The following is a 57671-nucleotide window of genomic DNA, read 5'->3' as shown; positions in this document are numbered from 1 at the left end:
TCGGGCTCGCCGCCGATGAGGCTCGCCAGTTCTGCCGCGTATTTCTCGGGCTGGGCAGCAGGGAGGTCGATCTTGTTGAGTACCGGGATGATGGCGAGGTTGTTCTCCATCGCCAGGTACAGGTTGGCCAGTGTCTGCGCCTCGATACCCTGCGCCGCATCCACCAGCAGGACCGCGCCCTCGCAGGCGGCGAGGGACCGCGAGACCTCGTAAGTGAAGTCCACATGGCCCGGCGTGTCGATCATGTTGAGGGCGTAGGCGGTGCCGTCGACCTCCCAGGGAAGGCGAACGGCCTGCGACTTGATGGTGATGCCGCGCTCCCGCTCGATGTCCATCCGGTCGAGGTACTGCGCCTTCATGTCCCGCTGCTCGACGGCCCCCGTGAGCTGGAGCATCCGGTCGGCCAGGGTGGACTTCCCGTGATCGATGTGGGCGATGATGCAGAAATTCCTGATGATCGCCGGATCGGTGGCGGCAGGCACCGGCGCGGTGCGGGCCATGGGTGACACGTGCGTTCCTCACTTTTACGGGACAGGGTCCGGCATGCTGCAACCAACCGGGCCGCCCTAGTGGACAACCGGCGCTGGTCCGCGCCGTTTCGCTTCCCTTAGTCTCCCACGACGCCGGACAGCCCCGGCAATCGGGCGGGATCACCGACCTGACGATCTCGGGCACGCCCGACCCGAACATGGCGTGCTGCCCGCCTCCCGACCTGCGCTCCCCTGGTTCCGGGAGCCGCTATCGCTAGGATCACTGCATGGCGATCACTCTCCGCTCCGTCCTGTCGCTCGCCGGTCGCGTGGTCCGCGCCGTCAGCAGCACGTCCGCACCCCCGGCCGGCCGGCAGCCCGCGGGCAGACGCCCGGCCACCGGCAGGGCGTCGTCCCCCTCCCCCCAGCAGCCGGCGTCGCGACGGCAGGAGGCGGTCGTCGCCTACTCACCCTCCGCGGACGGCAATCCGGACCCGGGCGAGATCGTCTGGACCTGGGTGCCCTACGAGGACGATCCGACCCAGGGCAAGGACCGGCCGGTGCTCCTCATCGGAACATCCGGAAAGACCCTGCTCGGTCTGATGCTGACGAGCCGCGACCGCAACAACTCGCGCAACCACGATGACCGCTACATCGACATCGGCACCGGGGCCTGGGACCGGCAGGGACGCCCGAGCGAGGTCAGGACCGACCGTGTATTGCACCTCGCCCCGGCCGATATACGGCGTGAAGGTGCCGTGCTTCCGCGCGGGCAGTTCGAACAGGTGATTGCGGCCGTACCCGGCCACCTCCTCGGGTAGCCGTTTCCGGTGGCCGCGACCTGCCTGCACCTGCGGCTCACGCCCCGCTAAAATGCAGCGCAGGTCCGGTTTCCCGCGGGTTTCTGGTAACCTTGACAGCTGTGTGTCCGCGCAGGTCTCCGGGCACTTTGGCCGATCACCACACGGTATCCCCACGCCGCTCAGTCTTCGGTTGGCCGAAATACCCTCACGACCCAGTCCGCAATACAAAGAAAGTTCTCATACGTGGCAAATATCAAGTCCCAGAAGAAGCGCATCCTCACCAACGAAAAGGCGAGGCAGCGCAACAACTCGGTCAGGTCCGAGTTGAAGACCGCTATCCGCGCCGTGAACACGGCCGTCGAAGGTGCTGACAAGGATGCTGCCGCGACGGCTCTGCAGGCAGCCAGCCGCAAGCTCGACAAGGCCGTCAGCAAGGGTGTGCTGCACAGGAACAACGCAGCCAACCGCAAGTCCGCGATCTCCAAGAAGGTCAACGCGCTCTAAGCTGCGGATCCTCCGATGAAGGGCCGGCTCCATTCGGGGCCGGCCCTTCGTCATGAGAGCAGCACTCAGGGGTGCGAGTACCTCTAGGCTCCAGGATGCTCCTCTTTGGCTGCAGTGACGCTCCCCTCTGGCTGCAGGAACGACGAAGCCAGGACGGATGACCCGAGAGCCGCAGTGCACTCCACGCACCTGGAGGGTGAGGTTTAGTTGTCCCCGAGGGCTATCACGGTCACTGCCCGCTCGACGGCGTACACGGGATCCCGGGACTCGCCTTTCACCTGGGCGTCGGCTTCCGCGAGAGCGCGGATACAGCGTGCCAGTGCGTCGGAGCTGAAGCGCTGTGCCTCCTTCCGTGCCTGATCGACCTGCCAGGGAGCCATGCCCAACTCCTTGGCCAACTGCATGGAAGAACCCCGCACCCCGTGCACCTTCGCGACAGCCCGCACCTTCATGGCGAGTGCTGCGACTATCGGCACAGGGTCCGCGCCCGTGGCGAGCGCATGGCGGAGCATCGACAGTGCCTGCGCGGTTCGTCCGGCCAGTGCCGCGTCGGCGACCTTGAAGCCGGTCGCCTCGATCCGGCCTCCGTAGTATTTCTCGACCGACTCGACGGTGACATCTCCCGCTGTGTCCGCGGTCAGCTGCTGGCAGGCTGCTGCCAGTTCCGGCAGCTGCGAGCCCACGGCGGCAACGAGCGCGCGGACGGCATCAGGTTCTATCCGCCTCCGCGCGAGCCGGAACTCGGTGGAGACGAACTCGGCCTTCTCGGCGTCCTTCTTCAGGGGCTGACAGTCGACCACGGTCGCGTGAGTGGCCTTGATCGCGTCTAGGAGTTTCTTCCCGCGATTGCCACCTGAATGGCGCATGACCAGGACGACGTCCGGCGCCGGATCGGACAGGTATGCGAGCGCGTCGACCAGAAAGGCATCGTTCATCTGTGCCAGACCCGACGCCTCGATGACCTTCCAGTCACCGAAGAGCGATGGACTGGCGTGCATTGTCAGTGTGCCGGCCTCGTAGGCGCCCGCATCGAACCTGACGAGTTCCACGTCGGGTTGTGCGGTACGCACCTGATGACGGATCGCTTCTGCAGCCTTCGACGCGAGATAGTCCTCGGGCCCCGACAGCAGGACGACGGCGGCGGGCCGGACATCACGCCAGGATGCCGGCTGCTGGCCTCCGCCGGTGGTGCGGCCGGCCATTGGTCTCGTTGCCATGGAGCGCTGTTCCTTTCGAAGAATCGATACCTACTGTTTCATGGCATCGCCCTGCCACGAAAAGCCGTCCGTGCCGACGGTCGGATCGCCGCTCGGACAGCTCACTCCAGGTCCCGAACAGCTCACTTCAGCTCCCGGACCTCCATGGTGGTGCCAACGACGTTCACGGTGAAGGACCCGAGCTCGTCGGTCCGGACCACCGGGATATCGGCACGCACGAGTGCCTTCAGGATGGTGGGATGGGGATGGCCGTATTCGTTGTCCTCCCCCACGGAGATCAGCGCGAGTCGGGGACGCAGCGCCTCGATCAGCGTGGTGCCGCCGTTCCTTGCCCCATGGTGGGCGACCTTCAGGATATCTACGCCCCGGTCGGCGATCTCCGGTGACGCATCGAGCATCCGTGCCGCAGCATCCTCCTCGAGATCCCCGGTGAGCAGGATCCGCACAGTCCGGTCGGATGCCTGGACCACGACGTCGAGCACCGCACTGGCGTTGTTCTCCTCCTCTGCTTCTGCGGAGCCTGCCGGCCACAGGACGCGGACCTGTGTCCGTTGGAGGTCGAAAGTCGTGAGGCTGTCGAGCTTCTCGGGCCGTACCCCGGCATCGGCAGCCGCATCCGTCACCTCCCGCGGCAATCGGTCCTCGCCCGTCGAGTAATAGAGCTTAGAGACGGTGCGTCCGTTGACAGCCCCCTGAACGCCTCCGTAGTGATCGTCGTGCAGATGTGTGATGACGAGGGCGTCGATCACCTCGACCGACAGGTCATCGAGGCAACGGTCCATCGCGGCCGGGTCGGGGCCGGTATCCACCACCAGTGCGTGTCCCGGCACCGTCCCGACGACCAGACCGTCCCCCTGCCCCACGTCGCAGACCGCGACGATCCAGCCGGTAGCCGGAGGAACGGTCGTGACCTTGACGAGCACGATGACCGCTGCTGCCACCACAGTGAGGATGAAACCCACGACGAGAACCGTCCGGCCTCTCGCCATGCCCTCGTTGTCCGCCGATGGCGGGCGCGTGCGGCCCTTGCCCGGATGGCCTCCTTCGACGAACGCGGTGTGGTCCGCGGGACTCCGGTTCGCTCTCTCCCTGCTCCGGACCGGGTCCCTGCCGCTGCCCGTCGCGCCGAGCATGTGCTTCCAGCGGGCCGACTGCGGCCGTCGGGCGACCAGCAGGAACAGGACCGCGAGCGACACCAGGGCAGCAAGAGTGGCTCCCGCCGGCCCTGACGCCCAGGGTAGCGATGCTGCCGGTGCTCCCGCGAAGGTATCGGCGACGGCGCCCACCCATCGTGTTCCCCCTTGCGCTGCGACGATGAGGGGCTGTGCCAACACTGGTGCAGCGACCAGCGCGAGGATCGCGACCATGCCCAGCAGCGTGATCGCCGGCACGACGGGAGACACCGCGACATTCGCCGGGAGCGAGTACACCGGCAGGGCCGGCTGGATCAGGACGAGGATCGGAGCACAGAACAATTGCGCCGTGAGCGGTATCGCCAGCACTTGGGCCATCACGCGGGGCACCAGGCGCCCGAGTGATTCCGCTACCGCAGGACCGGCGAGGACGAGCCCCAGGGTTGCAGCGACCGACAGCATGAAGGCGAAGGACACCGAGAGCCAGGGATCGACCGCCAGCAGGACGATGATCGACAGCATCAGCAGTGTCAGTGAGACCTTTCCCCGCCCGGACAGCAAGGCCACGACGCCGATCCCACCCATGACCGCTGCCCGCAGCACACTCGGTTCGGGACGCACCAGCAGGACGAACCCCGCAAGGGCCAACACGGCGCCGACGGCCGCCGGGAATCGAGGTACGCGACCGAAGCGGAGCCCGAAGAACATGAACGCGATGACATAGGAGCAATTGGCTCCGCTGACGGCAGTCAGGTGCGTCAGCCCGGTGGTCTTCATGGCGTGTTCGAGATCGGGCTCGAGGGTGGTCCGGTCTCCAAGGACCATCCCCGGAAGCAATCCGTGGTCCCGGCCGTCACGCTGGGCGGCATCCCTGAAGCGGGACCTCAGCCCATCGGTGTAACCGAACCAGCCCTCGGCTTCCTGGACCGTGGGACGGCTGGAGGGAAGGAAGATCGCCGTCGCCCGTCCAGGGCGATCCGAAGGCTTGGCGATGCCTAATACCCGTACCGTGTCTCCCGTGCCCATGGTCGACCACGAGGCGGATCCAAGAACGACGACGGGCGTGGCCGAGATGAAGGGAGTACCACCCAACAGCCCTCCGATTACTTCGGCGTCCACCAGGAACCGCTCCCCGCCGCCGAAAGCGCCCTGAGGGAGCGACGAGGGCTCCCCCACGATCCGCAGGTAAGCCGTGAACGTGGCCGAGCTCGCGATTGCCTCATCAACGGGTCCTTCCGCCGCCCGAGCGAGGCTTCCACCGGTGGCCAGCAGGACGAGGGCCACCGTCGCCGCGGGTGCCAGGCCCTGTTCCAGCAGCAGCGCCCACTGCCGACCGGCGCGTTCAGGCACGAGGAAAATGACGCCGGCGAGTAGCAGAGCGACAGCAGCACAGGTCAGCCCACTCGCCGTCACACCGACCGCAGGGCCCTGGATGGCAGTGGCAGCCACCACCCATGCGACCGCAGCGGATGGAACAAGGCGCAGATCACCTCGCCACCGCGGCCCACGGGTTCCCGACCCCACCTCCCGGTGTGGGATATTGCCTTTTTGCGGCAGTCCGCCTTGGGGGTTGCGCCGTCTACCGGTGTGCCGCACAGGGCGGGGGCGCCCTATCGAACGGAACGATGCCACCGCAGCCCTGATCACCGGACCACGATGAGCGGGAGGATTCCCTCGAGCAGCGCCGGTCCTATTCCCGGTATCGCGTCGATATCCGAGGCCTGCACGAATGGACCGTGCTCCTCGCGCCAGTCGATGATGCGCTGGCCGAGGACCGGTCCCACACGTGGAAGCGATTCGATGTCGGCCAGTGTCGCGGCGTTGATGTCGATGACCTGATCAGGTGCTTCGGAACCGCTCGCGCCGCCGGAACCGCCCGCGCCGCCGGCCGACTCCTGCGAAAGGTCGACCTCCTGGTCCGCGAGGCCTGATGGGGACGGACCTCCGGAACGTGCTGTATCCGTGCGTGGTTCCTCCCCGACGGCCAGTACGTGGATGTGCTGCCCGTCCGACGGTGTGGCGGCGAGATTGACTCCCTCGAGGTCCGCTTCCGGCAAGGCCCCGCCGGCTCGCTCGATGACCTCGAAGAGGCGCGCGCCGGCAGCGACCTCCACCACGCCGGGTGCAGCAATTGCTCCCGTAACGTAGACGATGACTTTCTGGTCCGCATCCCTCTCCGCGCCACCCCGTGGCTCGCCCGTTCCCACCGACATTCCGGGGCCTGCTCCGTTCCCTTCCTGCTGGCTCGTCGCACCGTCGGTAGTTTCCGGTGTTCCGGCCTCGTGCGCACCGCCCTCCGATGCTGCCCCAGAGGGGTCCCCCGGATTCGAAGGCTGGACCCCGACGTCCGGCGCCCCGGAACCCGCCGGCCTCTCGGCGTCGAGTTGTACCGAGACCGCTGCGGCGGACGGCTCCGAGCTACGCACCAGGAAGAGGGCGGCACCGACCGCGAGGGCTATGCCGAGGAATACGAGCGCCGCCGATCGCGCGACGCGCCACTGCACGCCCCCGGCGCCCCCATCCTCGCCATCATCCTCGTCACGGTTCGGGTCAGGATTCGCGCCGACATTCCCACAGACGTTCTCCTGGGAGTACCCGCTGATGCCCCCGTCAGGGGCGCCATCAGCATCACCCTCGAAGGGTGGGTAGGAGCGACCCGCACCACCGCGGCCGGAAACACCACCGAGGCCGGAAACGGCATCTCGAAGACTCGCTCGTTCCGGGTTGTCCCCGCTGCCCGGCACCCGCGGGACAGTCCCGCCACCCCGCGCCCAAGGGTCGTCCGCGCCGCGCGGTTGCCTGCCGACGCCCAGACTGCTCGACGAGCCGCCCTGCGGACGGGGCGGCGGGACCCAGGGGTCCCCGTTCGTCGGCCATCGGTGCTTTCCCATAGGGCCACGCTAGGAGCGGGGGCCGGCGCGGCCGGAACTGCACGCGGCTATGTGGACAACGCGGCAGGAGACGCCGTGGAGGCCTCGATCATGCCGTCAGGGCAGGCGTGGACTCACCGTGACGGCCACGACCCCCAGGCCGGCGTGCGCTGCCAGGACCGACGGACAGGGAGCCGTGGAGACTCGTCCGGCCCCGACGACGCTCTCGAGCCTTTGCGCGAGTGCGTCGGCGTCCTCCTCGTTGCCGAAGTGGTGAACCGTCAGGTCCACGCCGTTGCTTCGACCCGCAACATCCGCCTCGACGAGCTCCTCGAGCCGCTGCAGTGCCCGCGCTGCCGATCGCATGCGTTCGAGCGGCACCAGACGACCGCCCTGTACATGCAGGAGGACGCGGACGGACAGCAGGGTGCCCAGCCAGCCGACGGCGGCCGTGATGCGTCCTCCGCGCCGCAACTGTTCCACGCTCGGGACGTAGAAATAGAGGGCCGAGGCACGGGCTGCCATGGCCGCAGCAGCCGCAGCGGCCTGGAGGCCCGCACCGGCCCGTGCAGCGGTCAGCGCAGCCAGGGCTGCGCGGCCCTGAGCCATGCCCGCCGTCCTCGTATCGATCACTTCGACGGGGATGATGGACCGCGAAGCCGCGAGCCGAGCTGCCTCGACGGTTCCCGACAGCAGCCCCGAGAGGTGGACGGACACGACGGCGTCGTACCCCTCGTCGGCGAGCCTGCCGTAGACCCGGTCGAACTGCCCCGGGGACGGCCGCGAGGTACGAACGACGGATCCTGCGGCGAGGGCCACCATCAACGGCGCGGTGACGTCGTCGTGCTCTCCCGTGAGGATGTCGTCACCCACGAGCACCGGCATCGCGACCACCTGCACGCCGTCGGCGATGCCGCCGGTTCCGGTCCATCCGGGTGCGAAGCCGGCGGCGGAGTCCGTGACGACGGCTACGCGCACAACCCGCTCCGGACCGGAACGACAGCCGCTGGCACGAGCATCATCAGGCTGGAACGATGTTGACCAGCTTCGGCGCCCGCACGATGACCGTGCGGATCCCCCGCCCGTCCAGGACCCGCTGGACCTGCTCGCTCGCCAGCGCCAACTCGCGGAGTTCGTCCTCGGCGATGTCCGGCGACACCGTCAGGCGGTCACGCACCTTGCCCTGCACCTGCACGACGGCGACGACAGTCTCCTGTGTCAGCAGGGCCGGATCGACGGCGGGCCACCCTGCCGTCGCCACGGTCGCCTCGTGCCCGAGCCGGTTCCAGAGGTCCTCCGCGGTGTACGGCGCGAAGAGGCTGAGGATGATGGCGACAGCCTCCGTTGCCTCCCGGACTGCCGGGTCCGCCCCGCCAGGGCCGGAGTCGATGGCCTTCCTCGTCGCGTTGACGAGTTCCATGAGTTTGGCGATGACCACGTTGAACTTGTTGGCCTCCATCAGCTCAGCGGCGTCGGAAACGGTCCTGTGGGTCACCACGCGCAGCGCGCGATCCCCCGCGGAGGGGTCGGCTCCGACAGGGCTCGTGACGTCACCGCCCAGACGCCAGGCGCGTGCGAGGAATTTCGCTGAGCCCGACGGCGAGACATCGGCCCAGTCGACGTCGTCCTCAGGCGGGGACGCGAACACCATGGTGAGTCGAACGGCGTCGACCCCGTAGCGGTCCAGCTGCTCACCGAGGTCCACTCCATTGCCCAGCGACTTGCTCATCGCCTTGCCACCGTTGAGGACCTGGCCCTGGTTCAGCAACGCGCTGAAGGGCTCCGTGAAGTTCACCATGCCGAGGTCGAACAGCACCTTGGTGAAGAACCTGCTGTACAGCAGGTGCAGGATGGCGTGCTCGACCCCGCCGACGTACTGGCCGACCGGCAGCCAGCGGTTGACCGCCTCGCTGTCGAAGGGGGCTGTGTCCAGCTGCGGGTTCACGAAGCGGAGGTAGTACCAGGACGAGTCGACGAACGTGTCCATGGTGTCGGTATCGCGCCTGGCAGCACCACCGCACTCGGGGCAGGGCACGTTGACCCACTCCTCGACCGCGGCCAGCGGCGAGGTGCCTTTGGGCGCGAGGGCCTCGCCTCGCAGGCCTTCGGGCAGCGTCACCGGCAGCTGGTCGTCCGGCACCGGCACCTCGCCGCAGGACGGGCAGTGGATGATCGGGATGGGGGTGCCCCAGAAACGCTGGCGTGACAGCAGCCAGTCCCGCAGGCGGTAGTTGATGGTGTGCTCGCCGGTCCCCTGCTGCTCGATCAGTTCGACGGCGCGGCGGATGGCAGCGGGTTTGTCCAGCCCGGTCAGTTCGCCGGAGTTGACGAGCGTACCCTCGCCCGTCGTCGCGATGCCGGTCACGGATGCGTCATCGGCCCCGGTGTCGACGACGGTGCGCACCGGCAGGTCGAAGGCGCGTGCGAAGTCGAGGTCACGCTGGTCGTGCGCGGGCACAGCCATGATCGCTCCGGTCCCGTAGTCCGCGAGGACGTAGTCCGCGGCCCAGACAGGCAGCTTCTCCCCCGTCAGGGGATTGACTGCGTGGCGCCCGGTGAAGACTCCCGTCTTCTCACGCTCGGTCGCCTGCCGTTCGATCTCCGACAGTCCCTTGACCTGCTCACGGTACGCCTCGAGCGCGTCCCGGCGATCCGGGGTGACGAGCTCGAGCGCCAGGTTCGCGTCGGCCGCGACGACGAAGAACGTCGCCCCGTACAGCGTGTCGGGACGCGTGGTGAAGACCTCGACGTCGGAAGCGGGCAGACCACCGTCGGCATCGATCCGGAAACGTACGTGAGCTCCTTCCGACCGGCCGATCCAGTTGCGCTGCATCGCGAGCACGCGCTCGGGCCAGTGGCCCTTCAACTGCTCCATGTCATCCAGCAGGCGGTCGGCGTAGTCGGTGATCCGGAAGTACCACTGGTTCAGGTTCTTCTTGGTGACCATCGTGCCGCAGCGATCGCAGGCACCGTTGATGACCTGCTCGTTGGCCAGGACGGTCTGATCCTTCGGGCACCAGTTCACCGGCGAGTTGCGTCGGTAGGCGAGGCCCTTCTCGAAGAACCGCACGAAGAGCCACTGGGTCCACCGGTAGTACTCGGGGTCCGAGGTGTGCAGACGCCGCTCCCAGTCGGCACTGATGGCGTAGCGCTTGAACGAATGCGCCTGGGTCTCGATGTTCGCGTACGTCCACTCGGCGGGATGCGCGTTCCGCTTGATGGCGGCGTTTTCCGCGGGGAGGCCGAAGGAGTCCCAGCCGATGGGATGCAGGACGTCGAAGCCCTTCTGCCGGTAGAAGCGCGCGGCGACGTCGCCCATCGCGAAGGCCTCGGCGTGTCCCATGTGGAGGTCACCCGAGGGGTAGGGGAACATGTCGAGGACATAGCGCCGTTGGCGGCTCCCGTCGTCGATCGGCGCGAAGGACTTCAGCCGGTCCCAGACCGCCGGCCACTTCGCTTCGATAGCCGCGACGTCGTAGGAGTTCTCGTCCGGCTGGGCGTCCTCGGGGTTGGTGCTCACTGTTTGGCCTGTCCTGTCGGTGGAACGTCGTACTGCATGTGCTCGGGTAACCCCGCCGTCGAGGTGTCCATCGCATCCTGTGCCGGACACACAAAAGCCCCTCACACGCAGGAGGGGCCGCCGCACGGTTTTGACCGTGCGGCTAGGTAAGCAGGAGGTTCCGGAGCATGGATGCCACTTTAGCAGTGCGCCATCGGGCGGAAGGCGCCCGGCACAGCGAAGCCCGGTCCGTCGTGGACGAACCGGGCGCCGCTCAGGGTGCGCAGGCTGCTAGTGCACGTCCTCATCGACCCAGTCGAAGGTCTTCGTGACGGCCTTCTTCCACAGCCGGAGCTGACGCTCCCGCTCACTGTCGTCCATGGACGGGATCCAGCGCTTGTCCTCGGCCCAGTTCGTGGACAGCTCGTCCGTGTCCTTCCAGAAGCCGACGGCGAGGCCCGCGGCGTAGGCGGCCCCCAGCGCGGTGGTCTCCGTGACCTTCGGACGAATGACCGGAATGCCGAGGATGTCGGCCTGGAACTGCATCAGGGCGTCGTTGGCAACCATGCCGCCGTCGACCCTGAGATCCTCCATGTCGACACCGGAATCGGCGTTCGCAGCGTCCAGCACCTCGCGGGTCTGGAATGCTGTCGCTTCCAGCGCTGCACGGGCGATGTGACCCTTGTTCACGAAGCGCGTCAGGCCGACGATCGCGCCGCGGGCGTCTGCACGCCAGTACGGTGCGAAGAGGCCGGAGAACGCCGGGACGATGTAGACGCCACCGTTGTCGTCCACGGTTGTCGCAAGCTGCTCCACCTCGGGAGCACTCTTGATCAGGCCGAGGTTGTCCCGCAGCCACTGGATGAGTGAACCGGTGACGGCGATAGACCCTTCGAGCGCGTAGATCGGCTTCGCGTCGCCCAGCTTGTAGCAGACCGTCGTGAGCAGGCCGTTCTTGGAGTGGACGATCTCCTCACCCGTGTTGACGATCATGAAGTTGCCGGTGCCGTAGGTGTTCTTGGCGCCGCCCTTGTCGAAAGCTGCCTGACCGAACGTCGCTGCCTGCTGGTCGCCGAGAATACCGGCGACCGGGGTCTCGCGCAGGAGCTGCGACGTATGAACCGTGCCGTAGACCTCCGAGGACGACCTGATCTCGGGCATCATCGACACCGGGACACCGAAATCGGCGAGGATCCCCTCGTCCCAGGCCAAGGTCTCGAGATCCATGAAGAGCGTCCGGGACGCGTTGGTGACGTCGGTGATGTGCACGCCGCCGTCCACACCGCCCGTCAGGTTCCAGGTGACCCAGGAATCGGTGTTGCCGAAGAGTAGGTCGCCGGACTCGGCCTTCGCCCGCGCCCCATCGACGTTGTCGAGGATCCACTTGATCTTGGTACCGGAGAAGTAGGTCGCCAACGGCAGTCCCACCTTCGCCTTGTAACGCTCCACCCCGCCGTCCTTCGCGAGGTCGTCGACAATGTCCTGCGTGCGGGTGTCCTGCCACACGATCGCGTTGTAGACGGCCTTGCCGGTGGTCCTGTCCCAGACGACGGCGGTCTCGCGCTGGTTCGTGATGCCGACGGCTGCGATGTCGTGGCGGGTGAGGTTGGCCTTCGAGAGAGCCGTTCCGATGACCTCGCGGGTGTTGTCCCAGATCTCTGCGGGGTCGTGCTCGACCCAGCCGGCCTTCGGGAAGATCTGCTCGTGTTCCTTCTGGCCGGAGGAGACGATATCCCCCTTGTGGTCGAACACGATAGCCCTGCTGGACGTGGTGCCCTGGTCGATGGCGATGACGTACTGCTGCGACATGTCTAACTCCTTCATTGGATGACACGGTTAAGGGCGGCCCGCGGGCCGCCGGGCTCGGTGAGGACTAGGCAGCTATCGGGAAGGAGATGAACTGGATGACGATGCCTGCAAGCGCACCACCGACGATCGGACCGACGACCGGCACCCATGCGTAGGACCAGTCGCTGCCACCCTTACCCCTGATGGGCAGGAGGGCATGCGCGATGCGGGGGCCGAGGTCACGGTTCGGGTTGATGGCGTAGCCGGTGGGTCCACCGAGCGAGGCGCCGATGCCGACGACGAGGAGTGCTACGGCGAGGGGACCGATCTCTGTCGGCGTCCCGGCGAAGGAGAGGATGACGAACACGAGCACGAAGGTGCCGATGATCTCGGTTACGAGGTTCCAGCCGTACGAGCGGATGGCCGGGCCGGTGGAGAAGACGCCGAGCTTGTTGGCGGGGTCCGGCTCGTCATCGAAGTGCTGCTTGTAGGAGAGCCAGCAGAGAACGGCGCCGAGGATGGAGCCGAGCATCTGCGCCGCGAGGTACGCCAGCGTGGTCGCGAAGGTCTTGTCGACACCGGGCGCGTATTCAGCCGCGTCGCCGTTGACCAGCAGGCCGACCGTGACGGCGAAGTTCAGGTGGGCGCCGGAGAGGGCTGCGACGTAGACGCCGGCGAAGACCGCCAGGCCCCAGCCGAAGTTGACCATGAGGAAGCCGCCGTTATTGCCCTTGGTCTTGGCGAGCGCAACGTTCGCGACTACACCGGTACCGAGCAACAACAACAGCATCGTGCCGAATGTTTCAGCAACAAATACTTCGAGAGACATCTTTGACTCCTCTAACTATTCATTTATCGACGGGCGCCGCCGCCTCGACGGCACCCGTTTTTCCCCCCGGCAACCACTGCCGTTGGATATGCACCGCTGCGAGTACCAGCGGTCCGACCCAATGGCGGCGGTTGCCGCTACTGGACCAAGCTCTTCGTGCTCCTGACGTGCACCCTGTGCGCCTCGGCGAGCACCTTCTCGGCGAGCTCGATCTCCGCCGCGGACTTCGCGGCGTCCCACCCCAGCAGGGGAGCCAGGGTCTCAGCAAGCTCTGCGAGCAGCTTCTCGGAAACGAGTCCGCGGAAGGCAAGCGATGTACGGCGAATCAGGACGTCGATCAGGTGGCCGACCTGTTCGTGCTCCACCATATAGGCACACTCCCGCGTACTGACCTCCTTCGTGGAAATAAAAATCCTGTCGGGGCCTTCGGTGAGGTATTGGATGACGTCCTTCGCGCGGGTGCCATAGCGGGTCAGGAGGACCCTGACGCGTGCCTCGTCGAAGCCCGGACGGACGGTCTTCCTGATCCATTCCTGCTCGGCTGCCTCATCCGTCGGGAAGTCCTTGCCGCCGCCGATCGCCACTCCGGCCGTGGAGGTCTTGCGCGTCGCGCCGAGGGCTGCGAGGGTGTCGTCGGCGAGGTGTTCGGAGAGAGCGCGGAACGTGGTCCACTTGCCTCCGACGAGACTCAGGGTCGTGACGGAGCGTCCACCCAGCTGTTCCTCACGCTTCTCGATGCGGTAGTCGCGGGACACGAAGCCCGGCTGTGTATCGTCATGGCGCGGCAGTGGTCGGACTCCCGAGAAGCTGTAGACGATGTGGTCCTGGGAGACCTTGATATCAGGGAACACGTGCCCGATCAGTTCGAAGAAGTAGTCGATCTCCTCGTCCGTGCAGACGGCCTGCTCGTTGATGTCCACATCGATGTCCGTGGTGCCGACGAGGACGCGATCGCCCATGGGGTAGATCAGGACGATACGGCCGTCGACGTGCTCGAAGAAGATCTCCGTGCCGTTGCAGGCCTTGAGCAGTTCCGGGTGGTCCAGCACGATGTGCGAGCCCTTAGTCCCGCCCATGAAGAGGGTCTCGGTGCCGAGCACCGCGTTGGTGCCGTCCGTCCAGGCGCCGGTGGCGTTCACGACGACGTCGGCCTGGAAGCCGAAGGTCTCGCCCGTGAGCTCGTCGCGCAGCAGGACGCCGTCCTCGGTGCGGCCGATGGCACTGACGTAATTCGCTGCTCGCGCTGCCGGGTTGGCCAGCTGGCCGTCACGCAGGACGTCCAGAGTCAGTCGCTCCGGGTTGTGGACGCTCGCGTCGAAGTAGGTTGCGGCGTACTTGATGTCCTTGCGAAGCTCCGGCATGGCGGCGAGCGCCTTCTTACGGCCCACGAAGGAGTGGCGGGGCACGTTTCCGCCGTCGCGCGAGAAGAAGTCGTACATCGTGAGGCCGGCCTTGATCAGCACGGCGCCGCGCTCCACCTGCTTGCCCTGCTTGTGGGTCAGGAACCGCATCGGCGCTGAGAGGATGCCGGAGAACGTGGTGTAGATCGGGATGGTGGTCTGGAGCGGCTTGACATAGTGCGGAGCGATTTTCATCAGTGCGTTACGTTCTATGACGGACTCACGTACGAGGCGGAACTCACCGTTCTCCAGGTAGCGGATGCCGCCGTGGATCATGTGTGAGGAGGCGCCCGAGGCTCCCTGGCAGTAGTCACCCCGCTCGACGAGCGCGACGTCGATGCCCTGCAGTGCGAGGTCGCGGAACGTACCGACCCCGTTGATGCCGCCACCGATGATGAGCACGGACGCCCGGGGGTTGTCCCTGAGCTTCTGCACCATGGCGCGTGTCGAAGTTGTCATGCCTTCACCGTGGGTCAGGTCGGCTGAATCGCTCAAGGTCCTACTCCGTAACTTCAATGTCGGGAATGGTTACTGCACACCCAATTGTTCGAGCACTGGGAATAGCAGTCAACCTGATTGCACAAACGTGCAGACGGGTCCACACTGGCGAAATGACGACGATGAACGACCTCCCCGGAGCCGACCTCGCAGGGGATGCGCCCCTCCCCGGCAACCGCTCGCGGGATGCGCTGAGGGCCGCGCAGATGTACTACCTGCAGGACCTCACCATGAACGCGATCGCCCGAGAGCTCCGTACCTCCCGCTCCACGGTGTCCCGCCTGCTCTCCATGGCCCGCGCAACCGGACTCGTCCAGATCCAGGTCAACAATCCGTCGGATCGTGCCCCCGCGCTCGAGCAGCAGATTCGCCGCCGCTTCGGCGTCGAGGCCCATGTGGTCCCCGTCGCGGACTCCATCAGCGACTCCGAGGTCCTGGACCGCGTTGCGATCCAGGCCGCCCGCACGATCGGGCCGCTGATGGACTCGAACGCGATCATCGGCGTCGCCTGGGGGTCCACCCTCAGTGCGGTGAGCCACCACCTGACGAGGAAGCAGACCCACGACAGCACGATCGTGCAGCTCAACGGCGCAGGCAACACGCAGACCACGGGCATCACGTACGCGAGCGAGATCCTGCGGCGCTTCGGCCAGGCATACGGCGCGCGCGTGGAGCAGTTTCCCGTGCCGGCGTTCTTCGATCACGCAGCAACCAAGACCGCCATGTGGGAGGAGCGAAGCGTGCGCCGCATCCTCGATCTGCAACAACGCATGACCATGGCGATCTTCGGGGTCGGATCCATCGGCTCGGGCATTCCGAGCCATGTCTACAGCGGTGGTTACCTCGACCGGGAGGACCTCGAGACGCTCGAGACGGATGAGGTGGTGGGCGACGTCGCCACCATGTTCTTCCGGGCGGACGGGAGCCATCGCGACATCCTCCTCAATGCGCGCAGCACGGGTCCGGACCTCGACCAGTTGCGCACGGTCAGCAGGCGCATCTGCGTGGTGTCCGGCGAGTCGAAGATCAACGGCCTGCGGGGCGCCCTCGCCGCAGGACTCGCCACCGACCTCATCTTGGACGAGGGATCGGCCCGTCGCCTCGTCCACGCCTAGGCACCCCTCCGTCCGGCTCGGCCCCGCTCAGGTAAGGCGGTGGTCCGGCGCGGGCTCGACGTCGTGGACCGCCCGTCGTGGCACCTCGGTCACGCGGTGCAAGCGCCCTCGTCGGTAGAGTTCCCCCATGACCTCCTCCGTGCCACGCGCAGTCCTCGCCGATGGAACGTCGATAGACCGGATCGGCTACGGCGTCTACAAAGTGCCTCCGGAGGACACGGCGATCCTCTGTTCGACGGCACTCGACACCGGGTACCGCCTCCTCGACACGGCTGCGCTCTACGGCAACGAATCGGGAGTCGGCGCTGCAGCGCAGACGTACCTCGAGACCGGAGCCCGGGAAGACCTGTTCATCACCTCGAAGGTCTGGAACGACGACCACGGCTTCGACGCCACCCTCCGGGCGTTCGATGCGAGCATGCACCTCCTGGGCCTCGACCAGCTCGACCTCTACCTCATCCACTGGCCCTGCCCGTCGAAGGACCTGTACCTGGACACCTGGCGTGCCCTCGAACGGCTCCGATCCGAGGGACGGGTGCGGTCCATCGGGGTCTCCAACTTCCAGCAGGCGCACCTCGAGCGGCTGCTGGCAGAGACGGACATCGTCCCGGTCCTGAACCAGGTGGAACTCCACCCCTACCTGCAGCAGAGGGAGCTGCGCTCGTTCCACGAGGAGCACGGCATCGCCACGCAGGCGTGGAGCCCCCTCGGGCGGGGGAACGTGCTCGCCGACCCTGATATAGCGCGGGTAGCGACCGGACTCGACCGTACGGCGGCTCAGGTGATCCTGCGGTGGCACCTGCAGCACGGCATCCTGACCATCCCGAAGGCCAGTTCGCGCGAGCGCATCAGCTCGAACCTGGACATCTTCGGCTTCGAGCTCGACGACGCGCAGATGGCCGTGCTCGATGGATTGGACCGCGACCAGCGCTTCGGTTCGCACCCCGACAGGGTGGGCTGATGCGCGACGCCGTCGTCCGCTCCATGCTGTGGGAGGGGACCCTGCAACTGGTCTGGGACTTTCCCGCGGTCGACGGTCCCGGCCGGGCCGACCGCACGACGATCGTCATGGTGCACGGGTTCAGGGGCGACCACCACGGACTGTTGCGCCTCGTGGAGGAGCTTCCCGCCCACCGGGTCCTCCTGCCGGACCTGCCCGGTTTCGGCCAGGGGCAGGAACTGCCGGGGAGCCACGACGTCGGCACGTACGCACGCTTCGTCCGGGACACCGCTCGCGGCTTCGCTCCCGGCCCGCTCGTGGTGCTCGGACACTCGTTCGGCTCGATCGTCGCGGCCGAGGCAGCCGCGCTCGACCCTGACCTCGCCGGCGCGCTCGTCCTGGTCAACCCCATCAGCGCTCCGGCCCTCGAGGGGCCCAGCCGCGTGGCGTCCCGCATCGCCGAGACCTACTACGTGGCCGCGGACCGCCTGCCCGAGGCCGCCGGGCGGGCCCTGCTCTCGAATCCGGTGATCGTACGCGGCATGAGCATGTTCATGGCCAAGACGAAGGACCGTACCCTGCGCCGCTGGATCCACGGGCAGCACGACGCCTACTTCAGCTCGTTCGCCAGCCGGCGCGTGGTGCTCGAGGCCTTCCGTGCCTCCATCTCGGGCACCGTCAGGGACCGGGCTCGGGACCTGGTCATGCCCGTCCTGCTGATCGCCGCGGAACAGGACGACATAGGGTCGGTCGCCAGTCAGCGTGAACTGGCTGCGCTCATCCCGCATGCAACCCTCGAGGTCATCCCCGACGTCGGGCACCTGGTCCACTACGAGAAGCCGCGCGAGGCGGCGCTGCTCATCGAGGACTTCCTGGAGAGCGTGCCCGCATGAGGATCCTCTTCGACGCCCGCTTCACCCGAACCGACCACCACGACGGCATCAGCCGGTACGGCGCCCGCCTCATCGCCGCCCTCGCCGCGACGGACGACGTCGTGATGCTCATCAGCGACCCGCGGCAACTGGCGCTCCTGCCGGACGTCCCCCACGTCCGGATCAACAGCCCGCTCTCCCCCGCCGAGGCGCTGGTGGCCCGGCGCATCAATGCCCTGGAGCCCGACGTCGTGGTGTGCCCCATGCAGACCATGGGCTCCTGGGGTCGCAGGTATCCCCTCGTCCTCACCCTGCACGACCTGATCTACTACCAGAACCCGGCACCGCCGTCGTTCCTCCCGCTGCCCGTACGCCTGCTGTGGCGGCTCTACCACCTCGCCTACTGGCCGCAGCGCCTCCTGCTCGACCGCGCCGATGTGGTAGCGACGATCTCGCACACCACGGCCGGCCTCATCCGGGAGCACAAGCTCACGCGGCGACCCGTGGTGCTCGTCGGCAACGCGCCCCAGCCGACGGAGCGGCGCCGTGATCCCGAGGCTCCGCGGTCACCTTCGCTGCTCTACATGGGCTCCTTCATGCCCTACAAGAACGTCGAGACCCTGGTCCGCGCGATGGGACTCCTGCCCGATTCCATACTTCACCTGCTGAGCCGCATCACGGCGCAACGCCGACGTGAGCTCGAGGCCCTCGCGCCTGATGCGGAGCGCGTGGTCTTCCACGGCGGCGTGACGGATGCCGAGTACGAGGACCTGCTGCATGACTCGACCGCACTCGTCACCCTGTCGAAAGCCGAGGGATACGGACTGCCCATCATCGAGGCGATGGCCACCGGCACGCCCGTCATAGCCAGCGACATCCCGATCTTCCGCGAGGTCGGCGGTACCGCAGCGCTGTACGTCGACCCGGACGACCCGGCGGCCGTGGCCGCAGCCGTGCGGACCCTGGAGGAGCCCGGCCGGTGGGCGGAAGCGTCCCGTGCCGGACTCGAGCGGGCGTCGGCCTACTCGTGGGCCGCATCCGCGGACCAGCTCCGGCTGGCGTGCGAACGTGCAGTCGCCGAATATGCACGACGGCGGGCCTGACATGGCCGACCTCCAGTGCCCGGCCACGGCGATCCTGCTCGACGCCGCCGCCGCTCCGCCCCCGTGGCTGGCGCGCCTGAACGTCGCCGGACGGTTCGAGGCACGCGGTTCCGATGCCATCGTGGCCCTCGTGGAGGAGACGGCCGACCTGTACCGCGGGGAGGCCTTCGTGGTCGCCGCGCCTCCGGCCGACCTGGACCAGGCGCTGCGGACGCGCGGTATCGGAGGCACCACGCCGATCGTCGTCGAGATCGATTCCGACGGGTGGCGGACCGTATCCCCTCCCTGAGACGCAGCTCCGTTACCGTGCCTCACACGCGTCGCCTCCGGTGAGGACGCAGGCGCACAGGTGGGCACTGAGGAGACGCGGCACGAGATCGGAGCCCGCCGGGTCACGCCATCGGTCAGAGCACGTCGAGCGCGTCGAGGCGGATGTGCACCGGGTCCCCGGTCCTTCTGGCCGAGAGCGCCGCACGGCGGGCGCGCAGTTGACGGGTGATCCCGGCGGCGGTCCGGTAGGGAAAGAACAGCAGGACGCGATGGCTGCCCTGTCCGGCCAGCGCGTCGGTGGACGGCATCGCCTTCCCGATCCCGCGCGGAGGAAGCGCGGCACGGACGGCAAGCATCGCCTCCCTGCGGACATCCGGCGGTACGGGTGCAGGACCGACAACACGCGCCGCACCCTCGAGGTCCATCCCCTCCAGAAAGTGCACCAGGGCCTCACGGGTCCCTGTCAGCACGGCGTACCGAACGGCCGGCGGAAGGCCCAGTTCCTGACGTTCCACCAGCTCGCGGGAGGCGGCACCGGCGGGATCCCACCGCACCAGGTGCCCCACCGCGACGTCATCGTCGCCCGTGATGACGACCGTGCCGCCGGAGGTTGACGGCCGGGCGAGTATCGCCGCCGAGAACCATCTCCGCAGGGCGTCCTCGCCGGCCCGCAGGGTCTCCCTGCTGAGCATGGCGTTGCCGTCGAGCAGGATGACAGCCGCATATCCTTCTGCTGCCACGGGTTCGGCTCCTGACGTGGCGACGACGACGGCGGGAACATCGAGGACTGTGTCGACGATGTGTTCGCCCGCCGATGAGATGACGGGTACTCCGGGGAAAGCCCTGCCGAGCTCCTCGGCCGTCCTCGTGGCACCCGCCACGGTGGCCCGGACCCGCGTTCCCCCGCACGCGGAACACGCCCAGTGGTTGTCCGGCCGGCCGCACCACCGGCACGCGAGCGGCGCATTGCGTCCCGTCTGGGCCAGTGGTCCGGCACAGACGGAGCACCGAGCGGGGTGGCGGCACCGATCGCATGCAACGGCCGGGGAGAAGCCGGTCCGAGCGACCTGCAGCAGCACGGGCCCCTTCTTGAGTCCCGCCTGTGCTGCGGCCCAGGCGGCATGCGGGATCCGGGCCTGGGCGGCGTGTGGATCCCGTTCCATCTGGAAGGCGTCCGCGGCGTGGACCACACGGGGGGATGCGCGCCGCACTTCGGTGCGATCGGCCTGGATGGCTCGGGCCCAGCCCGTATCGACGAGGCGTTGCGCTTCCGTGGACCGCGCGAAGGACGACAGCAGGATACCCGCTCCCTCGTGCTCCGCCCGCAGCAGCACGACGTCCCGGATGTGCTGATAGGGGGCGCGCTGCTCGACGTGCTGGTCATCGCCGTCGTCCCACAGACAGACGAGTCCGAGGTTCCGAACGGGGGCGTAGGCGGCGGACCGGGTGCCGACAGCAACCGTGGCCGTGCCCTGCAGGACCCGCAGGAAGTTCCTGTACCTCGGCGTGGCACCGTCCTCACCGGTCAGCCGGGCGACGGCGGGCGCCCCGAGGCGCGCCACGAGGACGGCCTCCACGCGCGCTAGGTCACGCTGGTCGGGAACGACGACGACGGCTCCCCGGCCGGAAGCGACGGTCGCCGCCACGGCGTCGGTCAACTCCTCGGTCCAGGCCCGGCTTCCGTAGCCCCCGAGGCTCGTGAGCACCGCGCGGGGAGACTCCCCTGCCGCGAGGTGCTGGAGATAGGCGGGCCCGTTGACATAGCGCTGGAAGGTGCCCGTGGCCGGGGGGCCGGGAACCTCCCGGGGCCGGGCGGGCTCGGGCTCGGACGGGGTGGGGCCCGGGACCGGCTCAGGAACGGCCGTCGCCGGCAGCACGAACTCGGCTTCCACGCGTGCCATCCGCGGCGGCACGGCGGACCGGAGCACGTCGCTCACCGTTCCGACCGAACGCGCGGCGACCGACGTCGCCAGGGCGAGGATCTCCGGTGTGAGCACCCGCAGCGGGGAGACCACCTTGCCGAGCGGCAGCAGGGTGGCCGTCGTGCTGGCCTCCGCGACCCGTTCGGCCAAGAAACCTGCGTGTTCCCGACCGGCGAAGCGGACCTTGACCCGGACGCCGGGTTGCGCCTCCGCGTCCATGGCAGCGGGCACCGAGTAGTCGAAGAACCGGTCGAGGTGAGGAAGCTGCGCGTCGAGGACCACGTGGGCGATCGGCAGGATCCGGGCCCGCTCGGGATCAGTCTGCGGCAGCTTGGCAGCGCCGAATCCATGCAGCAGCGACAGCTGTCCGTCGGTGCCGTCAGGTTGCCGGGAGCTCTGTCGGGTCGGGTGGGGCGTGTTCTCCGTCATGATGCCGTGGCGGCCGCCGAGCCGCCCCCTATCCCTTCCGCGTCAGGCGTTGAAGTAGCTCCGGAGCTTGTCCACCCGGTCGGTGCGTTCCCAGGTGAAGTCCTCCTCCTCGCGGCCGAAGTGGCCGTGCGCTGCCGTGCGCTGGTAGATGGGCCGCTTCAGGTCGAGTGCGTTGATGATCCCGAGGGGTCGGAGGTCGAAGAGCTCCCTGATGGCATCCCCGATCGCCAGAGGATCGACGGTCTCGGTACCGAAGGTCTCGACATAGATGCCCACGGGCTGCGCCATGCCGATCGCGTAGGCGATCTGAATCTCGGCGCGCCGCGCGAGACCGGCAGCAACGACGTTCTTGGCCACCCAGCGCATGGCGTAGGCGGCCGAGCGGTCGACCTTCGACGGATCCTTGCCGCTGAAGGCACCACCGCCGTGGCGGGCCATGCCGCCGTACGTGTCGACGATGATCTTGCGTCCCGTGAGTCCGGCGTCCCCCACCGGCCCGCCGATGACGAAGGCACCACCGGGATTGAGGATATGGCGGACCGATGACGTGTCGAGCTCGGATTCCGCGAGGACCGGGATGATGACGTGCTCCGCGAGGTCCGCGCGCAGCTCCTCGAGGGATACCTCGGCCGAGTGCTGGGACGAGATCACGACCGAGTCGATGGAGACCGGGCGGTCGCGGTCGTACCCGATGGTGACCTGGGTCTTGCCGTCCGGACGCAGGTACGGGAGCGTTCCGTCCTTGCGCACGCTGGTCAGGCGCTCGGAGAGCCGGTGGGAGAGCCAGATGGGAGTCGGCATCAGGACAGCCGTCTCGTCGCTCGCATAGCCGAACATGATGCCCTGGTCCCCGGCGCCCTGCGCATCGTACGGGTCGACGCCGGTACCCTCACGGGTCTCGAGCGAGGTGAAGACTCCCGAGGCGATCTCCGCGCTCTGCTGCCCGATGGACACCGACACACCGCACCGTGCGCCGTCGAACCCGTTCGCCGAGGAATCGTAGCCGATGCCGAGGATCGTCTTCCGCACGATCTCGGGGATCTCGACGTAGGCCTCCGTGGTGACCTCACCCGCGACGTGCACCAGGCCCGTGGTGACGAGCGTTTCGACCGCGACGCGGGAGTCCGGATCCTGCTCGAGGAGACCGTCGAGGATCGCGTCACTGATCTGGTCGCAGATCTTGTCGGGATGACCCTCCGTGACCGATTCCGAGGTGAAAAGGCGCAGGGAGGAACCGGTGCTGGGTGAATTCACGTGCCCACTCTACTTGGTCGGAGGGACAGTCCTGCCCGGACGCTACGCGATGCGACGGCGCTGTCCGGCGTTCCGGCGGCGGGCGGTCGGGAGGAAGCCGTCCGAGCGGTTTCAGCGGGACAGGATCCGTGCCGCATGGTCGATGACGGCGTCCGCGACGACCCGCTTGCTTCCGCGAACCGGCCCCGATGCGCTGCCGTCCGCGTCGAGGATGGTGACCTCGTTGGAGTCCTTGCCGAAGACCAGGTCCGAGCCGACGACGTTGAGCACGAGGAAGTCGCAGCCCTTCCGCGCGAGTTTCACGCGTGCGTGCGTGAGCGGGTCCGCGGACGCGTCGCCCGTCTCGGCAGCGAAACCGGCGATGACCAGCGGTTCGGCCAGGGACGCCCTGGCGATCACCGCGTCGCGGAGGACGTCGGGGTTCCGGACGAGGCTGATGACGGGATCGGCGCCGTCGTCACTCTTCTTGATCTTGGTCGTCGCGACCTCGGCGGGGCGGAAATCCGCCACGGCTGCGGCCATCACGAGCACGTCGGTGGTGGCCAACGCCCCGAGGACGGCATCCCGCAGCTCGAGTGCGGACTCGACCCGGACGACGTCGCAGCCACGGGGTGCTGCCACCTCGGCGTGCGCGAGGATGAGCGTCACCTGGGCACCCTGCGCCAGCGCTGCCTCCGCGAGGGCCATGCCCTGCTTGCCCGAGGACCTGTTGCCGAGGAACCGCACGGGGTCCAGCGCTTCTCGGGTTCCGCCGGCGGAGATCGTGACGCGCCTCCCCGCGAGCGACCCGGTTCCCCCTGCCCGGGCGGCAGCAGCCATGACCGCGTCGAAGATCTCGGCTGGTTCAGGAAGCCTGCCCGGACCCGAATCCGTGCCGGTGAGACGCCCCGACGCCGGTTCGATCACCGTCACGCCCCTGGATCGGAGGGTCTGGACGTTCGCCCGCGTCGCGGCGTGCTGCCACATCTCGGTGTGCATCGCCGGTGCCATCACGACGGGTCCGCGGGCCATGAGGAGGGTGCCGGTGAGGAGGTCGTCGGCGAGGCCGGCAGCCGCCCTCGCCATGACGTCGGCGGTGGCGGGGGCGACGACGATGAGGTCGGCCTCATGACCGAGCCGGACGTGGTTGACCTTGTCGACGTCGTCCCAGACGCTGTTGCTGACCGGATGTCCGGACAGCGCCTCCCACGTCGCCGTGCCGACGAACCGTGTGGCGGCGTCCGTCGGGATGACGGTGACGTCATGCCCGGACTCCGTGAAAAGACGAAGGAGGGATGCTGCCTTATAGGCAGCGATCCCTCCTCCGACACCAAGTACTATGCGCACCGGTTGTCCGTTACCTGCCCTGCGGTTCCGGTTATTCGGACTGTTCCATGGGCGAGGACACGAGCATGCCCTCGTTGATCTCGCGGAGTGCGATGGACAGGGGCTTCTCGTTGAGCTTCGTATCGACGAGGGGGCCGACGTACTCGAACAGGCCCTCGTGCAGCTGCGAGTAGTACGCGTTGATCTGGCGGGCACGCTTGGCGCCGTAGATGACGAGGGCGTACTTCGAGTCGGAGGCCTCCAGCAGAGAATCGATCGACGGGTTGATGATGCCTTCGGGCTGAGTTGACACAAATTCTCCAAATATTTTAGGCGGAAGGGCTGATGCGGCGCTTCTCAGCGCTGCAGCGGAAGCAGTCCCATCAGTGACACGAGCTCGTCTGCCGCATGCTCCACGGTGTCATTGACGACGGTGTGGTCGAATTCCGGCTCGGCGGCAAGTTCCAGTTTAGCCGTTTCCAGCCGCTGCTGCTGTTCCTCGGGTGTTTCGGTGCCGCGGCCGACGAGGCGGCGCACCATCTCCTCCCAGCTGGGCGGAGCCAGGAACACGAAATTCGCGTCCGGCATGGTGTCCTTGACCTGCCGCGCACCCTGCAGGTCGATCTCGAGGAGCACCCGGCGGCCCTCGTCCATGGCGGCCTGCACCGTGCGTCGCAGCGTGCCGTAGCGGTTGCGTCCGTGCACCACGGCCCACTCGAGCAGCTGCCCGTCGCTGATGAGCTGGTCGAACTCCTCGGGCGAGAGGAAGAAGTAGTGCACGCCGTTCACCTCGCCCGGACGCGGGGGACGGGTGGTCGCCGAGACGGAGAGCCATACCTCCGGGTAGTTGTCCCTGATGTAGGTGGAGACCGTTCCCTTGCCGACCGCCGTCGGGCCGGCGAGGACTGTCAACCGGGGCTGTGACACTGACTCTTCCTTACTTGCTGGCCGGGCCAGAGTGATGTTGTGCGAGGTAGGAGACGAGGGACGTGCGCTGATGGATGCCGAGGCCTCGTACACGCCGGGTCGCCGCAATCCCGACCTCGGCCATGATGGCCGCCGCCCGCACGTCACCGACGCCCGGAAGGGCCTTGAGGAGGTCCAGTACTTTGAGGCGGCCCACGGCGTCGTCGCCGTCGGGATTGTCGATCACGTCCTCCACAGAGAGCTTACCGGTCTTCAGCCGGGACTTGATGTCCGCCCGAACCGCCCGCGCCGCCGTCGCCTTCTCGCGCGCCTGGGTTCGTTCGTCATCCGTCAATGGCTTCAGGCTCACTGGTGCTCCCTGCGCTGGACGGCACCACGTATGGCGGCGACCGCTCGTCGTATGGATGGGCAAAGGGTGGTGCGGACGGAGGAATCGGGGTTGGGCTGGAACCGAACCTACCGGGCGCGTGCCCCGGAAATCAATGTACCCGCGGCATCATGCGAGCTCGTCGCGCGTCCGCTCCGCCGCTGCACGGAGATCGGCGGGATGGGGGCCGGCCGCGAGGATGGCCCGGCTCGACGTCGGGAGGACGAACGGCAGGGCGTTCCCGAAGGCGGCACGCAGCTCGACGGTCCCGGCGCCCTGCGCTCCGACCCCCGGGGCGAGAATGGGGCCGTTCAGCGAGCCCAGGTCCAGTCCGAGATGCCGGGCGGCATCGCCGATGGTCGCCCCGACCACGAGGCCGACGTGACCCGGTCCGGCGCCGGCGTTCTCGGCAGCAGCGGCGAGCGCTATCGAGCGCGCCACCGACTCGTCCCCGCCCACGTGCTGCACCGAACGGCCTTCGGGGTTCGAGGTCAGGGCGAGGACGAAGACACCCCGGCCCGTCGCTGCGGCAAGGTCGATGGCAGGCCGGAGGGACTCGAAACCGAGGTAGGGATTGAGGGTGACGGCGTCGGCCGCCAGCGGCCGCCCCTCCCCCAGCCATGCTTCGGCGTACGCCAGCATGGTGGATCCGATGTCCCCGCGCTTCGCGTCGGCGATCGTCAGGACACCGGCGCCGGCAGCCCGCGCGAGCAACGTCTCGAGCACGGCCAGGCCACGGGCTCCGTGCCGCTCGTAGAGGGCGACCTGCGGCTTGAGTGTCACAGCCACGGCCCCGACGGCCTCCAGCACCGTCAGCGAGAAGCGCTCCAGGCCCTCGGGTGAGTCATCGAGCCCCCAGGCGGCAAGCAGGCCCGGATGCGGATCGATCCCGACGCAGAGGCTGCCCCGGGCAGCCCGGGCCGCCGCGAGGCGCTCTCCGAAAGGAGCGCGCAGCGCAGCGGCCGGCGCCTCAGGAGGCATCGCGTGCCTCGGTGGAGGCGCGCAGGTTCGCGGCGTGCTCCTGGAGGCTCGTCACCGACCACTCGTAGGACCGCATCGCCTCGATCGCCTGCACCGCCGCACCGACCTCGGGGATGGTGGTGATGACCGGCAGCCCGTAGGACGTCGCGGCAGCGCGGATCTCGTAGCCGTCACCGCGGGCCTGGCCGCCGGAGGGCGTGTTGATGATCATGTCGATCCCACCCTCGGTGATGAGGTCGACGACGGTCCCCCGGCCCTCGCCCGCACCCTCGGCGACCTTGCGGACCGTCGTGGCCTGGATGCCGTTGCGGCGCAGCACGTCCGCAGTGCCGCCGGTCGAGACGATCTCGAACCCGAGGTCCACGAGGCGCTTGACCGGCAGGATGATGGCGCGCTTGTCGCGGTTGGCGACGGAGACGAAGACCTTGCCCTCGATGGGCAGCGCGGCGTTCGCTGCGGCCTGGCTCTTGGCGAAGGCCGTGTCGAAGTACTTGTCGATACCCATGACCTCGCCGGTGGATCGCATCTCCGGACCCAGCAGCGAGTCAACGACGGTGCCCTCCGGGGTACGGAAGCGGCTGAAGGGCAACACGGCCTCCTTGACGGAGACCGGTGCGTCCAGCGGAAGTGAGCCGCCGTCGCCCTTGGCGGGCAACAGGCCGCGCTCGCCGCGGAGCTCCGCGATGGTCACACCCGTGCCGATCAGCGCCGCACCCTTGGCGAGCTGCACGCCCGTGGCCTTCGAGACGAAGGGCACAGTGCGCGAGGCCCGCGGGTTGGCCTCCAGGACGTATAGGACGTCGGATGCGAGGGCGAACTGGATGTTGATGAGACCGCGGACACCCACGCCCTCGGCGATGGCGAGCGTGGCTTCGCGGACCCGCTGCAGGACGTCGGCCCCGAGCGTGATGGGCGGGAGCACGCACGCGGAGTCACCGGAGTGGATGCCGGCTTCCTCGATGTGCTCCATGATGCCGCCGAGGTACATCTCTGTGCCGTCGTACAGCGCGTCCACGTCGATCTCGATGGCGTCCTCGAGGAAGCGGTCGATCAGGACGGGGTGCGCCTCGGTGATCTCCGTGGCATTGGCGATGTAGCGGGAGAGGTTCGCCTCGTCGTAGACGATCTCCATGCCGCGGCCGCCCAGCACGTAGGAGGGCCGCACCAGCACGGGGTAGCCGATATCGTCGGCGATGCGCTTCGCATCCTCGAAGGACACCGCGGTGCCGTTCTTCGGGGCGATCAGCCCGCCGGCGTCGAGCACCCGGCTGAAGGCACCGCGGTGCTCGGCGAGGTCGATGGCCTCCGGGGAGGTGCCGAGGATCGGGATGCCCGCGTCGGCCAGTTCCTGCGCGAGCTTCAACGGTGTCTGGCCGCCGAGCTGCACAAAGACGCCGAGAACGCCGCCGGTGCGCTGCTCGGCCGCGATGACCTCCAGGACGTCCTCGAGGGTCAGCGGCTCGAAGTAGAGCCGGGTCGAGATGTCGTAGTCCGTGGAGACCGTCTCCGGGTTGCAGTTGATCATCACGGTCTCGTAGCCGGCCTCGCGGAGCGCCATCGTGGCGTGGACGCAGGAGTAGTCGAACTCGATGCCCTGGCCGATCCGGTTGGGGCCGGATCCCAGGATGATGATCGAGGGCTTCTCGTGCTGGGCCACCTCGTCCTCCTCGTCGTAGGACGAGTAGTGGTACGGGGTGTAGGCGGCGAACTCCGCGGCGCAGGTGTCCACGGTCTTGAAGACCGGTCTGATGCCGAGGGCGTGGCGGACACCGCGGACGACGGCGTCGGGGGTGTGGGTGAGGGCACCGATCTGCTCGTCGGAGAAACCGTGGCGCTTGGCGAGCCGCAGCACCTCCTCCGTCAGGTTCGGGGCCGACCGCACCTCCTCGGCGACCTCGTTGAGCAGGACCAGCTGGTCGAGGAACCACGGGTCGATGCCCGTGGCCTCGTAGAGGCGCTCCACGCTGGCTCCACCGAGCAGCGCGCGCTGCACCTGGGAGAGCCGCTCGGTGGTGGGACGCTTCGACGCCTCGACGAGCGCGTCGACCTCCCCGGGAGCGACGGGGGCGTAGGAGAGCTGCGAGCCCTTCTGCTCGAGCGAACGGAGTGCTTTCTGCAGCGCCTCGGTGAAGTTGCGGCCCATCGCCATGGCCTCGCCGACGGACTTCATGGTCGTCGTGAGTGTGGGATCCGCGGCCGGGAACTTCTCGAACGCGAACCGTGGCACCTTCACCACCACGTAATCGAGGGTCGGCTCGAAGGATGCCGGGGTCTTCAGCGTGATGTCGTTCGGGATCTCGTCCAGCGTGTAGCCGAGGGAGAGCTTCGTCGCGATCTTCGCGATGGCGAAGCCGGTGGCCTTCGACGCGAGGGCGGAGGAGCGCGAGACACGCGGATTCATCTCGATGACGACGACACGGCCTGTGCCGGGTTCGATGGCGAACTGGATGTTGCACCCGCCGGTGTCCACGCCGACCTCGCGGATGACGGCGATCGAGATGTCCCGGAGCCGCTGGTATTCACGGTCGGTGAGCGTCAGGGCGGGAGCCACGGTGATGGAATCGCCGGTGTGGACGCCCACGGGGTCGAAGTTCTCGATGGAGCAGACGACCACGACGTTGTCGTTCTTGTCGCGCATCATCTCGAGCTCGTACTCCTTCCACCCGAGGATGCTCTCCTCGAGGAGTACCTCGCTCGTGGGGCTGTACTGCAGGCCCTGTCCGACGATCCGGCGCAGGTCCTTCTCGGTGTATGCGAGACCGGAGCCGAGGCCGCCCATGGTGAAGGAGGGGCGGACCACCATCGGGTAGCCGAGGTCCTCGGCGGCGACGAGGGCCTCGTCGAGGGAGTGGATGATGGCGGACCGGGCGGACTCGGCGCCACAGCGCGCGACGACGCCCTTGAACTTCTCGCGGTCCTCACCGAGTTCGATGGCGGCGATGTTCGCGCCGATGAGCTCGACGCCGAACTTCTCCAGGATCCCGTTCTTGTCGAGGGCGATGGCCGTGTTGAGCGCCGTCTGGCCACCCAGCGTCGGCAGCAGCGCGTCGGGGCGCTCCTTCTCGATGATCTTGGCGACGACGTCGGGGGTGATCGGCTCCACGTAGGTCGCGTCGGCGAACTCCGGGTCCGTCATGATGGTCGCCGGGTTCGAGTTGACGAGGATGACCCGAAGGCCCTCCTCGCGCAGCACGCGCAGCGCCTGGGTGCCCGAGTAGTCGAATTCGGCGGCCTGTCCGATGACGATCGGGCCGGAGCCGATGACCAGGACGCTCTTGAGGTCGGTTCTGCGGGGCATCAGTTCTCTTCCTGCGTTGTGCTGGTCTGTGTCGTCGGGCTGCGCCGGGGCTGCGTCCCCGAGACCTGGGATCCGTGCGTGCCGAGTTCGGCAGCCGCCGCAGCGGCGAGGGCAGCGGACTCGGAGGGGGCGTCGAGGGCCGACGCCAGCACCGCATTCCCTGAACCCGGATCCGCCTTCTCGGCCCGCATGAGGTCGATGAAGCGGTCGAAGAGGTAGGCCGAGTCGTGCGGGCCGGCCGCCGCCTCCGGGTGGTACTGGACGGAGAACGCAGGGAGGTCCAGGCACGCGAGGCCCTCGACGACGTCGTCGTTCAGGCTCACGTGGCTCACCTCGACGCGGCCGTAGGAGCCCGCGGGCGCCTCGACCGGCCCGTCGAGCGGAGCATCGACCGCGAATCCGTGGTTCTGCGAGGTGATCTCGACCTTTCCCGTCCGGCGGTCGAGCACCGGCTGGTTGATGCCGCGGTGGCCGTAGCGGAGCTTGTACGTGCCGAATCCGAGCGCCCGTCCGAGGATCTGGTTACCGAAGCAGATGCCGAAGAACGGCATGCGCGCATCGAGGACCCGACGGAGGAGCTCCACCTGTGCGTCGGCGGTGGCGGGGTCACCCGGTCCGTTGGACATGAAGACGCCGTCCGGCTGCGTGGCGACGACATCCTCGAAGGTGGCGTTCGCCGGCAGGACGACGGTGCGCACCCCGCGCTGGGCGAAATGCTTGGGAGTCATCGCCTTGATGCCGAGGTCCAGGGCCGCGATGGTCGCCACGGTCCCACCCGTCCAGCCGTGGTCGGCGGGTTCGACGACGTAGGCCTCGTCGATGCTGACCTCCTCGGCCAGCCGGGAGCCCGTCATGGACGGCTGCGCGACGACCCTCTCGACCAACTGGCCCTCGGTCAGGGCGGCGTCGGGCCCGGAGAAGATACCGGCCCGCATGGCCCCGCGCTCGCGGAGGTGCCGGGTGATCGCCCGGGTGTCGACACCCTCGATGCCGACGACGCCCTGCTCGCGCAACTGGTCGTCCAGGCTCTGCTCGGACCGCCAGTTCGACGGTCGGCGCGCAGCGTCGCGGATGATGTAGCCGGCGACCCAGATACGGCGCGATTCGGCGTCGTCCGCATTCACGCCGGTGTTGCCGATGTGCGGCGCGGTCTGCACGACGAGCTGGCGGGCGTAGGACGGATCGGTGATCGTTTCCTGGTAACCGGTCATGCCGGTGGCGAAGACCGCTTCTCCGAGCGCGGTGCCCTCGGCGCCGTACGCACGGCCGCGGAAGGTCCGCCCGTCCTCGAGGACGAGCACCGCGGGTGCCTTCGCGTGGACCGGTGGCTTCGATGGAGCGTGGCTCACAGCTGTTCCCTACCTTTGGGGGTCGGTGGAGTTCGGTGGTCTGACGTGGTTCTGGTGCGGGTCCGGGAGTCCGGAATGTTCGGGGGGTTCGCCGGGAGGAGCCCTGCGACGGCGGCGACGAGCTGGGCCTTGTGCGCGGCGTGCCGGGTGCGGAAGCCGGTGTCCACGCGATCCGTCCGCTCGGGACCGAGTCTCCAGGTCACCACCACGAGGCCGTTCTTCTCGACGAACTTGCCGGTCATGCCACCGGCCAGCTGCACCGAGACGAGGTCCTCCCGCGGGATGAAGACCGTACGGGCGCCGGTGCGGCTGAAGAGGACGCCGTCGGGGTGGACGGCGGCGACGGCGTTGCCGCGGAGGCCGAGACCGTGGACCGCGATGCGGTCGAGCCAGTCCCCCGCCGTCGTCGTCGCGACGTACTGGCCCTCGGCTTCGTAGAGGACGGGCCCGAGGTCGGCGGGCACCCCCGGCGGTGCAGGGACGTCGCCCTGGCGTCGGAGGCGGTTCCGCCACCCGAGCGCCATCAGTGCCACGATCACGACGATGATGGCGACGGTCAGGGCCACCCAGCCTAGATATTCCATGCGGGAGCCTCCCCGGTCATCGAGGCGGCGGGTGCCTGTCGCGGTGTCGCGAGGCGGCCCTCCAGGACCGTCGGGTGCCCGGCGTAGAACGTCGCACGGACGCTGCCGGGCAGTTCGAGCCCGCGGAACGGGCTGTTGCGGCCCTTCGTGGCCATGGTGGAGGGGTCCACGGTCCAGCGCGCGGCAGGATCCACCAGGATCAGGTTGGCCGGTTCCCCCGCGGCGAGGGGACGGCCCTGGTGCTCGAGCCGGCCGATGCGCGCCGGAGCCACCGACGTGACCCGGGCGAAGCCCTCCCAGTCGAGCAGGCCGGTCTCCACCATGGCGTGCTGCACCACGGACAGGGCGGTCTCGAGACCCGTCATGCCCATCGCGGCCTGCGCCCACTCGCACTCCTTGTGCTCGCTCGGGTGCGGTGCGTGGTCGGTCCCGACGACGTCGATGGTGCCGTCCGCGAGGGCTGCGCGCAGGGCATGCACGTCATCGGAGGTCCGCAGGGGCGGGTTGACCTTGTAGACGGGGTCGTAGCTGCGGACCAGCTCGTCGGTCAGCAGCAGGTGGTGCGGGGTGACCTCGGCGGTGACGTCGATGCCGCGGGCCTTGGCCCACCGGATGATCTCGACCGACCCGGCGGTGGAGACGTGGCAGACGTGCAGCCGGGACCCGACGTGCTGAGCGAGAAGGACATCGCGGGCGATGATGCTCTCCTCAGCGACGGCCGGCCAACCGGTCAGGCCGAGGACGGCCGAGACCTCGCCCTCGTTCATCTGGGCCCCCTCGGTCAGGCGGGGCTCCTGCGCATGCTGGGCGATGACACCGTCGAACGCCTTCACGTACTCGAGCGCGCGACGCATCAGGACGGGGTCGTGGACGCAGATGCCGTCGTCGGAGAAGACGCGGACCTCTGCGCGGGATTCGGCCATGGCGCCGAGTTCGGCGAGGCGTTGCCCGCCGAGACCGACGGTGACGGCCCCGACCGGGCGGACCTCGACCCAGCCCGAGGCGAGGCCGAGCCGGTACACCTGCTCGACGACGCCGGCGGTGTCCGCGACGGGCGAGCTGTTGGCCATGGCGTGGATGGCCGTGAAGCCGCCCAGGGCTGCGGCGCGCGAACCGGTCTCGACCGTCTCGGCGTCCTCCCGGCCCGGCTCGCGGAGGTGGGTGTGGAGGTCCACCATCCCGGGAAGCGCCACGAGGCCTTCGGCGTCGATAGTCACGGCGCCCCGCGATGCCGCGTCCGCTGCTTCCGGGCCGACGACGGCGATGAGGCCGTCGCGGATGAGGAGGTCGGCGGCCTCGCCGCCGAGTATCGATGCGCCGAGGATCAGGTACTCCGTGGCGGAGGGCGTCGCGGTGGAGCCGGCGGTGGTGTCAGTGGTCACGGGGTGCGGCCTTCCGGGGTCGTCGCGAGCTGGTCGGCCTGGTCGGCCTGGTGGTCGGGCTGGTCGTCCTGCGGGTCGTCCTGCGAGTCACCCGAGAGCAGGAGGTACAGCGCGGCCATGCGCACCGATACGCCGTTGCGGACCTGGGCGAGGACCGTCGAGCGCGGCGAATCGGCGGCGGCGGACGAAATCTCCAGGCCCCGGTTCATCGGACCGGGATGCATGATGACCGTGTCATCGAGGCCCATGGTGTCCAGCAGGGCGAGCCGTCCGTCGTCGAACCCCCAGCGCCGCGAGTACTCCCGCGTGGAGGGGAAGAACGCGGCGTTCATGCGCTCGGCCTGCAGGCGGAGCATCATCACGGCGTCGGGCCGCTGGGCGAGGGCGTCGTCGAGGTTGTAGTACACCGTGCAGGGCCAGGCCCCGACGCCGACCGGCAGCAGGGTGGGCGGTCCCGCAAGGAGGACCTCCGCGCCGAGGGTCGTCAGGAGCCACACGTTGGAGCGGGCAACGCGCGAGTGCAGTACGTCCCCCACGATCAGGACCTTCATGCCCGCCAGGGTCGTACCCGCGGATGCCGTGCCGTCGAGCTTCGCCCAGTGGCGGCGGAGCGTGAAGGCGTCCAGCAGCGCCTGGGTCGGGTGCTCGTGCGTGCCATCGCCCGCATTGACCACTGCGGCGTCGATCCACCCCGAGGCGGCGAGCCTGGCCGGAGCGCCGGACGCGGGGTGGCGGATGACGACGGCGTCCGCGCTCATCGCCTCGAGGGTCTGCGCGGTGTCCTTGAGCGATTCGCCCTTCGAGACGGAGGATCCCTTGGCCGCGAAGTTGATGACATCCGCGGACAGGCGCTTCGCGGCGGCCTCGAAGGAGATGCGCGTGCGGGTCGAGTCCTCGAAGAAGAGGTTCACGACGGTGCGCCCGCGCAGCGCGGGCAGCTTCTTGATCTCCCGCTGCCCCACGGCCGCCATCTCCTCGGCGACGTCCAGCAGGCGCAGGGCGTTCCGGGCCGAGAGATCCTGCGTGCTGAGCAGATGCTTCACAGGCGGTCCTCGATGACGACCTCGTTGACCGCGGAGCCGCCGATCAGGTCGATCTCCGCCAGGTGGACGCGCACCCGTTCCCGGGACGACGTCGGGAGGTTCTTCCCGACGTGGTCGGCGCGGATGGGCAGCTCGCGGTGTCCCCTGTCCACGAGGACCGCGAGGCGGACGATGCGCGGACGCCCGAGGTCGGCGAGGGCGTCAAGGGCTGCGCGGATGGTGCGACCCGAGTAGAGGACGTCGTCGACGAGCACCACGACCTTGTCGTCGATACCCGACGGCGGCAGCTGGGTCGCGAGGGGTGACCGGGTGGGATTGCGGCGGAGGTCGTCGCGGTACATGGTGACGTCCAGCTGGCCGGTGATGAGATCGGGGTCCACGGCTGGATCGACGGCTGAGATCTTCTGCGCGAGGCGCTGGGCGAGGGGGAAGCCCCTGCGCGGGATGCCGAGGAGGACGAGGTCCCGGGAGCCCCGGTTCGCCTCGAGGATCTCGTGGGCGATACGCGTGAGTGCGCGGTCTATATCTGCTTCTGCGAGAACAACGCGCTTGTGGATGCCGGATTTCGAGGCAGGCACGGTCATAACACGCTTCCTCCTTCCCCGCCTCACTGGACGGAATTTAAAGGCTGGTTGCGGTGACAAAACTATCACAGCGGCGCCTACCCCTAGGGTTGCACCATGGCTATGAACACCCCCGGACCCGGCGTCGGCGACCCCCGCCGGGAGGACCGGCACGGCTACGGACAGCAGGGACCGAACCGTGGCGGACCACAGCAGCACCAGGACTGGTGGGGCACCACGACGCTCCGCCACCACCATCCGGCACCCGCGAGGACACAGGGGCATCCGCTCCATCCCGTATGGAACCAGCCGCCTCCGCGGCGTAGGGGCGTCCTCAACATCCTCCTGGTGATCGCGGCGGCGCTCGTCGTCGCAGGCGTCCTGCTCCTGCTGTCCCTCTCCCTGGGTCCCTCCGCCTTCCTGCTCTGCGGCATCCTCGCCCTCGTCCCCCTGGCCATCTGCCTCCTCGGGCTGCGCTGGATCGACCGATGGGACCCCGAACCGCGCGGGGCCCTCCTCTTCGCCTTCCTGTGGGGAGCGGGAGCCTCGGTGGTGGTGACACTGCTCCTGGGGACCTACGTGGTGGAACTGCTCGGCAGCGCGCTGACCACCACGTCTCCCGAGGTGATCGGACCCGTCCTGCAGGCACCGCTCGTGGAGGAGTTCGCCAAGGGCCTCGGTGTCCTCATCCTCGTGTACACGCGACGCAGCCACTTCGACGGACCGGTCGACGGGATCGTCTACGCCGGAACCGTGGCGGCAGGGTTCGCCTTCACGGAGAACATCCTCTACTTCGGTTCGGCCGTCGTGGAATCGGGTAACGCCGGCGCCCTCGTGGGGGTCTTCATCCTCCGCGGCCTGTTCTCGCCCTTCGCGCACGTCATGTTCACGTCGCTCCTCGGATTCGTGCTCGGCTTCGCGCTCAGCCGCGGTGGTGGCAACGGCCGCATCCTCGGTGCCTTCGTCCTCGGACTTCTTCCCGCGATGGCGGGACACATGCTGTGGAACGGCGGCACGCTCGTGCTGTTCAACAACTTCTTTCTCTTCTACCTCGTGGTGCAGGTGCCACTGTTCATCGCCGCGGTGATCGCCGTCGTGCTCCTGCGTCGCTCCGAGCGGCGGCTGACCGAGGCGCGGCTCGGCGACTACGCGCATGCCGGGTGGTTCACCCCGGAGGAGGTGCGTATGCTCGCCACCCGGCCCGGCCGATCGCAGGCGCTCGCCTGGGCACAGTCGGTCGGGGCGAAGAACGACATGCGTGAATTCATCCGCACGGGTTCGCGGATCGCCTACACGCGCCAGCGCATGCTGGGCGGACGGAGCGACGCCGACTACGCGGCGGAGGAGCGCGCACTCCTGGATGAAGCCAGCCGGCGCCGCGCCAAGATTTTCCAGCTGGCCTCGGCCCGCTGAATCAGGGAGTGCCCGGACCCTGCTCGCCGGAACTCAGGCGAGCAGGGTCGGCTTCAGCTGCTGCAGCCTGCCGAGGAGACCGTTGACGAACTTCGGAGACTCGTCGGTGGAGAGCATGCGGGCCAGTTCTACGGCTTCGCTGACGGCGACGCCGTCGGGAACGTCGTCGTTGTAGAGCAGTTCCCAGCTCCCGATCCGGAGGACCATGAGGTCCACTGCGGGCATGCGGTCGAGGGTCCAGCCCTGGGAATAGGTGCTCAGGAACTCGTCGATCTGCTCCTGGTGCTCCAGGACACCCTCGACGATGTCCACCGTGTAGTCGGCGATGACCATGTCGGTCTTCTCCCGACGGGCGCGGATGACCTCCAGGGCCGGCATGTCACGCTGTGTCGACTCGAAGAGGATGTCCAGGGCCCGGCGTCGTGCCTTGCTGCGTGCGCTCACTCGTTGACGCGTCCCAGGTACTCGCCCGTCCGGGTGTCGACCTTGACCTTGGTGCCATTACCGAGGAAGAGGGGCACCTGGATCTCGTGGCCCGTCTCGACGGTGGCGGGCTTCGTGCCGCCGGTGGAGCGGTCCCCCTGGAGACCCGGCTCGGTGTAGGTGATCTCCAGCGTCACGGACGCGGGCAGCTCGACGTAAAGCGGCGAGCCCTCGTGCATGGCGATGGTGGCCATCTGGCTCTCGAGCATGAAATTCGCTGCGTTCCCGACCGTCTTGCCGGGCACGGTGATCTGGTCGTAGTCGGTGGTGTCCATGAAGACGAAGTCCTCACCGTCCTTGTACAGGTACTGGTAGTCGCGACGGTCGACGGTGGCCGTCTCGATCTTCAGCCCGGCGTTGAAGGTCTTGTCGACTACCTTGCCGGAGAGGATGTTGCGAAGCTTGGTGCGGACGAAGGCTCCACCCTTGCCAGGCTTGACGTGCTGGAATTCGAGGACGTTCCAGAGGTTGCCTTCGAGCTTCAGCACAGTGCCGTTCTTGATGTCGTTCGTGGTCGCCACAGATTCACTTTCGTCGGTTTCGCGGGTGGATGGGCCGGCCGAGGCACAGCGGGCACGCGGAGGCGCACCGAAAGTCCAGGGATCAGTCTACCCCGAGCGGCGTGCGTACCGGCCGGCCGGGACCCTGCGCTGCAGTGTCAGGCCCCGCGTCCAGCTCTCAGGACGCGATCTCCTGGTAGGCGGCGAAGAGGAGTGAGGTGTCCGGTACCTCGAGCATGCCGGGGCGGCCGACGCCGTCGAGCACGACGAACCGCAGGAGGTCCCCGCGCGACTTCTTGTCCCGGCGCATGCCGTCGAGCAGCGCTGCCCACCGATCGCGCCGGTAGGTGACAGGCAACCCGAGGGACTCGAGGATGCTCTTGTGGCGGTCCGCCTCCACGTCGCTGAGCCGCCCGACCATCCTGGACAGCTCGGCGGCGAAGACAAGCCCGACCGAGACAGCCGCTCCGTGGCGCCACGAGTAGCGCTCGGCGAGCTCGATGGCATGCGCCAGCGTGTGGCCGTAGTTGAGGTACTCCCTGCGGCCCGACTCGCGGAGGTCCTCCGAGACCACCTCCGCCTTGACGCGGATGGCCCGCTCGATGAGGTCCCGCAGCACCGGCGAGGTGGCGTCCGTCGCCGCTGCGGTGTCCTGTTCGATCAGGTCGAGGATCGCCGGGTCGGCGATGAAACCACACTTGACCACCTCGGCGAGCCCCGTGACGAGCTCGTTCTTCGGCAGGGTGGCCAGCGCGTCCAGGTCGACCAGGACGGCGGCGGGCGGGTGGAAGGAGCCGACCAGGTTCTTCCCCTCGGAGGTGTTGATGCCCGTCTTGCCTCCCACGGCGGCGTCGACCATGCCGAGCAGGCTGGTCGGCAGGTGGACCACCCGGACACCGCGCAGCCAGGTCGCCGCGACGAAGCCACCGAGATCGGTCACCGCGCCCCCACCGACGGTGACGACGGCGTCCGAGCGTGTGAAGTCGTTCTGGCCCAGCACCTGCCAGCAGAAGGCGGCCACCTGGATGTGCTTGCCCTCCTCGGCGTCGGGTATCTCGGCCGTGACCGCGGTGAAGCCGGCGTCGGCGAGCTCGTCTCGGACGGTGTCGCCCGTGGCGCGGAGGGCCCGGGGATGGATGACCAGGACGCGCCGCACGCGTTCGCCCAGGATCGCCGGAAGCCTGCCGAGGAGGCCCCGGCCGACGACGACGTCGTAGGTGTTCTCTGGGGTGCTCCCGGTGACCGGGATGATGGTCGCTTCGTCAGTCGCCATGGGTCTGCGTTCCGATCTCGTGGTTGATGTCTGTGTCCAGCGTGTCAGCCAAGGTGGAGGTCTGGTCGTTCGACGTGTCCGTGGTCCGGGGTGGCGGCGCCGCAGGCAGGGCACGCAGGACGGCGTCGGCCGTGCCCCGTACGCTCAATCCGCGGCCGTCGACCACGACCGTCGCAAGCGCCGCGTAGACAGGTCGTCTCGCCTCGTACAGCTCCTGCCAGCGCTCGGCAGGCCGGCCCGCGAGCAGGGGACGCCCCGAGTCCCCGCTGATGCGGGGCAGGACGGTCGCGAGGTCCGTGTCGAGGAACACCACGACGGCGCCGGCGAGGAGTTCCTGTGTCCGGGGATGAAGCACTGCTCCCCCGCCGAGGGACACGACGACGCCGGGGACGAGCACCTCGGCGACCACCTCTGCCTCCAGGAGCCGGAAGCCCTGCTCCCCGTGCCGGGCGAAGATGTCGGCAATGGTGCCGTGCCGTTCGACGATCAGCCGATCGGTGTCGACGAAACGCGAACCCGTGCGTTGCGCGAGCACCCTGCCCACCGCCGATTTGCCGACGGCCATCGGACCCACGAGCACCACGGGGTGGTCCCGCATCCTCAGGCTCCTGCGGAGTCCAGGAACTCCGGGATGTTCTCGAGGTAGCTGCGCATGTTCCGCGCCGTCTCGGCGAGGGAGTCGCCGCCGAACTTCTCGGTGACCGCCTCCGCGAGCACCAGCGCGGTCATGGCCTCGGCCACCACCCCCGCAGCAGGAACGGCACACACGTCCGAACGCTGGTGGTGCGCCCTAGCCGCCGCTCCGGTGCTGACGTCGACGGTCCGCAGCGCCCGGGGAACCGTGGCGATGGACTTCATCGCGGCCCGTACGCGGAGGGCGTCACCGATACTCATACCGCCCTCGATACCGCCTGCCCTGTTGCTGGCGCGGACGATCTTGCCGGCGTCGTTCCGCAGGATCTCGTCGTGCGCGGCGGTACCGCGGCGAGCCGCCGTCTCGAACCCGTCGCCGACCTCGACGCCCTTGATGGCCTGGATGCCCATCAGGGCCGCGGCGAGCCGCGAGTCGAGGCGCCGGTCCCAATGGACGTAGCTGCCGAGTCCCGGGGGGAGTCCGTAGGCGACCACCTCGACCACACCGCCGAGCGTCTCACCCTCCTTGTGGGCCGCATCGACCTCGGCCACCATGGCGTCCGAGGTGTCCCTGTGGAAGCAGCGCAGCGGGTCGGTGTCGAGCGCGATGACGTCGCTCGGCCTGGGCAGCGGCGCATCCTCGGGTACCGACACGGACGCGATGGATACGGTGTGGCTGACCAGGCGGATGCCGAGCCCCTCGAGGAATTTGGCGGCGACCGCGCCGAGGGCCACCCGGGTGGCGGTCTCGCGGGCGCTTGCACGCTCAAGGACGGGACGTGCTTCGTCGAAACCGTACTTCTGCATGCCCGTGAAGTCGGCATGTCCCGGACGGGGTCGGGTGAGCGGCGCGTTGCGGGCCGACGCGGCGAGTTCGGCGGAGTCCTCCTCGCCCAAGGGGTCGGCGGACATGATCTTCTCCCACTTGGGCCACTCCGTGTTGGCCACCTCGATGGCCACGGGACCGCCCTGTGTGATGCCGTGGCGGACGCCACCGATGATCCGGACCTGATCCTGCTCGAACTTCATGCGCGCGCCGCGTCCGTAGCCGAGGCGGCGGCGCGCCAGGGCCTCCTGGATGTCACTACTCGTGATGCCCACTCCCGCGGGCATTCCCTCGATGATCCCGACCACGGCGGGGCCGTGCGATTCTCCTGCCGTCAACCAACGCAACATGGCTTCCATACTGCCATGCAGACGGCGGGCATCAGCGTCACGTCATGCGGACGGCGTCACACATCACGTCCAGCAGCGCTGCGGAGTCCTGCGCACTGTCGGGAAAAAAGAGACGCACCTGCTCCACCGCCTGGTGCAGCAGCATGTCGAGGCCGGGGACGATCGTCCCGCCGGCCCGCTGCCAACCGGCTGCGAGGGCGCTGGGCCAGGGATCGTAGGCGACATCGAGGAGCGTCCCCCGGGTGCGGAAGTTGCTGTCCGACTCCAGCTCGAGTGCCAGTGCGTCCCCGGTATGGGGCGGAAGGGTGGAGATGACGACCTCCGCGGTCCGCACGTGCTGTCCTGCCTCGGCCCACGGCAGGAGGACGACGTCGATGCCGAGGGCCGAGCCGACGCGCAGGAGGTCGGCCGCCGCGTCCGGACGCCGGACCAGCACGCCGGCCGACGAGGCTCCCAGCCTGGCCAGGCCGGCCACCGCTGCGGCAGCCGTCCCGCCGCCGCCGAGGATGACCCCGTGGCCGGGGGTGCGCACGCCGGCTGCTGTGAGGGCGTTGGCGACGCCCGCGACGTCGGTGTTGTGGCCGGTGAGCGTGGCTCCGGGCGCACCGCCGGCGACGACGACGGTGTTCACGACGCCGAGGATCGCCGCCGGCTCGGTTGAGGTGTCGACGAGGCGCGCGACGCCCGCCTTCAGCGGCATGGTGACCGACAGACCGCGCCAGCCCGGAGTCGTCCGCACTGCCGTGATGAACTCCTGAAGGCCGGCCTCATCGACGTCGACGGCCGTGTAGGAACAGTCGATGCCGAGCGCACGGTAGGCCGCCGCGTGCAGCAGCGGCGATTTGGAGTGACCGATCGGCGACCCGATGACGGCGGCCCTGAGTGCGGGCGCCGGGGTTCCGGCGGGTAGCACCTACCCGCACCGTCCGGGGTTCTCGCCGCACCAGGCATCGTACTCGGTCACGTAGCGCAGGTGCTCCGCGTACGTCTCCGAGAACTTGGTCTCGCCGGTATCGAGGTTCACCGTGACCCAGAAATAGAAGGGGACGTCCGCCGGATTGACGGTGGCGTCGATGGCCTCGTCACCGGGGGAGCCGATCGGCCCCTTCGGCAGGCCGGGGTTCGCGTAGGTGTTGTACGGGTTGGAGGTGTCCTGCTTCTCCTCGTCGGTCAGCTGGTAGCTGCGCTTGCCGAGTCCGTAGGTGACGGAGGCGTCGGACTGGATGAAACCGCTCGTCTCCGTGTTGCCAGGCGTGAGGCGGTTGTTGATGGCGCCTGCGACCGTCGCATAGTCGCCCTGCTGGGCCTCGGCCTGCACGATGCTCGCAATCGTCAGGATCCTGTACTGCTCGGCCGGGTCCGTCACGCCGTCCTCGGCGAGGCGGTCGGTCGTCGCCTTGATCATCTCGGTGACGATGTCCGTGGCCGTCGCCTCGACGTCGAAGCGGTACTCCCCCGGGTGGAGGTAGCCCTCGAGCGAGAGGGCCTCCGGCGGCAGACCGAACTGCGTCGGGGTGGCAGCCAGGGCGTCGAACTCGGCGCGGGGAATCCCGGTGGAGGTACTGAGGATGTCGAACACTTCGCCCTGCCGCAGATCGCGGGCTACGGCGGCGTAGGAGACGAGGGAGGGATCCTCGCCGAGCAGCGCCTCGGCTGCGTCGGCAGCAGGCATCTGGAGCCGCATCTCGTACTCGCCGGGCTGGACCTCGCGGCCACCCGAGATGGCGCCCAGCGCTTCGATGAACGTCTGCGAGTCCGCGACGATGTCCGCACTCTCGAGACCGGTGCCGATGGCCAGTGCGCCCGCACCTTCGGGGACGGTGAAGACGGTCTGGTCCCCGCCCGGGCCCGCGTAATCGGTCACCTCGTTGAGGCCGAGAGCGTCCCTCAGCATCAGGGCTGCGGCGTATACGGTCCCTGCGAAGAGCAGGAGGACGACGAGCATGACCACGGTCCGCCGGAGGCGTCTGCGCTGCTTGGTCTTCGAGGACGGACGACGGGTATTGCGGCGCGACTCCTCCTGGGCGGCGAAGAACTCCTCGACGGGTTCGGAGTAGGTGTCGGCCTCATCCTCGTCGTGCCTCTCGGCGGTATGCCGGCCTTCGGCACCACGGGCGGCAGAGGAATGGCGCGTACGGTTGTTCACGACTCCGGATCCCTTCTGCTCGGCGTACTGTCCTTGATATCTGGCTCCTCTGTTGGGGTCAGCAGCGGGCCCTGAGCGCCCTCTGCGTCACGCGCAGGAACCGGATCCCCCACATCCCGTCCACGTGAACGTTGCATGTCGATGGCGTGCTGGAGTATTTCGACGGCAGCCACCTGATCCACTACCTTACGATGCTCACGGCTACTCAGACCAGCCGAATGAAGCGATCGATGCGCGGACACCGTGCTCAGGCGTTCGTCGACCAGCCGTACCGGTAACGGACGGGCCTGTCGGTGGAGTTCCTGCACCACCAGGTCCGCATAGGCCCGGGCCATCTCGGCGGAGGCGCCCTCCCTGCCGCTCAGGTTCTTCGGCAGCCCGACGATGACCTGCACCGCGCCTCGCTCGATGGCTTCGCGGACGAGGATCCGCACGTCGCTGTTCCTGCGCGGATCCCTCTTCAGCGTGCGGATCGGCGTCGCGAGCAGTCCGTCCCGGTCGCATCCGGCGAGGCCTACGCGGACCTGCCCGACGTCGACACCGAGCTTCGGTCCCTGGGGGTAGGACGCCGCGAGACCGCCGGTCGTCGCTTCCCCGCCGAGGTCGGACATCGGGCCGGTCAGCGTTCGGCTACGGCCGCGCGGATGGCCGAGAGGGCATCGGGGATGCGTGCTGCATTCGAACCGCCACCCTGCGCGACGTCGTCCTTGCCGCCGCCGCCTCCACCGAGGATCTTCGCGGCCGTGCGCACGAGCGCACCGGCCTTCACGCCTGCAGCGCGGGCGGCGTCGTTGGTCGCCACGAGGACCAGCGGGCGGTCCTGTGAGACACCGGTCGCCGCGACCACGGCGGCATCGGAGCCGAGGCGTCCGCGCAGGTCCAGCACGAGGGTCCGCAGCTCGTCCGCACCGCCGATCTCACCGGCGTCGTGCGCGATCAGGCGTACTCCGTCGACGTCCACGGCGGTGTCGACGAGCGAGGCCGCGGTGGCGGTGAGCTGTTCCTTCCTCAGGCGGTCCAGTTCCTTCTCGGCGACCTTCAGCTTGTTGAGCGTGGCCGAGAGGCGTTCCGGCAGCTGGGCCGAGGGCACCTTGAGCATGTCGGAGAGCTCCGAGACCAGGGCGCGCTCCGCCGCGAGGTGGCGGAACGCGTCGAGACCGACGAGCGCTTCAACGCGCCGGTTTCCCGAGCCGACCGACTGCTCGCCGAGGAGCGTCAGGCTGCCGATGAGCGACGTCGACGCCACATGGGTTCCGCCGCAGAGTTCGCGGGAGAAGTCCGCGTTCATCTCGACCACGCGGACCGTGTCGCCGTACGCCTCGCCGAAAAGGGCCGTCGCCCCGAGCGCCTTGGCATCGGCTAGGGACATGATCTTCGTCTCGACCTCGTAGTTGTTCCGGATGGCGATGTTGGAGACCTCCTCGATCTCCGAGCGGGCCGCGGCGCTGATGCCCTCGCCCCAGGAGAAGTCGAAGCGCAGGTACCCGGCCTTGTTGTAGGACCCGCGCTGTAGCGCCTCGGGGCCGAGGATCTCGTGCAGGGCGGCGTGGACGATGTGCGTCCCCGAGTGGGCCTGCTCCCCCGCATGGCGGCGCTGGCGGTCGACGGCGGCCGTCACTGTCGCGCCCTGAACCACCTCGCCCTCGCGGACGACGGCGTGGTGGACGCTGAGGCCCTTGACCGGGCGCTGGACGTCGAGGACCTCCACGACGAAGCCGTTCCCCGTGATGAGGCCTACGTCGGCGGCCTGGCCGCCGGCCTCGGCATAGAACGGGGTCTGGTCGAGGACGAGCTCGATCTCATCGCCCTGCAGGGCGCTGGGAATGGACTGGCCCTTGTCCAGCACGGCGATGATCGTGCCCTCCGAAGTGAGCTCGTCGTAGCCGGTGAAGACGGTCTGGCCGCGGCCGAGGAGCTCGTTGAAGACGGAGAAGTCGGCGTGGCCCGCCTTCTTGCCGCGCGCATCGGCCTGAGCACGCTGGCGCTGCTCGAGCATGAGCGACCGGAAACCGTCGGCGTCGACCGCCAGTCCAGCTTCCTCGGCCATCTCGAGGGTCAGGTCGATGGGGAAGCCGTAGGTGTCGTGGAGCGTGAAGGCGTCCTGGCCGGACAGGGGTCGCTGCTCGGAGAGGGACTCGCGGACCGCTTCCTCGAGCCGTGCCGTACCGGAGGCGATGGTGCGCAGGAACGCCTTCTCCTCGGCATAGGCGATGCGGCTGATGCGTTCGAAATCGGTGTCGACCTCGGGGTACACGCCCTTCATCGCGTCGCGGGACGCCGGAAGGAGTTCGGGCAGGCACGCCTTCTCCACGCCGAGGAGCCGCATGGCGCGGACGGCGCGGCGGATGAGGCGGCGCAGCACGTAGCCGCGGCCCTCGTTCGAGGGGCTGACCCCGTCGGCGATGAGCATCAGGGAGGAGCGGATGTGGTCGGCGACCACGCGCATCCGGACATCGTCCGTGTGGTGTGGATCAGCGGCGGACTCGGCGCTCGTGTAGGTCTTGCCGCTCAGTGCAGCCGCCCGGTCGAGCACGGGACGCACCTGGTCGGTCTCGTACATGTTCTCGACGCCCTGCAGGATCATCGCGAGGCGCTCGAGGCCGAGGCCGGTATCGATGTTCTTCTTCGGGAGCTCGCCCAGGATTTCGAAGTCGTCCTTGCCCGTGCCCTCTCCGCGCTGGTACTGCATGAAGACGAGGTTCCAGATCTCCACGTAGCGGGAGTCGTCCGCCTCGGGACCGCCGTCGACGCCGTACGCGGGTCCCCGGTCGTAGAAGATCTCGGAGCAGGGACCGGCGGGGCCGGGCTGGCCCGTCGACCAGTAGTTGTCCTTCTTGCCCATCCTCTGGATGCGGGCGGCGGGGACACCGATGCTGTCCCGCCAGATCTTCAGCGCTTCCTCGTCCTCGTGGTAGACGGTGATCCAGAGCTTCTCGGCGGGCAGGCCGAAACCGCCGTCGGCGACGTCGCTGGTGAGCAGGTTCCAGGCAAGGCGGATGGCCTCGGCCTTGAAGTAGTCACCGAAGGAGAAGTTGCCGCACATCTGGAAGAAGGTGCCGTGCCGGGCGGTCCTGCCGACCTCCTCGATGTCGCCGGTGCGGATGCACTTCTGGACGCTCGTCGCCCGGTCGTAGGGGGCTACCTCCCGCGCGGTCAGGTACGGGATGAAGGGAACCATCCCGGCCACGGTGAACAGGAGCGAGGGATCGGAGGAGACAAGCGACGCCGACGGCACGACCGTGTGCCCGTTCTTCTCGAAGTAGCTCAGCCAGCGGCTGGCGATCTCGTGGGACCTCATGGTGGCACATCCTTCAGTGGTTGGTCGGAGCGCCGGCGAGGAAGGCATCGGCAGCGGAATTCCTGCTGCCGCCGCTCCCTGTCCGGGTGCGTTCGGTGGCGCTGCGCAGGCCGGCTCCCGGCTCGCGCCGCAGGATATCCGGGCTGAGACTCGACGCGGGTACGACGATGGGTGGTGCTGGTGGCCTAGCGGAGGGACCGACGGGACGACGGAACGGCGCCCGCTGCCGTCTCCGGAGCGACAGGGGCGGTAGCTCCGGGTAGCTCGACGCCGAGGGCGGCCCGCAGGTCGGTCTCGCGCTCCGCCATCGCCGAGCGCAGGGCATCGGCGAAGTCACTGATGCTGTCGCTGATCTGCCCGACGGCGCGGTTCAGGCCCTCGGGCCCGAGGGTCGACTTGGCCTGGGACACCTTACGGACGGCGACGACGCCGATGGTGATGCCGGCTGCCAGCCAGAAAGCTCTTCTGATCATCGTTGTCTCCGGTTCGTTGGGGGGCTAGCGGCTGCGACGTCGGCGTGCAGGCGAGGTGCGGCCGCCGAGGGCCGTGCGGACGCCGTAGGAGAAGGCCGAGACCTTGATGAGCGGAGAACCGATCGTGGCGGCGATGAGCGACGACAGCGCGGAGATGTTGGCCGAGGCGTCGGAGACGTTGGAGGTGATCCCGTCGACGGTCCTGAGCTGCTGGTGCGTGGTGCTCACGGTGCTGGTGACCTCCTCGATCAGCGGCGTCGTCTCGTCGGTGACGGTGCGGATGGCCCTGCGCAGCTCGTCGAACACGCGGCCGAGCTTCCAGATCGGAACTGCCAGCAGCAGGACCAGGACGGCGAACACGCCAGCAGCTATCAGGCCCGCAATATCTCCACCTGACATGGGCGGTCTCCTTTACGCAGGGGTGCACCGCCTCGACGGTGGCATGGGAATTCTTGCTGTTAGTACCTTACAGAACGAAGAGCCCGCGGCGGGTGCCGCGGGCTCTTCGTACGCACTTCTCGCTGGGTCCCGGTGGATTGCTCCGCCGGGCGGAGCGGCTAGCGTGCGTAGTACTCGACGACGAGCTGCTCTTCGCAGGTCACAGGGACCTCGGAGCGCTTCGGGCGGCGCACGAGGCGGGCCTGGAGCTTGTCGAGCTGCACGTCCAGGTAGCCCGGAACGGCGGGCAGGACGTCGCGGTGCGCACCGGCAGCCGCAACCTGCAGCGGAACCATGGTCTCGCTGCGGCGGTGGACGTGGATGAGCTGGCCTTCGGCCACGCGGAACGACGGGCGGTCTACGCGGCCGCCGTCGACCATGATGTGACGGTGCACGACGAGCTGGCGGGCCTGGGCGATCGTACGGGCGAACCCGGAACGGAGCACGAGGGCGTCGAGGCGCATCTCGAGCAGTTCGATCAGGTTCTCACCGGTCAGACCCGAGGTGCGTCGGGCTTCCTCGAAGACACGGGTCATCTGTGCCTCGCGGATGCCGTACTGGGCGCGCAGGCGCTGCTTTTCGCGCAGGCGTACTGCGTAGTCGCTGTCCTGCTTGCGACGCGCGCGGCCGTGCTGGCCCGGCGCGTAGGGCCGACGCTCGAGGTACTTCTCGGCCTTCGGGGTCAGGGCAATGCCGAGGGCTCGCGAGATGCGGACCTTCCGGCGGGCACGTGTGTTGTTAGCCACGTTTACCTTTCGATGTTTTTCGCGGCGAAGAAACGGGAAATGCCACGAGGGCATCCGCACTTCCTGGTGTCGCTGGCCTCCACTTGCGGAGAGCCGGGATTGGCCGCTTCCCGGTACTACAGTCCGCCGCGACCCTGGCTTCCGCCCGCGTTCAGCAGCAGGGAACCTGCTGGAGGAAGCGGAGGGAGGCTGGTACACGACGACTTGCCAGTCAGCGGTCAATGCTAGCAGTCGGGCGCTTCAGGGCCGAATCACGCGTCGGCTCCGGAGCGGCGGGACCGGGCGCCGCCTACTTCCCGCGGATGATCCTGCGCAGCCGGGTCAGGCGGGAGGAGATGTCCCGCTCGGCTCCCCTGTCCGTCGGCTCGTAGTAGTCCCGTCCCACCAGGTCGTCGGGCGCGTACTGCTGGAGTGCGATCCCGTGTGGCTCGTCGTGGGAGTACACATAACCCTTGCCGTGCCCGAGCTGCGATGCTCCCGGATAGTGGGCGTCCCGCAGATGGGCAGGGATGCCCTGACCGCGCCCCGCCCGTACGTCGGCGATGGCCGCGTTGATCCCGTTGTAGGCAGCGTTCGATTTCGGCGCGGTGGCGATGTGCACCACCGCCTCGGCAAGGATGATGCGGGCTTCGGGCATACCGACGAGCTGCACCGCCTGGGCAGCGGCGACGGCGGTCTGGAGGGCGGTGGGGTCGGCCATCCCGACGTCCTCCGACGCGGAGATCATGAGCCGGCGGGCGATGAACCGCGGGTCCTCCCCCGCCTCGAGCATCCTGGCGACATAGTGCAGGGCGGCGTCCACGTCGGAGCCACGGAGCGACTTGATGAAGGCGCTCGCGACGTCGTAGTGCTGGTCCCCGGCGCGGTCGTAGCGCAGGGCGGCGACATCCACCGCCTTCTCGGCGTGCTCGAGAGTGACCAGCACGGGCAGGGTGACGTGTTCCTCGCCGTCCCCGCTGTCCTCGTCGCATTCTTCCCGGCCGGCGTAGGGGTCGTGCGGTTGCGGAGGCTGCTCGGACTGGGCTACCCCGGCCGCGGCCTCAAGGGCCGTCAGTCCACGCCGTGCATCGCCTGCAGCGAGGCGGACGAGGTGCTCGAGCGCTTCCTCCGACACCTCCACCGTTCCCGCGAGGCCGCGTCCGTCGTCGACGGCGCGCTGCAGGAGGTTCCTGATGTCCGACTCGTCGAGCGGCCGCAGCGTCTGCAGGAGCGACCGCGAGAGCAGCGGCGACACCACGGAGAAGGACGGATTTTCCGTGGTTGCGGCGATGAGCACCACCCAGCCGTTCTCCACCCCGGGCAGCAGCGCATCCTGCTGTGCCTTGTTGAACCGGTGGATCTCATCGAGGAACAGCACGGTGGTCTGCCGGTAGAGGTCGCGCGTGGTCAGCGCCTCGTCCATCACGCGGCGGACGTCTTTCACACCGGCTGTGATGGCGGACAGTTCGACGAACGTCCGGCCCTGCCCCCGCGCGATCACGTGCGCGAGCGTCGTCTTGCCGGTTCCGGGCGGACCCCACAGGATTACGGACGACGGCGCCGCGTGGGCCCCCGGATCATCCTCTCCGGCGAGCGTCCTCAGCGGTGATCCCCGCCCGAGCAGGTGCTGCTGACCGACGACCTCGTCGAGGCTGCGGGGCCGCATCCGCACCGCGAGGGGGCTCCGGGGCCGCACGACGCTCGAGGAACGGCCGCCGCCGGGTGCCGCATGATCCGACGCGTCGTCCTCCGCTGCAGCACTGAAGAGATCATTCACAGCGTCAACGTTACTGCGGGGCACCGACGGCCCCGGTACGGTGGAGTCGCAGCACGTGGCACGGTCCCGTGAACCGACGATTCACCGACGAACGGACGAGACCCATGCCCTCCACAAGGTCGGTCCTCGTCGAGGCGCACCGCCTCGACGGGTGGCTCGCACGATTCGGTGAGCGCAACGGCACCTACACCGTCGAACCCGATGGAGAGCGGGCCGACGGCTCGATCAGGCTCGCCGCCGTGAACGGCTGCACAGCCGTCCTCGCCCCACCGCTCCCCGTCAGAGCCCGGAGTCCCCGTGAGCCGGCAGGCGCCCCTGCCGCATCGGACCAGCGCGCACTGGGGGAACACCTGCTGTCGGGCGTCGATCCCTCGGCCACGGTTGGCTTGCTCCTCATCCGCCGTGGCGGGTACTCCGTCGGAATCTCCCGTGAGGGGACGGTGGTGGCCTCGAAGACCGGAACGCGCTACGTCCAGGGCAAGACGGCCGCCGGAGGCTGGTCCCAGCAGCGGTTCGCCCGACGTCGGGCCAACCAGGCCGATGCGCTCGTGGAGGAGACTGCGGCACGGGCCGCGAAGCTGTATGCCGCGGACCCGCCGTCGCTCCTTCAACTCGGTGGCGACAGGGCCCTGGCCACCGGCACCCTCGGCGAATCGGCGCTGAAAGCCTACGCACACCTGCCGCAGGTACCGTTCCTGACCGTGCCGGATCCCCGCTTCGCCATCCTCAAGGAAGCAGCGCGGTCGGCGCTGTCGATCCGGATCACCGTGACCGACCCACCTCCCGGTGCCGTCTGAGCGGACCTGCGGCAGCCCGCGACGGCATCAACCCTTTGATGCGGCCGTCCCCAGGGCGGATGCTCCGTGCGTCAGGATCAGGTCGTCTTGCGGATGAGGGCGAGGTACATCGCATCGGTGCCATGGACGTGCGGCCAGAGCTGGGCGGTCGTCCCATGGCCCGCTCCCAGCGCTCCCCCGATGCTGACGGAATCGAGCGCGGAGCCCGCATCCAGCCGCTCGAACCCGGTGCGTTTGCGCAGGCAGTCGTCGACGACCGCGTCCGTCTCCGCGTGGTGCGGCGAGCAGGTCACGTAGGCGACGACACCGCCGGGCGCGACAGCATCCAGGGCGGAGGCGAGCAGCTCCCGCTGGAGGGGCGCAAGGGACACGAGATCGGTCGGGGTCCTGCGCCAGCGCGATTCCGGGCGACGGCGCAGGGCGCCCAGCCCCGTGCAGGGCGCGTCGACCAGCACGCGGTCGAAGCTGTCCGGCTGGTCCTGCCCGACGGCGCGCCCGTCGCCGACCTGGACGGTCCACGAATCCTCCGGCAGGGGTCGCAGTGCCTGGCGTACCAGCTGGGCGCGGTGGGGCACCGGCTCGATCGCGGTGAGGTGGACGCCGGCGTCCTGGCCGATCGCCGCGAGCAGCGCCGTCTTCCCGCCCGGGCCGGCGCACAGATCGAGCCACTGTTCGGGTCCCTGCCCGCGGCGCTCCCCGAGATCGACGGCGGCCAGAGCGCGAGCGACCAACTGGGAGCCCGAATCCTGCACGCGGACGGTGCCGGTCGAGATCCCGGGGAGGCGGCTGACGTCACCGCCCGAGTAGTACGCCGAGCCCTCCGCCAATCGTCCCGGCTCGGCCCCTTCGGCCAGAGTGTCGTCGAGCGTCGCCAGTCCCGGCAGTGCCACGAGGTGCACCATTGGGGCTGCGTTGTCCGCGGCCAGGAGCGCGTCGATCTCGGCAACGTCGCGCCCATGCGCGACGAGCGCCTGTCGCAGGGCCCGGACGATCCACTCGGGGTGGCTGTGCGTCAGGGCTGCGATCGCCGTCGCTTCCGTCAATCCCTCGGTGATCTCGCTGATCCAGCCACCGAGGTCGCGTGCGGTCACCTTCCGCAGGACGGCGTTTACGAGCGACGACGGTCCCGCGCCGATCACTGCGCGGACGAGTCCGACGGTCTGGTCGAGTGCTGCGTGGGCGGGCACGCGCATCGCGAGGATCTGGTGGACGCCGATACGCAGAGCATCGAGCACTGCGGGGTCCAGCTGGTCGAGCGGCCTGTCCACGCAGCGGGCTAGCACCGCATCGTAGGTCCCCTGGCCGCGAAGGGCGCCGTAGGTCAGCTCGGTGGCGAAACCGGCGTCCCGACGGTCGAGCCGATGCTTCCGGATGCTCGTCGGCAGGACCAGGTTCGCGTAGGCGTCCTCGGCCGCGACGGCGCGCAGCACCTCGAACGCCACGAGACGGGCGGGATCGGCTCGACGGGTGCGCTGGGACGGTGAGGCCTGGGAGAACTGCCGCTCACCACCCCGGTTGCGCTCCCGGCCCTGCTCATTTCGACGGCGGCCGCCGCCCTGTCCTCCACCTGTCCCGGCTGACCGGTCCGGGGTTCCTGAACCAGTCCCCTGTCCCTGCCGCGGGGTACCGCGTCCACGGGACACGTCGCCCGCTCCTGGGGTCTCACTCATTCGAACACCAGCTCTCCGCGCGTCGCCGCGCCTCGTGCCCAATCGAGGGCACCCATCATCTTCTTGCCCGCGGGTTGGAGCTGTCCGAGCTCTACGGGCTCGGTACCCGTCCCCACGAGGACGGCGCGCCCCTGCACGCGGACGGTCCCGGGCGACAGCACCACGCGCTGGAGGTCGCTCACCCCCTCCGCCACCTCTCCGTCCGCGGTCGTTTCGGCGAGGCCGAGGTCAGCTGACAGGAGGGCCACGGGTGCAAGCTTCACGCGCTGCCCGTCGAGGGTCGTCCAGGCTCCCGGCTCGGGGGTGACCGCGTTGATGCGGCGCCGCACGGCGCCTGCGGGCTGCAGCCAGTCGATGCGGGCGTCGTCGATCGTGAGTTTGGGTGCGAGGCTCGGCTCGCCCGTCTGGGGAGTGGCGGTCACCTGCCCGGCATCGATGCCGGAGAGGGTCTGCACGAGCAGCACGGCACCGCTGTGGGACAGCCGCTCGAGGACTTCCCCGCTCGTCGCGGAGGGATCCAGGGACTCGGTCATGACGCCGAAGACGGGCCCGGTGTCGAGCCCCTCCTCGAGAAGGAAGGTGGAGGCGCCGATCACGTCGTCCCCGGCGAGCACGGCATGCTGGACAGGAGCCGCGCCCCGCCAGGCCGGAAGGACGGAGAAGTGCAGATTGATCCATCCGTGGCGTGGTATCTCCAGCCCGGCCGGCGGCACGATACCGCCGTAGGCGACGATCGCAGCTGCATCCAGCCGGAGTGTGCCGAGTCGGGTGATGAGGTCAGGAGTGAACCGGTTGGCCTTGAGGACCGGGAGCCCGAGCTCGTCTGCTGCTGCTGCGACCGGGCTCTGCGTGAGCACCCGCCTGCGTCCGAGCGGCGCGTCCACGCGCGTGAGCACGGCGACGACGTCGAACCCTGCCTCCACCAGTGCACGCAGCGAGGGCACCGCGACCTCGGGCGTGCCCGCGAAGAGGATCCTCATCAGCGAGCCCTGCCCAGGGAGCCGTTGCGGCGACCGGCGGGCGGGGCGGCGCCGGCGATGAAGCTCGACCCGAGTGAGCGGGAGCGCTCGGCCGCGGTGCGGGACGTCACGCGGTTGTAGTCCGCGCTCCTGATGGCCCTGAGCGCGTTCTTGCGATCCTCCCCCTCGAGCCGATCGATGTAGAGGGTCCCCCTGAGGTGATCGGTCTCGTGCTGCAGCGCTCGCGCCAGCATGCCCGTCCCCTCGACTACGATCTCCTCGCCCGCGAGATTCCTGCCGGTGACGCGTGCCCAATCCGTCCGGTCGACGAAGCTGCCGAGTCCCGGCACGGACAGGCAACCCTCGACGTCGGACTCACCCTGCGACGCGCCGCCGACCTCCAGTACGGGGTTCACCACGTGTCCCTGGTCACCGTCCACCCGGTAGGTGAAGACCTGGAGCCCGATTCCCACCTGGGGTGCCGCGAGACCGGCGCCCTGTACGTCGATCATCGTCTCGGTCATGTCGTCGATCAGACGGGCCAGCTCGGGACCGAACTCGGTGACCTCGGCCGCCGGAGTACGGAGGATGGGATCTCCGATCATGCGAATACTCAGGACGGCCATCGGTGCTCAGTTCCTCGTTTCGATCACAGGGGCGCGGTGCGCTGGAGGGGCTTGGATTCCACCCGCGTGCCGGTGACGACCGCGAGACTCCCGTCAATCCTAGTGCCGCGGGCCGGAACCAACCCCGTCGTGCTTCAGGCGGGCAGCGCCGGTTCAGCACGACCGGCCAACCCCGTGGCCCCGCTGGACCCCGCCGTCCCATCCTGCCCGTCCCTCGACGGTGGCGGGCCGATGGGCAGCAATGCCCGGCCGGCCTCCTCTGCCTCCAGACCGGCCTCCCACGCTCGCCGCAGTGCACAGAATCGAAGCCAGTGATTCCTGAGCACCGCCGGATTGGCACGCATAGCCCTGACCTCGGTCTGCCCGACTGCCACGCCCAGGAGGAGGGGCTGGTCACCGTGCGCCCACGGTCGCCATTCACCCTTCTGCGGGTCGACGACGGATTCCTCGGCCTTCATACCGGCCACGAGTTGCATGACGACCTTGTCATCGAGGGCCTTCACGAATCCGTCGCGATCGGTGTTCTTCGTCTTGTAGTCGATCAGGCAGGTCCGTCCGCCGATCGTCGCTACGAGGTCCAGGGTGCCGGCATACCCGAGTTCCGCGTTCCACACGGTCAGCTCGGGTTCCACGGGACGGACGTCGTACAGGTTCCACCATTCGTCGAAGCGCTGTGCGAAGCCTGCCTCGCCGTTCTCCTCGAGGGCCAGGCGGGCGGACTCCAGGTCCTCGGGACGGCCCAGCGCCCGCAATGCCACCTGTTCACAGTAATGATGCACCCGGGTACCGCGCTGGGCTGCTTCGTCGCGGTACCGCTCGGCGGCCGACGCCGCGTCCCTCACGGTGCTTCGCAACTCCACGGGGTTGCCCAGGGCACCCGGCAGACGCGGATCCTTCGAGAGTGCGGTCGCGGCCATGTGGCCGAACCACCCGCCGAGGGAGCTCGGCAATTGCGAGATGACGGTGGTGATCGACGGTACGGAGGGTTGCTCCGAGGTGGAGCGGGCGTACATCCTGCCGTGGGGTGTCGCGTGTGCAAGGAGCGGGGCGGTCATGCAATCAGTCTGTCAGCTGCCTCTGACAGCCTTGTGCCGTGGGCGCCGCCGGGAAGCACGCAGGTGCCGGCCCGGGCGGCATCCATGCTTGGAGGCGATTGGACGAACCCCCAAACGTCCTATAGAGTTTTTTCTCGTTGGAAAATGAAGAAACACCGTGAAATGCGCTGCATGGAGCGGGAATCTCAGGTCGTTCTCCTTCTGCGGACGTAGCTCAGCTGGCTAGAGCACCACCTTGCCAAGGTGGATGTCGCGGGTTCGAATCCCGTCGTCCGCTCGCAAGACACTGTAGGGCCGGCTCAGTCCGGTGACCGGAGAGATTCGGTCATGGTGGGGTGGCCGAGAGGCGAGGCAGCGGCCTGCAAAGCCGTCCACGCGGGTTCGAATCCCGTCCCCACCTCGTTACGGTACTTGCACCCATGGAAATGGGCGATTGGCGCAGCGGTAGCGCGCTTCCCTGACACGGAAGAGGTCACTGGTTCGATCCCAGTATCGCCCACGACGGCGCCCCCTCGGGGGCGCTTTTTTGCGGACGTAGCTCAGCTGGCTAGAGCACCACCTTGCCAAGGTGGATGTCGCGGGTTCGAATCCCGTCGTCCGCTCTCAGGCCGGTTGTCGGCCGTTGCCCGGTCCTGGCGAGGACCGGGCATTTTTTATGCTCCGCCATGGGCGAACGCATCGATTATCCCGGGTTGCGCCCAGCTTCCTGTCCTACACTGGCTGCAGCGGAGACGGACTGCGTCTCCAGGACCGAAAGGAGGTGTCCGTGGGTTTATTGGATGGGCTCAAGGGCAAGGCCGGCACCCTCGCGGGTAAGGCGACCGAACTCATTGGCGATAATTCCGACAAGGTGAAGAACGGCATCGGTAAGGCTGGCGGATTCATCGACAGCAGGACCCATGGCAAGTACTCGCACCACATCGACGGAGTGCAATCAAAGGCTTCGCGGATGGTCGACAACATCGACAAGAAGGACGGCAAGGGCGACGTCGGCCCTACCCTCCCGCCGGCCGTGTGATTCCAGCCCGGCAATAAGGAAGCGCCGGTCCCGCCGAGAGGCGGCACCGGCGCTTCTTGCATGTCGGCCCCTAGGACCTAGCTCGCCACGTCACTGCCCTGGCGCGCGAGGGCGGTCAGGCGGGAGACGGCACGGTAGTACTTCTTCATGTAGCCGCCACCCATCATCTCCGGCGTGAAGAGATTGTCGAACGTGGTGCCGCTGGCCATGATGGGCACGTCGCGGTCGTACAGTCGGTCGGCGAGGACGACGAAGCGCAGCGCCACGGACTGCTCGGTGATCGTCTCCACGTTGTGCCAGGCCACGGCGTCGACGCCGTCCAGGAGCTGCCGATAGCGGCTGGGATGCACGTCGGCCAGGTGCCGCAGCAGGTCGGAGAAGTCGTCCTCCGCGAGGACGCCCGCGGAGAAGGAGTCGATGCGGTCCCGCAGGGCGGCGTCGTCGATGGCCTCCGGAGCCTGTGGGAGGCCACGGTGACGATAGTCGTCTCCGTCGATCCTGGCCACCTCGAACTGGTCCGCGAGGACCTGGATCTCCCGCTGGAAGTCCTGGGCGGCGAATCGTCCGTCGCCGAGCGATCCCGGCAGGGTATTCGACGTCGCGGCCAGTTTGACGCCGGCGTCGGCCAGTTCCCGCATGAGGCGGGACATGAGGACCGTGTCGCCGGGATCGTCGAGCTCGAACTCGTCGATGCAGACGAGGCTGTAGCCGCTCAGTGCCTCCACGGTCTTCCGGAAGGTCAGCGCTCCCACGAGGTTCGTGTATTCGACGAAGGTGCCGAAGGACTTGCTGCCGGAGGAGGCGTGCCAGAGCGAGGCCAGGAGGTGCGTCTTGCCGACGCCGAAACCGCCGTCGAGATAGATGCCCGCCCGGGAGGCAGGCTTCCTGCCGCCGAAGAGCTTCCGGAAGCCCGAGGGCTCCGGCTCGTTGACGGCGGTGGCGAACTCCCGCAGTTTGGTGACGGCGGCCGTTTGTGACGGCTGCTGGGGATCCGGACGATAGCTGTCGAAGGACACCTCGCCGAACCGCGGGGACGGGTAGAACCCGCCGAGCAGTTCATCGACGGAAACCTTCGGTGAACGCTGTGTCAGGTGTTCGATGACTGGCACGGGTGTGGACCGCTCTCTCTCCGGCAGGGGTTCGTCACGGTGGTGCGTGGGCCACGACGGCGTAGCGCACGCGCCGCTTCCGCTACGCAAGCCTACGGCAAGCCCGTCCGTCCAATACCCGGGCAGCACGGGATTGCCGGGCCTTGACCGCAGGGCGTGGAGGCGTCCTCATCGTTCGACGGAGGCCGCCCGCCGACCCGGCTCCGGCCGGAGCCCCCGGAAGCAATTGCCACGGCCCGTGGTTAGGCTAGTGGAAGACCCGCACCGTGCAGACAGCTATGCGAAAGGCCACAATGACCCTGGCACCGGATACACAGGACAAGTTCGCCGAGTACGCCCACCCGGAGCGCCTCGTCTCCACCGACTGGCTTGCCGCCAACCTCGGAACCGACGGGCTCGTCGTCGTCGAATCCGACGAGGACGTCCTGCTGTACGAGACCGGGCACATCGCCGGCGCCGTCAAGATCGACTGGCACACAGAGCTGAACGACGAAGTGACGCGCGACTACATCGACGGCGAAGGCTTCGCCCGCCTCATGGCGGCCAAGGGCATCTCGCGCGACTCCACCGTGGTCATCTACGGGGACAAGAGCAACTGGTGGGCCGCCTACGCCCTGTGGGTCTTCACGCTCTTCGGTCACGAGGACATCCGCCTGCTCGACGGCGGCCGGGACAAGTGGGTCGCCGAGGGTCGGGACATGACCACGGACCGGCCCGACGTCGCCACGGCCGAGTACCCCGTCGTCGAGCGCGACGACGCGTCGATCCGCGCCTTCCTGGGCGACGTCATGGAGCATCTCGGCAAGCCTCTGATCGACGTCCGCTCCGGTGACGAGTACACCGGCGCCCGGACCACCATGCCCGCCTACCCGGAGGAAGGCGCCCTGCGCGGCGGCCACATCCCCACGGCGGCGTCCGTCCCCTGGGCGCGTGCCGCCGCCGAGGACGGCACCTTCCGTACCCGCGCGGAACTGGACGCGATCTACCGTGACGAGGCGGGCCTGCAGGACGGCGACGACGTCGTGGCCTACTGCCGGATCGGCGAGCGGTCGAGCCACACGTGGTTCGTCCTCACGCACCTCCTCGGATTCCGGAACGTCCGTAACTACGACGGCTCCTGGACCGAGTGGGGCAATGCCGTCCGCGTTCCGATCGTCAAGGGCACCGAGCCGGGCGAGGTTCCCGCGTCCGCAGCGCGATCGGCACAGGCGACGCGATGACCACCGAGGCCATCCCCGCGAAACTCGCCGAGATCATCGACGACTTCCAGGACCTCACCGAGCCGGACCGGCTGCAGCTCCTGCTTGACTTCTCCCGCGGCCTGCCGAGTCTGCCCGAGCGCTACAGCGAACACCCCGAACTGCTCGAGCAGGTCGTGGAGTGCCAG

At 68.5% G+C, this 57671-nt stretch carries 52 protein-coding genes and 4 tRNA genes (2 of these 56 cut by a window edge); 16 read left to right on the top strand and 40 right to left on the bottom strand.

Going from position 1 to position 57671, the window contains the following annotated elements; translation table 11 throughout:
* Positions 1-509 carry the 5' end (the start) of a translation elongation factor 4 gene (gene lepA / locus RCH21_RS03165; RefSeq protein ID WP_182976864.1) on the bottom strand. 1345 nt of this gene lie to the left of the window's left edge, so only the first 509 of its 1854 coding nucleotides appear in the window; its start codon is at positions 507-509; its stop codon lies beyond the left edge, outside the window.
* 248 nt (positions 510-757) lie between these two features.
* Between lepA and RCH21_RS03160 the strand changes: the two genes are divergently transcribed.
* Positions 758-1291: a type II toxin-antitoxin system PemK/MazF family toxin gene (locus RCH21_RS03160; RefSeq protein ID WP_326963146.1), complete on the top strand. Its 534-nt coding sequence runs from the start codon at positions 758-760 to the stop codon at positions 1289-1291.
* A 225-nt stretch (positions 1292-1516) separates the two neighbouring features.
* Entirely contained in the window at positions 1517-1777 is a 261-nt protein-coding gene (gene rpsT, locus RCH21_RS03155) for a 30S ribosomal protein S20 (protein ID WP_120147699.1), read from the top strand.
* A gap of 203 nt (positions 1778-1980) precedes the next feature.
* Here rpsT and holA read toward each other — a convergent pair whose 3' ends face one another.
* From holA to RCH21_RS03115, 8 genes are all read right to left on the bottom strand, one after another.
* Complete coding sequence (gene holA, locus RCH21_RS03150) at positions 1981-2979, bottom strand: DNA polymerase III subunit delta (RefSeq protein WP_442784660.1); 999 nt, start codon at positions 2977-2979, stop codon at positions 1981-1983.
* A 137-nt stretch (positions 2980-3116) separates the two neighbouring features.
* Positions 3117-5576: a ComEC/Rec2 family competence protein gene (locus tag RCH21_RS03145; RefSeq protein WP_326963144.1), complete on the bottom strand. Its 2460-nt coding sequence runs from the start codon at positions 5574-5576 to the stop codon at positions 3117-3119.
* A 194-nt stretch (positions 5577-5770) separates the two neighbouring features.
* Positions 5771-7018: a ComEA family DNA-binding protein gene (locus RCH21_RS03140; protein WP_326963143.1), complete on the bottom strand. Its 1248-nt coding sequence runs from the start codon at positions 7016-7018 to the stop codon at positions 5771-5773.
* A gap of 96 nt (positions 7019-7114) precedes the next feature.
* A complete protein-coding gene (locus RCH21_RS03135) occupies positions 7115-7975 on the bottom strand; it encodes a DegV family protein (RefSeq protein ID WP_326963142.1) in 861 nt (286 codons plus the stop codon).
* A 43-nt stretch (positions 7976-8018) separates the two neighbouring features.
* Positions 8019-10517, bottom strand: a complete 2499-nt coding sequence (gene leuS, locus RCH21_RS03130; protein ID WP_326963141.1) for a leucine--tRNA ligase — start codon at positions 10515-10517, stop codon at positions 8019-8021.
* 270 nt (positions 10518-10787) lie between these two features.
* On the bottom strand, positions 10788-12305 hold the full coding sequence (gene glpK, locus RCH21_RS03125; protein ID WP_120147705.1) for a glycerol kinase GlpK: 1518 nt from the start codon (positions 12303-12305) through the stop codon (positions 10788-10790).
* Between the two features lie 64 nt (positions 12306-12369).
* Positions 12370-13113, bottom strand: coding sequence for an MIP/aquaporin family protein (locus RCH21_RS03120; protein ID WP_120147706.1), 744 nt, complete (start codon positions 13111-13113; stop codon positions 12370-12372).
* Between the two features lie 137 nt (positions 13114-13250).
* Positions 13251-14972, bottom strand: a complete 1722-nt coding sequence (locus RCH21_RS03115) for a glycerol-3-phosphate dehydrogenase/oxidase (protein WP_326963140.1) — start codon at positions 14970-14972, stop codon at positions 13251-13253.
* Between the two features lie 161 nt (positions 14973-15133).
* Between RCH21_RS03115 and RCH21_RS03110 the strand changes: the two genes are divergently transcribed.
* From RCH21_RS03110 to RCH21_RS03090, 5 genes are all read left to right on the top strand, one after another.
* Positions 15134-16126 carry a sugar-binding transcriptional regulator gene (locus tag RCH21_RS03110; protein WP_442784659.1) on the top strand — a complete coding sequence of 331 codons (993 nt, stop codon included), beginning with the start codon at positions 15134-15136 and terminating at the stop codon, positions 16124-16126.
* A 127-nt stretch (positions 16127-16253) separates the two neighbouring features.
* A complete protein-coding gene (locus tag RCH21_RS03105) occupies positions 16254-17087 on the top strand; it encodes an aldo/keto reductase (RefSeq protein WP_326963139.1) in 834 nt (277 codons plus the stop codon).
* A complete protein-coding gene (locus RCH21_RS03100; protein ID WP_120147709.1) occupies positions 17087-17959 on the top strand; it encodes an alpha/beta fold hydrolase in 873 nt (290 codons plus the stop codon). Before RCH21_RS03105 ends, RCH21_RS03100 begins: the two co-directional genes overlap by 1 nt.
* Positions 17956-19041, top strand: coding sequence for a glycosyltransferase (locus tag RCH21_RS03095; protein ID WP_326963138.1), 1086 nt, complete (start codon positions 17956-17958; stop codon positions 19039-19041). Before RCH21_RS03100 ends, RCH21_RS03095 begins: the two co-directional genes overlap by 4 nt.
* A 1-nt stretch (position 19042) precedes the next feature.
* On the top strand, positions 19043-19330 hold the full coding sequence (locus RCH21_RS03090) for a hypothetical protein (protein WP_326963137.1): 288 nt from the start codon (positions 19043-19045) through the stop codon (positions 19328-19330).
* Positions 19331-19445: 115 nt separating this feature from the next.
* Here the strand turns inward: RCH21_RS03090 and RCH21_RS03085 are convergent, their stop codons facing one another.
* From RCH21_RS03085 to pyrR, 13 genes are all read right to left on the bottom strand, one after another.
* A complete protein-coding gene (locus RCH21_RS03085; protein ID WP_326963136.1) occupies positions 19446-21662 on the bottom strand; it encodes a primosomal protein N' in 2217 nt (738 codons plus the stop codon).
* Between the two features lie 42 nt (positions 21663-21704).
* Entirely contained in the window at positions 21705-22916 is a 1212-nt protein-coding gene (gene metK, locus RCH21_RS03080; RefSeq protein WP_326963135.1) for a methionine adenosyltransferase, read from the bottom strand.
* Between the two features lie 111 nt (positions 22917-23027).
* Positions 23028-24242, bottom strand: coding sequence for a bifunctional phosphopantothenoylcysteine decarboxylase/phosphopantothenate--cysteine ligase CoaBC (coaBC, locus tag RCH21_RS03075; protein ID WP_326963134.1), 1215 nt, complete (start codon positions 24240-24242; stop codon positions 23028-23030).
* 31 nt (positions 24243-24273) lie between these two features.
* A complete protein-coding gene (rpoZ, locus tag RCH21_RS03070) occupies positions 24274-24534 on the bottom strand; it encodes a DNA-directed RNA polymerase subunit omega (protein ID WP_120147714.1) in 261 nt (86 codons plus the stop codon).
* 44 nt (positions 24535-24578) lie between these two features.
* Complete coding sequence (gene gmk, locus RCH21_RS03065) at positions 24579-25148, bottom strand: guanylate kinase (RefSeq protein WP_326963133.1); 570 nt, start codon at positions 25146-25148, stop codon at positions 24579-24581.
* A gap of 10 nt (positions 25149-25158) precedes the next feature.
* Complete coding sequence (gene mihF / locus RCH21_RS03060; RefSeq protein ID WP_120147716.1) at positions 25159-25497, bottom strand: integration host factor, actinobacterial type; 339 nt, start codon at positions 25495-25497, stop codon at positions 25159-25161.
* A 147-nt stretch (positions 25498-25644) separates the two neighbouring features.
* Positions 25645-26496: an orotidine-5'-phosphate decarboxylase gene (pyrF, locus tag RCH21_RS03055; RefSeq protein WP_326963132.1), complete on the bottom strand. Its 852-nt coding sequence runs from the start codon at positions 26494-26496 to the stop codon at positions 25645-25647.
* A complete protein-coding gene (carB, locus tag RCH21_RS03050) occupies positions 26486-29794 on the bottom strand; it encodes a carbamoyl-phosphate synthase large subunit (protein ID WP_326963131.1) in 3309 nt (1102 codons plus the stop codon). Before carB ends, pyrF begins: the two co-directional genes overlap by 11 nt.
* The gene (gene carA / locus RCH21_RS03045; protein ID WP_326963130.1) at positions 29794-31143 is read right to left on the bottom strand and encodes a glutamine-hydrolyzing carbamoyl-phosphate synthase small subunit; all 1350 of its coding nucleotides are present in this window, start codon (positions 31141-31143) and stop codon (positions 29794-29796) included. The genes carB and carA overlap by 1 nt, the downstream gene beginning before the upstream one ends.
* A complete protein-coding gene (locus RCH21_RS03040; RefSeq protein WP_326963129.1) occupies positions 31140-31727 on the bottom strand; it encodes a PH-like domain-containing protein in 588 nt (195 codons plus the stop codon). Before RCH21_RS03040 ends, carA begins: the two co-directional genes overlap by 4 nt.
* A complete protein-coding gene (locus tag RCH21_RS03035) occupies positions 31715-33109 on the bottom strand; it encodes a dihydroorotase (RefSeq protein WP_326963128.1) in 1395 nt (464 codons plus the stop codon). Before RCH21_RS03035 ends, RCH21_RS03040 begins: the two co-directional genes overlap by 13 nt.
* Positions 33106-34152, bottom strand: a complete 1047-nt coding sequence (locus tag RCH21_RS03030; RefSeq protein WP_326963127.1) for an aspartate carbamoyltransferase catalytic subunit — start codon at positions 34150-34152, stop codon at positions 33106-33108. The genes RCH21_RS03035 and RCH21_RS03030 overlap by 4 nt, the downstream gene beginning before the upstream one ends.
* A complete protein-coding gene (gene pyrR / locus RCH21_RS03025; RefSeq protein ID WP_120147722.1) occupies positions 34149-34736 on the bottom strand; it encodes a bifunctional pyr operon transcriptional regulator/uracil phosphoribosyltransferase PyrR in 588 nt (195 codons plus the stop codon). Before pyrR ends, RCH21_RS03030 begins: the two co-directional genes overlap by 4 nt.
* A 96-nt stretch (positions 34737-34832) precedes the next feature.
* Here pyrR and RCH21_RS03020 point away from each other — a divergent pair, with 96 nt between their 5' ends.
* Positions 34833-36128 carry a PrsW family intramembrane metalloprotease gene (locus RCH21_RS03020; protein ID WP_326963126.1) on the top strand — a complete coding sequence of 432 codons (1296 nt, stop codon included), beginning with the start codon at positions 34833-34835 and terminating at the stop codon, positions 36126-36128.
* Positions 36129-36161: 33 nt separating this feature from the next.
* Here the strand turns inward: RCH21_RS03020 and nusB are convergent, their stop codons facing one another.
* From nusB to RCH21_RS02955, 13 genes are all read right to left on the bottom strand, one after another.
* Entirely contained in the window at positions 36162-36572 is a 411-nt protein-coding gene (gene nusB, locus RCH21_RS03015; protein ID WP_120147724.1) for a transcription antitermination factor NusB, read from the bottom strand.
* Positions 36569-37132 carry an elongation factor P gene (gene efp, locus RCH21_RS03010; protein WP_055771376.1) on the bottom strand — a complete coding sequence of 188 codons (564 nt, stop codon included), beginning with the start codon at positions 37130-37132 and terminating at the stop codon, positions 36569-36571. Before efp ends, nusB begins: the two co-directional genes overlap by 4 nt.
* Positions 37133-37289: 157 nt before the next feature.
* A complete protein-coding gene (aroB, locus tag RCH21_RS03005; RefSeq protein WP_326963125.1) occupies positions 37290-38384 on the bottom strand; it encodes a 3-dehydroquinate synthase in 1095 nt (364 codons plus the stop codon).
* A complete protein-coding gene (locus tag RCH21_RS03000; RefSeq protein WP_326963124.1) occupies positions 38374-38982 on the bottom strand; it encodes a shikimate kinase in 609 nt (202 codons plus the stop codon). Before RCH21_RS03000 ends, aroB begins: the two co-directional genes overlap by 11 nt.
* Before the next feature lie 2 nt (positions 38983-38984).
* Entirely contained in the window at positions 38985-40193 is a 1209-nt protein-coding gene (gene aroC / locus RCH21_RS02995) for a chorismate synthase (protein WP_326963123.1), read from the bottom strand.
* A gap of 37 nt (positions 40194-40230) precedes the next feature.
* Entirely contained in the window at positions 40231-41106 is an 876-nt protein-coding gene (locus tag RCH21_RS02990) for a shikimate dehydrogenase (protein ID WP_326963122.1), read from the bottom strand.
* On the bottom strand, positions 41107-42339 hold the full coding sequence (mltG, locus tag RCH21_RS02985; RefSeq protein ID WP_120147729.1) for an endolytic transglycosylase MltG: 1233 nt from the start codon (positions 42337-42339) through the stop codon (positions 41107-41109).
* Entirely contained in the window at positions 42336-42950 is a 615-nt protein-coding gene (ruvX, locus tag RCH21_RS02980) for a Holliday junction resolvase RuvX (protein WP_326963121.1), read from the bottom strand. The genes mltG and ruvX overlap by 4 nt, the downstream gene beginning before the upstream one ends.
* A gap of 8 nt (positions 42951-42958) precedes the next feature.
* A complete protein-coding gene (alaS, locus tag RCH21_RS02975) occupies positions 42959-45637 on the bottom strand; it encodes an alanine--tRNA ligase (RefSeq protein ID WP_326963120.1) in 2679 nt (892 codons plus the stop codon).
* Between the two features lie 185 nt (positions 45638-45822).
* Complete coding sequence (locus RCH21_RS02970; protein ID WP_220725873.1) at positions 45823-46110, bottom strand: DUF6167 family protein; 288 nt, start codon at positions 46108-46110, stop codon at positions 45823-45825.
* Positions 46111-46134: 24 nt separating this feature from the next.
* Positions 46135-46509: a DUF948 domain-containing protein gene (locus RCH21_RS02965; RefSeq protein ID WP_326963119.1), complete on the bottom strand. Its 375-nt coding sequence runs from the start codon at positions 46507-46509 to the stop codon at positions 46135-46137.
* A 158-nt stretch (positions 46510-46667) separates the two neighbouring features.
* Complete coding sequence (gene rpsD, locus RCH21_RS02960; protein WP_120147733.1) at positions 46668-47294, bottom strand: 30S ribosomal protein S4; 627 nt, start codon at positions 47292-47294, stop codon at positions 46668-46670.
* Between the two features lie 289 nt (positions 47295-47583).
* Entirely contained in the window at positions 47584-49050 is a 1467-nt protein-coding gene (locus RCH21_RS02955; RefSeq protein WP_326963118.1) for a replication-associated recombination protein A, read from the bottom strand.
* Positions 49051-49154: 104 nt separating this feature from the next.
* On the opposite strand from RCH21_RS02955, the gene RCH21_RS02950 reads away from it, so the two are divergent.
* Complete coding sequence (locus RCH21_RS02950) at positions 49155-49847, top strand: acVLRF1 family peptidyl-tRNA hydrolase (RefSeq protein WP_326963117.1); 693 nt, start codon at positions 49155-49157, stop codon at positions 49845-49847.
* Between the two features lie 77 nt (positions 49848-49924).
* Here RCH21_RS02950 and RCH21_RS02945 read toward each other — a convergent pair whose 3' ends face one another.
* The 4 genes from RCH21_RS02945 to RCH21_RS02930 all read right to left on the bottom strand — a co-directional run bounded on the left by RCH21_RS02945 (position 49925) and on the right by RCH21_RS02930 (position 54157).
* The gene (locus RCH21_RS02945; RefSeq protein ID WP_326963116.1) at positions 49925-51517 is read right to left on the bottom strand and encodes an RsmB/NOP family class I SAM-dependent RNA methyltransferase; all 1593 of its coding nucleotides are present in this window, start codon (positions 51515-51517) and stop codon (positions 49925-49927) included.
* Positions 51514-52497 (bottom strand): methionyl-tRNA formyltransferase, encoded by a 984-nt coding sequence (locus tag RCH21_RS02940; protein WP_326963115.1) that lies wholly within the window; start codon positions 52495-52497, stop codon positions 51514-51516. Before RCH21_RS02940 ends, RCH21_RS02945 begins: the two co-directional genes overlap by 4 nt.
* The gene (def, locus tag RCH21_RS02935; protein ID WP_120147738.1) at positions 52497-53102 is read right to left on the bottom strand and encodes a peptide deformylase; all 606 of its coding nucleotides are present in this window, start codon (positions 53100-53102) and stop codon (positions 52497-52499) included. Before def ends, RCH21_RS02940 begins: the two co-directional genes overlap by 1 nt.
* A 134-nt stretch (positions 53103-53236) precedes the next feature.
* Complete coding sequence (locus RCH21_RS02930) at positions 53237-54157, bottom strand: cytochrome (protein ID WP_326963114.1); 921 nt, start codon at positions 54155-54157, stop codon at positions 53237-53239.
* A gap of 203 nt (positions 54158-54360) precedes the next feature.
* On the opposite strand from RCH21_RS02930, the gene RCH21_RS02925 reads away from it, so the two are divergent.
* The 5 genes from RCH21_RS02925 to RCH21_RS02905 all read left to right on the top strand — a co-directional run bounded on the left by RCH21_RS02925 (position 54361) and on the right by RCH21_RS02905 (position 55175).
* Positions 54361-54434, top strand: a tRNA-Gly gene (locus RCH21_RS02925).
* Positions 54435-54486: 52 nt separating this feature from the next.
* A tRNA-Cys gene (locus RCH21_RS02920) sits at positions 54487-54557 on the top strand.
* 27 nt (positions 54558-54584) lie between these two features.
* Positions 54585-54656 (top strand) — tRNA-Val (locus RCH21_RS02915).
* A gap of 29 nt (positions 54657-54685) precedes the next feature.
* Positions 54686-54759: transfer RNA gene (locus RCH21_RS02910), tRNA-Gly, on the top strand.
* A gap of 164 nt (positions 54760-54923) precedes the next feature.
* The gene (locus tag RCH21_RS02905; protein ID WP_235830543.1) at positions 54924-55175 is read left to right on the top strand and encodes an antitoxin; all 252 of its coding nucleotides are present in this window, start codon (positions 54924-54926) and stop codon (positions 55173-55175) included.
* Between the two features lie 77 nt (positions 55176-55252).
* Here the strand turns inward: RCH21_RS02905 and zapE are convergent, their stop codons facing one another.
* Complete coding sequence (gene zapE / locus RCH21_RS02900) at positions 55253-56284, bottom strand: cell division protein ZapE (protein ID WP_120148035.1); 1032 nt, start codon at positions 56282-56284, stop codon at positions 55253-55255.
* A gap of 293 nt (positions 56285-56577) precedes the next feature.
* Between zapE and RCH21_RS02895 the strand changes: the two genes are divergently transcribed.
* Positions 56578-57504, top strand: a complete 927-nt coding sequence (locus tag RCH21_RS02895) for a sulfurtransferase (RefSeq protein ID WP_326963113.1) — start codon at positions 56578-56580, stop codon at positions 57502-57504.
* Positions 57501-57671 carry the start of a SufE family protein gene (locus RCH21_RS02890; RefSeq protein ID WP_326963112.1) on the top strand. It continues 270 nt past the right edge of the window, so only the first 171 of its 441 coding nucleotides appear in the window; the start codon lies at positions 57501-57503; the stop codon falls past the right edge of the window. The genes RCH21_RS02895 and RCH21_RS02890 overlap by 4 nt, the downstream gene beginning before the upstream one ends.

The organism is Arthrobacter sp. PL16 (assembly GCF_035985055.1).
In the GTDB taxonomy this organism is placed as follows: domain Bacteria; phylum Actinomycetota; class Actinomycetes; order Actinomycetales; family Micrococcaceae; genus Arthrobacter_D; species Arthrobacter_D cheniae.
The sequence above is the reverse complement of the archived record's forward strand: the minus strand, read 5'-3'. Positions and strand labels throughout refer to the sequence as shown.

Coding starts and splice junctions, on each gene's coding strand:
- alaS (WP_326963120.1), bottom strand. CDS start 45,637: ATGAGGTCCCACGAGATCGCCAGCCGCTGGCTGAGCTACTTCGAGAAG.
- def (WP_120147738.1), bottom strand. CDS start 53,102: ATGGCCGTCCTGAGTATTCGCATGATCGGAGATCCCATCCTCCGTACT.
- RCH21_RS03085 (WP_326963136.1), bottom strand. CDS start 21,662: ATGACGGAGAACACGCCCCACCCGACCCGACAGAGCTCCCGGCAACCT.
- ruvX (WP_326963121.1), bottom strand. CDS start 42,950: ATGTCCGACCTCGGCGGGGAAGCGACGACCGGCGGTCTCGCGGCGTCC.
- RCH21_RS02950 (WP_326963117.1), top strand. CDS start 49,155: ATGCCCTCCACAAGGTCGGTCCTCGTCGAGGCGCACCGCCTCGACGGG.
- RCH21_RS02970 (WP_220725873.1), bottom strand. CDS start 46,110: ATGATCAGAAGAGCTTTCTGGCTGGCAGCCGGCATCACCATCGGCGTC.
- aroB (WP_326963125.1), bottom strand. CDS start 38,384: ATGGCGACTGACGAAGCGACCATCATCCCGGTCACCGGGAGCACCCCA.
- RCH21_RS03140 (WP_326963143.1), bottom strand. CDS start 7,018: ATGGGAAAGCACCGATGGCCGACGAACGGGGACCCCTGGGTCCCGCCG.
- RCH21_RS03100 (WP_120147709.1), top strand. CDS start 17,087: ATGCGCGACGCCGTCGTCCGCTCCATGCTGTGGGAGGGGACCCTGCAA.
- RCH21_RS02940 (WP_326963115.1), bottom strand. CDS start 52,497: ATGAGGATCCTCTTCGCGGGCACGCCCGAGGTCGCGGTGCCCTCGCTG.
- RCH21_RS03160 (WP_326963146.1), top strand. CDS start 758: ATGGCGATCACTCTCCGCTCCGTCCTGTCGCTCGCCGGTCGCGTGGTC.
- RCH21_RS02895 (WP_326963113.1), top strand. CDS start 56,578: ATGACCCTGGCACCGGATACACAGGACAAGTTCGCCGAGTACGCCCAC.
- RCH21_RS03110 (WP_442784659.1), top strand. CDS start 15,134: ATGAACGACCTCCCCGGAGCCGACCTCGCAGGGGATGCGCCCCTCCCC.
- pyrF (WP_326963132.1), bottom strand. CDS start 26,496: ATGCCTCCTGAGGCGCCGGCCGCTGCGCTGCGCGCTCCTTTCGGAGAG.
- RCH21_RS02965 (WP_326963119.1), bottom strand. CDS start 46,509: ATGTCAGGTGGAGATATTGCGGGCCTGATAGCTGCTGGCGTGTTCGCC.
- RCH21_RS03090 (WP_326963137.1), top strand. CDS start 19,043: ATGGCCGACCTCCAGTGCCCGGCCACGGCGATCCTGCTCGACGCCGCC.
- RCH21_RS03120 (WP_120147706.1), bottom strand. CDS start 13,113: ATGTCTCTCGAAGTATTTGTTGCTGAAACATTCGGCACGATGCTGTTG.
- RCH21_RS02930 (WP_326963114.1), bottom strand. CDS start 54,157: ATGACCGCCCCGCTCCTTGCACACGCGACACCCCACGGCAGGATGTAC.
- RCH21_RS03000 (WP_326963124.1), bottom strand. CDS start 38,982: ATGCGGGACCACCCCGTGGTGCTCGTGGGTCCGATGGCCGTCGGCAAA.
- RCH21_RS02945 (WP_326963116.1), bottom strand. CDS start 51,517: ATGAGTGAGACCCCAGGAGCGGGCGACGTGTCCCGTGGACGCGGTACC.
- pyrR (WP_120147722.1), bottom strand. CDS start 34,736: ATGACCGTGCCTGCCTCGAAATCCGGCATCCACAAGCGCGTTGTTCTC.
- carB (WP_326963131.1), bottom strand. CDS start 29,794: ATGCCCCGCAGAACCGACCTCAAGAGCGTCCTGGTCATCGGCTCCGGC.
- aroC (WP_326963123.1), bottom strand. CDS start 40,193: ATGTTGCGTTGGTTGACGGCAGGAGAATCGCACGGCCCCGCCGTGGTC.
- RCH21_RS03115 (WP_326963140.1), bottom strand. CDS start 14,972: ATGACAACTTCGACACGCGCCATGGTGCAGAAGCTCAGGGACAACCCC.
- RCH21_RS03020 (WP_326963126.1), top strand. CDS start 34,833: ATGGCTATGAACACCCCCGGACCCGGCGTCGGCGACCCCCGCCGGGAG.
- glpK (WP_120147705.1), bottom strand. CDS start 12,305: ATGTCGCAGCAGTACGTCATCGCCATCGACCAGGGCACCACGTCCAGC.
- holA (WP_442784660.1), bottom strand. CDS start 2,979: ATGGCCGGCCGCACCACCGGCGGAGGCCAGCAGCCGGCATCCTGGCGT.
- RCH21_RS03105 (WP_326963139.1), top strand. CDS start 16,254: ATGACCTCCTCCGTGCCACGCGCAGTCCTCGCCGATGGAACGTCGATA.
- RCH21_RS03095 (WP_326963138.1), top strand. CDS start 17,956: ATGAGGATCCTCTTCGACGCCCGCTTCACCCGAACCGACCACCACGAC.
- RCH21_RS03040 (WP_326963129.1), bottom strand. CDS start 31,727: ATGGAATATCTAGGCTGGGTGGCCCTGACCGTCGCCATCATCGTCGTG.